Annotated in this window: 51 protein-coding genes, 3 rRNA genes and 1 riboswitch (1 of these 55 running past the window's edge); of the genes, 13 read left to right on the top strand and 41 right to left on the bottom strand. The window is 44.7% G+C overall.

Annotation, left to right across the window (positions count from 1 at the left end):
- From rrf to IHV80_RS15520, 3 genes are all read right to left on the bottom strand, one after another.
- A 5S ribosomal RNA gene (gene rrf / locus IHV80_RS15510) occupies positions 1-91 on the bottom strand (it extends 25 nt beyond the left edge of the window).
- 94 nt (positions 92-185) lie between these two features.
- Positions 186-3,079: ribosomal RNA gene (locus IHV80_RS15515) — 23S ribosomal RNA — on the bottom strand.
- 355 nt (positions 3,080-3,434) lie between these two features.
- Positions 3,435-4,989 (bottom strand): 16S ribosomal RNA (locus IHV80_RS15520).
- The 16S, 23S and 5S rRNA genes sit together here, the layout of an rRNA operon.
- Before the next feature lie 671 nt (positions 4,990-5,660).
- Here IHV80_RS15520 and IHV80_RS15525 point away from each other — a divergent pair.
- On the top strand, positions 5,661-6,113 hold the full coding sequence (locus IHV80_RS15525; protein WP_004736687.1) for an RNA recognition motif domain-containing protein: 453 nt from the start codon (positions 5,661-5,663) through the stop codon (positions 6,111-6,113).
- Here IHV80_RS15525 and murI read toward each other — a convergent pair.
- Genes murI through IHV80_RS15540 form a run of 3 tightly spaced genes read right to left on the bottom strand, consistent with a single transcriptional unit; the run spans position 6,076 to position 9,488 of the window.
- Positions 6,076-6,882, bottom strand: coding sequence for a glutamate racemase (murI, locus tag IHV80_RS15530; protein ID WP_226088533.1), 807 nt, complete (start codon positions 6,880-6,882; stop codon positions 6,076-6,078). The genes IHV80_RS15525 and murI overlap by 38 nt on opposite strands.
- Before the next feature lie 60 nt (positions 6,883-6,942).
- Positions 6,943-7,608: an adenine nucleotide alpha hydrolase gene (locus IHV80_RS15535; protein WP_192889567.1), complete on the bottom strand. Its 666-nt coding sequence runs from the start codon at positions 7,606-7,608 to the stop codon at positions 6,943-6,945.
- 47 nt (positions 7,609-7,655) lie between these two features.
- Entirely contained in the window at positions 7,656-9,488 is a 1,833-nt protein-coding gene (locus tag IHV80_RS15540; protein WP_192889568.1) for a TonB-dependent receptor domain-containing protein, read from the bottom strand.
- A 40-nt stretch (positions 9,489-9,528) separates the two neighbouring features.
- A riboswitch (cobalamin riboswitch) is annotated at positions 9,529-9,732 on the bottom strand.
- A gap of 155 nt (positions 9,733-9,887) precedes the next feature.
- On the opposite strand from IHV80_RS15540, the gene trmA reads away from it, so the two are divergent.
- On the top strand, positions 9,888-10,997 hold the full coding sequence (gene trmA / locus IHV80_RS15545) for a tRNA (uridine(54)-C5)-methyltransferase TrmA (protein WP_192889569.1): 1,110 nt from the start codon (positions 9,888-9,890) through the stop codon (positions 10,995-10,997).
- 86 nt (positions 10,998-11,083) lie between these two features.
- Here the strand turns inward: trmA and IHV80_RS15550 are convergent, their stop codons facing one another.
- Complete coding sequence (locus IHV80_RS15550; protein ID WP_004736696.1) at positions 11,084-11,455, bottom strand: YijD family membrane protein; 372 nt, start codon at positions 11,453-11,455, stop codon at positions 11,084-11,086.
- Positions 11,455-12,096, bottom strand: coding sequence for an HTH-type transcriptional repressor FabR (gene fabR / locus IHV80_RS15555; protein ID WP_004736697.1), 642 nt, complete (start codon positions 12,094-12,096; stop codon positions 11,455-11,457). The genes IHV80_RS15550 and fabR overlap by 1 nt, the downstream gene beginning before the upstream one ends.
- Before the next feature lie 327 nt (positions 12,097-12,423).
- On the opposite strand from fabR, the gene sthA reads away from it, so the two are divergent.
- A complete protein-coding gene (gene sthA, locus IHV80_RS15560) occupies positions 12,424-13,824 on the top strand; it encodes a Si-specific NAD(P)(+) transhydrogenase (protein ID WP_132970084.1) in 1,401 nt (466 codons plus the stop codon).
- Positions 13,825-14,009: 185 nt separating this feature from the next.
- Here sthA and dinF read toward each other — a convergent pair whose 3' ends face one another.
- The 4 genes from dinF to IHV80_RS15580 form a co-directional block, all read right to left on the bottom strand.
- Positions 14,010-15,365 carry an MATE family efflux transporter DinF gene (dinF, locus tag IHV80_RS15565; protein ID WP_192889570.1) on the bottom strand — a complete coding sequence of 452 codons (1,356 nt, stop codon included), beginning with the start codon at positions 15,363-15,365 and terminating at the stop codon, positions 14,010-14,012.
- A 122-nt stretch (positions 15,366-15,487) separates the two neighbouring features.
- Positions 15,488-16,366, bottom strand: a complete 879-nt coding sequence (locus tag IHV80_RS15570; RefSeq protein WP_076678550.1) for a class I SAM-dependent methyltransferase — start codon at positions 16,364-16,366, stop codon at positions 15,488-15,490.
- A 97-nt stretch (positions 16,367-16,463) separates the two neighbouring features.
- Positions 16,464-17,084: a transcriptional repressor LexA gene (gene lexA, locus IHV80_RS15575; RefSeq protein WP_017104719.1), complete on the bottom strand. Its 621-nt coding sequence runs from the start codon at positions 17,082-17,084 to the stop codon at positions 16,464-16,466.
- Between the two features lie 94 nt (positions 17,085-17,178).
- Positions 17,179-17,541, bottom strand: coding sequence for a diacylglycerol kinase (locus IHV80_RS15580; protein WP_192889571.1), 363 nt, complete (start codon positions 17,539-17,541; stop codon positions 17,179-17,181).
- Between the two features lie 219 nt (positions 17,542-17,760).
- On the opposite strand from IHV80_RS15580, the gene plsB reads away from it, so the two are divergent.
- The gene (gene plsB / locus IHV80_RS15585; protein WP_192889572.1) at positions 17,761-20,184 is read left to right on the top strand and encodes a glycerol-3-phosphate 1-O-acyltransferase PlsB; all 2,424 of its coding nucleotides are present in this window, start codon (positions 17,761-17,763) and stop codon (positions 20,182-20,184) included.
- Between the two features lie 105 nt (positions 20,185-20,289).
- Here the strand turns inward: plsB and ubiA are convergent, their stop codons facing one another.
- Together ubiA and IHV80_RS15595 are read right to left on the bottom strand one after the other, a co-directional pair.
- A complete protein-coding gene (gene ubiA / locus IHV80_RS15590) occupies positions 20,290-21,144 on the bottom strand; it encodes a 4-hydroxybenzoate octaprenyltransferase (protein ID WP_192889573.1) in 855 nt (284 codons plus the stop codon).
- Entirely contained in the window at positions 21,145-21,684 is a 540-nt protein-coding gene (locus IHV80_RS15595) for a chorismate lyase (RefSeq protein ID WP_192889574.1), read from the bottom strand.
- A 162-nt stretch (positions 21,685-21,846) separates the two neighbouring features.
- Between IHV80_RS15595 and IHV80_RS15600 the strand changes: the two genes are divergently transcribed.
- Complete coding sequence (locus tag IHV80_RS15600; protein WP_192889575.1) at positions 21,847-22,254, top strand: flagellar basal body-associated protein FliL; 408 nt, start codon at positions 21,847-21,849, stop codon at positions 22,252-22,254.
- An 89-nt stretch (positions 22,255-22,343) separates the two neighbouring features.
- Here the strand turns inward: IHV80_RS15600 and glpG are convergent, their stop codons facing one another.
- The 6 genes from glpG to ftsY form a co-directional block, all read right to left on the bottom strand.
- Positions 22,344-23,186, bottom strand: a complete 843-nt coding sequence (gene glpG, locus IHV80_RS15605; RefSeq protein WP_192889576.1) for a rhomboid family intramembrane serine protease GlpG — start codon at positions 23,184-23,186, stop codon at positions 22,344-22,346.
- A 41-nt stretch (positions 23,187-23,227) separates the two neighbouring features.
- Positions 23,228-23,548, bottom strand: a complete 321-nt coding sequence (gene glpE / locus IHV80_RS15610; RefSeq protein WP_017104726.1) for a thiosulfate sulfurtransferase GlpE — start codon at positions 23,546-23,548, stop codon at positions 23,228-23,230.
- Positions 23,549-23,964: 416 nt separating this feature from the next.
- Positions 23,965-24,822 carry an RNA polymerase sigma factor RpoH gene (gene rpoH / locus IHV80_RS15615; protein WP_029223651.1) on the bottom strand — a complete coding sequence of 286 codons (858 nt, stop codon included), beginning with the start codon at positions 24,820-24,822 and terminating at the stop codon, positions 23,965-23,967.
- Positions 24,823-24,999: 177 nt separating this feature from the next.
- On the bottom strand, positions 25,000-25,968 hold the full coding sequence (gene ftsX, locus IHV80_RS15620; protein ID WP_192889577.1) for a permease-like cell division protein FtsX: 969 nt from the start codon (positions 25,966-25,968) through the stop codon (positions 25,000-25,002).
- The gene (gene ftsE, locus IHV80_RS15625; RefSeq protein WP_192889578.1) at positions 25,955-26,632 is read right to left on the bottom strand and encodes a cell division ATP-binding protein FtsE; all 678 of its coding nucleotides are present in this window, start codon (positions 26,630-26,632) and stop codon (positions 25,955-25,957) included. Before ftsE ends, ftsX begins: the two co-directional genes overlap by 14 nt.
- 77 nt (positions 26,633-26,709) lie before the next feature.
- On the bottom strand, positions 26,710-27,969 hold the full coding sequence (gene ftsY / locus IHV80_RS15630) for a signal recognition particle-docking protein FtsY (protein WP_192889579.1): 1,260 nt from the start codon (positions 27,967-27,969) through the stop codon (positions 26,710-26,712).
- A 230-nt stretch (positions 27,970-28,199) separates the two neighbouring features.
- On the opposite strand from ftsY, the gene rsmD reads away from it, so the two are divergent.
- The gene (gene rsmD, locus IHV80_RS15635; protein ID WP_017104730.1) at positions 28,200-28,802 is read left to right on the top strand and encodes a 16S rRNA (guanine(966)-N(2))-methyltransferase RsmD; all 603 of its coding nucleotides are present in this window, start codon (positions 28,200-28,202) and stop codon (positions 28,800-28,802) included.
- 10 nt (positions 28,803-28,812) lie between these two features.
- Complete coding sequence (locus IHV80_RS15640; protein ID WP_016784000.1) at positions 28,813-29,079, top strand: DUF1145 domain-containing protein; 267 nt, start codon at positions 28,813-28,815, stop codon at positions 29,077-29,079.
- Positions 29,080-29,222: 143 nt separating this feature from the next.
- On the opposite strand, the gene IHV80_RS15645 is transcribed toward IHV80_RS15640, so the two are convergent.
- The 4 genes from IHV80_RS15645 to IHV80_RS15660 all read right to left on the bottom strand — a co-directional run bounded on the left by IHV80_RS15645 (position 29,223) and on the right by IHV80_RS15660 (position 32,264).
- Complete coding sequence (locus IHV80_RS15645; RefSeq protein WP_029223649.1) at positions 29,223-29,807, bottom strand: YhgN family NAAT transporter; 585 nt, start codon at positions 29,805-29,807, stop codon at positions 29,223-29,225.
- A 208-nt stretch (positions 29,808-30,015) separates the two neighbouring features.
- On the bottom strand, positions 30,016-30,252 hold the full coding sequence (locus IHV80_RS15650; protein WP_192889580.1) for a YecH family metal-binding protein: 237 nt from the start codon (positions 30,250-30,252) through the stop codon (positions 30,016-30,018).
- A 90-nt stretch (positions 30,253-30,342) separates the two neighbouring features.
- Positions 30,343-30,963, bottom strand: a complete 621-nt coding sequence (locus IHV80_RS15655; protein ID WP_192889581.1) for a lysoplasmalogenase — start codon at positions 30,961-30,963, stop codon at positions 30,343-30,345.
- Positions 30,964-31,889: 926 nt separating this feature from the next.
- A complete protein-coding gene (locus IHV80_RS15660; RefSeq protein ID WP_102433886.1) occupies positions 31,890-32,264 on the bottom strand; it encodes a DUF4145 domain-containing protein in 375 nt (124 codons plus the stop codon).
- Between the two features lie 244 nt (positions 32,265-32,508).
- Between IHV80_RS15660 and IHV80_RS15665 the strand changes: the two genes are divergently transcribed.
- Complete coding sequence (locus tag IHV80_RS15665) at positions 32,509-32,838, top strand: DUF2500 domain-containing protein (protein ID WP_192889582.1); 330 nt, start codon at positions 32,509-32,511, stop codon at positions 32,836-32,838.
- 29 nt (positions 32,839-32,867) lie between these two features.
- Here the strand turns inward: IHV80_RS15665 and IHV80_RS15670 are convergent, their stop codons facing one another.
- The 7 genes from IHV80_RS15670 to rhtB form a co-directional block, all read right to left on the bottom strand.
- Complete coding sequence (locus IHV80_RS15670; RefSeq protein WP_192889583.1) at positions 32,868-33,881, bottom strand: acyltransferase; 1,014 nt, start codon at positions 33,879-33,881, stop codon at positions 32,868-32,870.
- 154 nt (positions 33,882-34,035) lie between these two features.
- Positions 34,036-35,256 (bottom strand): organoarsenical effux MFS transporter ArsJ, encoded by a 1,221-nt coding sequence (gene arsJ, locus IHV80_RS15675; RefSeq protein ID WP_192889584.1) that lies wholly within the window; start codon positions 35,254-35,256, stop codon positions 34,036-34,038.
- Between the two features lie 207 nt (positions 35,257-35,463).
- Positions 35,464-35,973, bottom strand: coding sequence for a cyclin-dependent kinase inhibitor 3 family protein (locus tag IHV80_RS15680; RefSeq protein WP_192889585.1), 510 nt, complete (start codon positions 35,971-35,973; stop codon positions 35,464-35,466).
- Positions 35,974-36,146: 173 nt separating this feature from the next.
- Positions 36,147-37,148: an ArsJ-associated glyceraldehyde-3-phosphate dehydrogenase gene (locus IHV80_RS15685; RefSeq protein ID WP_192889586.1), complete on the bottom strand. Its 1,002-nt coding sequence runs from the start codon at positions 37,146-37,148 to the stop codon at positions 36,147-36,149.
- Positions 37,149-37,306: 158 nt separating this feature from the next.
- Positions 37,307-37,648: a metalloregulator ArsR/SmtB family transcription factor gene (locus IHV80_RS15690; protein WP_102433891.1), complete on the bottom strand. Its 342-nt coding sequence runs from the start codon at positions 37,646-37,648 to the stop codon at positions 37,307-37,309.
- A 98-nt stretch (positions 37,649-37,746) separates the two neighbouring features.
- Positions 37,747-38,967, bottom strand: a complete 1,221-nt coding sequence (locus IHV80_RS15695) for an EAL and HDOD domain-containing protein (protein ID WP_192889587.1) — start codon at positions 38,965-38,967, stop codon at positions 37,747-37,749.
- A 44-nt stretch (positions 38,968-39,011) separates the two neighbouring features.
- Positions 39,012-39,629, bottom strand: coding sequence for a homoserine/homoserine lactone efflux protein (rhtB, locus tag IHV80_RS15700; RefSeq protein WP_029223645.1), 618 nt, complete (start codon positions 39,627-39,629; stop codon positions 39,012-39,014).
- Between the two features lie 81 nt (positions 39,630-39,710).
- On the opposite strand from rhtB, the gene IHV80_RS15705 reads away from it, so the two are divergent.
- Positions 39,711-40,691, top strand: coding sequence for an alpha/beta fold hydrolase (locus IHV80_RS15705; RefSeq protein WP_192889588.1), 981 nt, complete (start codon positions 39,711-39,713; stop codon positions 40,689-40,691).
- 188 nt (positions 40,692-40,879) lie between these two features.
- On the top strand, positions 40,880-41,707 hold the full coding sequence (locus IHV80_RS15710) for a Cof-type HAD-IIB family hydrolase (RefSeq protein ID WP_192889589.1): 828 nt from the start codon (positions 40,880-40,882) through the stop codon (positions 41,705-41,707).
- 82 nt (positions 41,708-41,789) lie between these two features.
- Here IHV80_RS15710 and IHV80_RS15715 read toward each other — a convergent pair whose 3' ends face one another.
- Positions 41,790-42,257 carry an EVE domain-containing protein gene (locus tag IHV80_RS15715; protein ID WP_192889590.1) on the bottom strand — a complete coding sequence of 156 codons (468 nt, stop codon included), beginning with the start codon at positions 42,255-42,257 and terminating at the stop codon, positions 41,790-41,792.
- Positions 42,258-42,296: 39 nt separating this feature from the next.
- Here IHV80_RS15715 and IHV80_RS15720 point away from each other — a divergent pair, with 39 nt between their 5' ends.
- The gene (locus IHV80_RS15720; protein WP_192889591.1) at positions 42,297-43,841 is read left to right on the top strand and encodes a COG3650 family protein; all 1,545 of its coding nucleotides are present in this window, start codon (positions 42,297-42,299) and stop codon (positions 43,839-43,841) included.
- 2 nt (positions 43,842-43,843) lie between these two features.
- Positions 43,844-44,440, top strand: coding sequence for a tRNA-uridine aminocarboxypropyltransferase (locus IHV80_RS15725; RefSeq protein WP_192889592.1), 597 nt, complete (start codon positions 43,844-43,846; stop codon positions 44,438-44,440).
- 167 nt (positions 44,441-44,607) lie between these two features.
- Here the strand turns inward: IHV80_RS15725 and IHV80_RS15730 are convergent, their stop codons facing one another.
- The 8 genes from IHV80_RS15730 to lptM all read right to left on the bottom strand — a co-directional run bounded on the left by IHV80_RS15730 (position 44,608) and on the right by lptM (position 54,578).
- Complete coding sequence (locus IHV80_RS15730; RefSeq protein WP_192889593.1) at positions 44,608-47,088, bottom strand: bifunctional diguanylate cyclase/phosphodiesterase; 2,481 nt, start codon at positions 47,086-47,088, stop codon at positions 44,608-44,610.
- A gap of 192 nt (positions 47,089-47,280) precedes the next feature.
- Positions 47,281-49,779: a bifunctional diguanylate cyclase/phosphodiesterase gene (locus tag IHV80_RS15735; RefSeq protein WP_192889594.1), complete on the bottom strand. Its 2,499-nt coding sequence runs from the start codon at positions 49,777-49,779 to the stop codon at positions 47,281-47,283.
- 168 nt (positions 49,780-49,947) lie between these two features.
- Complete coding sequence (gene yigB / locus IHV80_RS15740) at positions 49,948-50,664, bottom strand: 5-amino-6-(5-phospho-D-ribitylamino)uracil phosphatase YigB (protein WP_192889595.1); 717 nt, start codon at positions 50,662-50,664, stop codon at positions 49,948-49,950.
- A gap of 15 nt (positions 50,665-50,679) precedes the next feature.
- Positions 50,680-51,612: a tyrosine recombinase XerC gene (xerC, locus tag IHV80_RS15745; RefSeq protein ID WP_192889596.1), complete on the bottom strand. Its 933-nt coding sequence runs from the start codon at positions 51,610-51,612 to the stop codon at positions 50,680-50,682.
- The gene (locus IHV80_RS15750; RefSeq protein WP_102433901.1) at positions 51,581-52,279 is read right to left on the bottom strand and encodes a DUF484 family protein; all 699 of its coding nucleotides are present in this window, start codon (positions 52,277-52,279) and stop codon (positions 51,581-51,583) included. The genes xerC and IHV80_RS15750 overlap by 32 nt, the downstream gene beginning before the upstream one ends.
- A 45-nt stretch (positions 52,280-52,324) precedes the next feature.
- Entirely contained in the window at positions 52,325-53,155 is an 831-nt protein-coding gene (dapF, locus tag IHV80_RS15755; RefSeq protein WP_192889597.1) for a diaminopimelate epimerase, read from the bottom strand.
- A gap of 11 nt (positions 53,156-53,166) precedes the next feature.
- Positions 53,167-54,420, bottom strand: a complete 1,254-nt coding sequence (gene lysA, locus IHV80_RS15760) for a diaminopimelate decarboxylase (RefSeq protein ID WP_192889598.1) — start codon at positions 54,418-54,420, stop codon at positions 53,167-53,169.
- 41 nt (positions 54,421-54,461) lie between these two features.
- The gene (gene lptM / locus IHV80_RS25510) at positions 54,462-54,578 is read right to left on the bottom strand and encodes an LPS translocon maturation chaperone LptM (protein ID WP_407829960.1); all 117 of its coding nucleotides are present in this window, start codon (positions 54,576-54,578) and stop codon (positions 54,462-54,464) included.
- A gap of 75 nt (positions 54,579-54,653) precedes the next feature.
- Between lptM and cyaY the strand changes: the two genes are divergently transcribed.
- A complete protein-coding gene (cyaY, locus tag IHV80_RS15770; RefSeq protein WP_017633314.1) occupies positions 54,654-54,968 on the top strand; it encodes an iron donor protein CyaY in 315 nt (104 codons plus the stop codon).
- Positions 54,969-55,038: 70 nt separating this feature from the next.
- Here the strand turns inward: cyaY and IHV80_RS15775 are convergent, their stop codons facing one another.
- A complete protein-coding gene (locus IHV80_RS15775; protein WP_192889599.1) occupies positions 55,039-57,567 on the bottom strand; it encodes a class I adenylate cyclase in 2,529 nt (842 codons plus the stop codon).
- Positions 57,568-57,671 lie beyond the last annotated feature (104 nt).

Consider the following 57,671-nt stretch of genomic DNA (forward strand, 5'->3'; position numbering starts at 1 on the left):
GGGGAAACCCCACACTACCATCGGCGCTATTGTGTTTCACTTCTGAGTTCGGCATGGAATCAGGTGGGTCCACAATGCTATGGTCGCCAAGCAAATTTTAAAATTCGGAAAGCTATAATCTAAAAGTGTCTCTTCAAACTCATTCAAGGTCTGTCTTTGAGTCCACAAAACCCCTTGGGTGTTGTATGGTTAAGCCTCACGGGCAATTAGTACAGGTTAGCTCAATGCCTCGCAGCACTTACACACCCTGCCTATCAACGTCGTAGTCTACGACAACCCTTTAGGACGCTTATAGCGTCAGGGAAAACTCATCTCAAGGCTCGCTTCCCGCTTAGATGCTTTCAGCGGTTATCGATTCCGAACTTAGCTACCGGGCAATGCCATTGGCATGACAACCCGAACACCAGAGGTTCGTCCACTCCGGTCCTCTCGTACTAGGAGCAGCCCCTTTCAATTTTCCAACGCCCACGGCAGATAGGGACCGAACTGTCTCACGACGTTCTAAACCCAGCTCGCGTACCACTTTAAATGGCGAACAGCCATACCCTTGGGACCGACTTCAGCCCCAGGATGTGATGAGCCGACATCGAGGTGCCAAACACCGCCGTCGATATGAACTCTTGGGCGGTATCAGCCTGTTATCCCCGGAGTACCTTTTATCCGTTGAGCGATGGCCCTTCCATTCAGAACCACCGGATCACTATGACCTGCTTTCGCACCTGCTCGAATTGTCATTCTCGCAGTCAAGCGGGCTTATGCCATTGCACTAACCACACGATGTCCAACCGTGTTTAGCCCACCTTCGTGCTCCTCCGTTACTCTTTGGGAGGAGACCGCCCCAGTCAAACTACCCACCAGGCACTGTCCGTAACCCCGATTCAGGGGCCAACGTTAGAACATCAAAACTACAAGGGTGGTATTTCAAGGACGACTCCACCACATCTAGCGACGCGGTTTCATAGTCTCCCACCTATCCTACACATGTAGGTTCAATGTTCAGTGCCAAGCTGTAGTAAAGGTTCACGGGGTCTTTCCGTCTAGCCGCGGGTACACTGCATCTTCACAGCGATTTCAATTTCACTGAGTCTCGGGTGGAGACAGCGTGGCCATCATTACGCCATTCGTGCAGGTCGGAACTTACCCGACAAGGAATTTCGCTACCTTAGGACCGTTATAGTTACGGCCGCCGTTTACCGGGGCTTCGATCAAGAGCTTCGACCGAAGTCTAACCCCATCAATTAACCTTCCGGCACCGGGCAGGCGTCACACCGTATACGTCATCTTACGATTTTGCACAGTGCTGTGTTTTTAATAAACAGTTGCAGCCACCTGGTATCTGCGACTCTCGTCTGCTCCATCCGCAAGGGACTTCACTGATAAGAGCGTACCTTCTCCCGAAGTTACGGTACCATTTTGCCTAGTTCCTTCACCCGAGTTCTCTCAAGCGCCTTGGTATTCTCTACCCGACCACCTGTGTCGGTTTGGGGTACGATTCCTTACAATCTGAAGCTTAGAGGCTTTTCCTGGAAGCATGGCATCAATGACTTCACTACCGTAGTAGCTCGACATCGTATCTCAGCGTTAAAGAAAGTCCGGATTTACCTAAACTTTCCGCCTACATACTTGAACCTGGACAACCGTCGCCAGGCCCACCTAGCCTTCTCCGTCCCCCCATCGCAATTGTAAGAAGTACGGGAATATTAACCCGTTTCCCATCGACTACGCCTTTCGGCCTCGCCTTAGGAGTCGACTTACCCTGCCCCGATTAACGTTGGACAGGAACCCTTGGTCTTCCGGCGAGGGAGTTTTTCACTCCCTTTATCGTTACTCATGTCAGCATTCGCACTTCTGATACCTCCAGCAGCCCTTACAGACCACCTTCAACGGCTTACAGAACGCTCCCCTACCCCACATACCCTAAGGTACGTAGCCGCAGCTTCGGTGTATAGCTTAGCCCCGTTACATCTTCCGCGCAGGCCGACTCGACCAGTGAGCTATTACGCTTTCTTTAAATGATGGCTGCTTCTAAGCCAACATCCTGGCTGTCTGAGCCTTCCCACATCGTTTCCCACTTAGCTATACTTTGGGACCTTAGCTGGCGGTCTGGGTTGTTTCCCTCTCCACGACGGACGTTAGCACCCGCCGTGTGTCTCCCGGATAGTACTTACTGGTATTCGGAGTTTGCAAAGGGTTGGTAAGTCGGGATGACCCCCTAGCCTTAACAGTGCTCTACCCCCAGTAGTATTCGTCCGAGGCGCTACCTAAATAGCTTTCGGGGAGAACCAGCTATCTCCAGGTTTGATTGGCCTTTCACCCCTAGCCACAAGTCATCCGCTAATTTTTCAACATTAGTCGGTTCGGTCCTCCAGTTGATGTTACTCAACCTTCAACCTGCCCATGGCTAGATCACCTGGTTTCGGGTCTAATCCTAGCAACTGTACGCCCAGTTAAGACTCGGTTTCCCTACGGCTCCCCTAAACGGTTAACCTTGCTACTAAAATTAAGTCGCTGACCCATTATACAAAAGGTACGCAGTCACACCACGAAGGTGCTCCTACTGCTTGTACGTACACGGTTTCAGGTTCTATTTCACTCCCCTCACAGGGGTTCTTTTCGCCTTTCCCTCACGGTACTGGTTCACTATCGGTCAGTCAGTAGTATTTAGCCTTGGAGGATGGTCCCCCCATATTCAGACAGGATATCACGTGTCCCGCCCTACTCGATTTCACTGATTATGATGTGTCGGTTACGGGGCTATCACCCTTTATTGCGAGACTTTCCAGACTCTTCACCTGCATCATTAAAAGCTTAAGGGCTAATCCAATTTCGCTCGCCGCTACTTTCGGAATCTCGGTTGATTTCTCTTCCTCGGGGTACTTAGATGTTTCAGTTCCCCCGGTTTGCCTCCTGTTGCTATGTATTCACAACAGGATACGTGCTTATGCACGTGGGTTTCCCCATTCAGAAATCCCAGACTCAAAAGGTTATTACTACCTAATCTGGGCTTATCGCAAGTTATTACGTCTTTCATCGCCTCTGACTGCCAAGGCATCCACCGTGTACGCTTAGTCACTTAACCATACAACCCGAAAGGGTCTTAGTGTATGGCAACTAACCAAGGTTTTTGGTTGTCATCAAGAAGGGTTAATTCTTGATAACTGTTTGCCGGACTCAATTGTGAATCAAATAAATTTGATTCGAATACAAGACACTTGAATGTGTTTGTTGTGTTTATCTAATGAAAGATAAACATTGAGAACTTTTAAATTTGATTTGAATTACTCGTAAGTAATCAAATCAGTCAGCTTTCCAAATTGTTAAAGAGCATAAAGCAAAAAGCTTTAATCAATAACTTACGTTATTAATTAAAGCTCTGGCTTTAACTAAATCTAAACCATCAATCTGTGTGGACACTCATCGTAAGTATCTTCGTATAAGGAGGTGATCCAGCCCCAGGTTCCCCTAGGGCTACCTTGTTACGACTTCACCCCAGTCATGAACCACAAAGTGGTGAGCGTCCTCCCCGAAAGGTTAAACTACCCACTTCTTTTGCAGCCCACTCCCATGGTGTGACGGGCGGTGTGTACAAGGCCCGGGAACGTATTCACCGTGACATTCTGATTCACGATTACTAGCGATTCCGACTTCATGGAGTCGAGTTGCAGACTCCAATCCGGACTACGACGCACTTTTTGGGATTCGCTCACTATCGCTAGCTTGCTGCCCTCTGTATGCGCCATTGTAGCACGTGTGTAGCCCTACTCGTAAGGGCCATGATGACTTGACGTCGTCCCCACCTTCCTCCGGTTTATCACCGGCAGTCTCCCTGGAGTTCCCGACATTACTCGCTGGCAAACAAGGATAAGGGTTGCGCTCGTTGCGGGACTTAACCCAACATTTCACAACACGAGCTGACGACAGCCATGCAGCACCTGTCTCAGAGCTCCCGAAGGCACACCTGCGTCTCCGCTGGCTTCTCTGGATGTCAAGAGTAGGTAAGGTTCTTCGCGTTGCATCGAATTAAACCACATGCTCCACCGCTTGTGCGGGCCCCCGTCAATTCATTTGAGTTTTAATCTTGCGACCGTACTCCCCAGGCGGTCTACTTAACGCGTTAGCTCCGAAAGCCACGGCTCAAGGCCACAACCTCCAAGTAGACATCGTTTACGGCGTGGACTACCAGGGTATCTAATCCTGTTTGCTCCCCACGCTTTCGCATCTGAGTGTCAGTGTCTGTCCAGGGGGCCGCCTTCGCCACTGGTATTCCTTCAGATCTCTACGCATTTCACCGCTACACCTGAAATTCTACCCCCCTCTACAGCACTCTAGTTCACCAGTTTCAAATGCAGTTCCGAGGTTGAGCCCCGGGCTTTCACATCTGACTTAATGAACCACCTGCATGCGCTTTACGCCCAGTAATTCCGATTAACGCTCGCACCCTCCGTATTACCGCGGCTGCTGGCACGGAGTTAGCCGGTGCTTCTTCTGTTGCTAACGTCAAGAGATAGCGCTATTAACACTACCCCCTTCCTCACAACTGAAAGTACTTTACAACCCGAAGGCCTTCTTCATACACGCGGCATGGCTGCATCAGGCTTTCGCCCATTGTGCAATATTCCCCACTGCTGCCTCCCGTAGGAGTCTGGACCGTGTCTCAGTTCCAGTGTGGCTGATCATCCTCTCAGACCAGCTAGGGATCGTCGCCTTGGTGAGCCATTACCTCACCAACTAGCTAATCCCACCTAGGCATATCTTGACGCGAGAGGTCCGAAGATCCCCCTCTTTGGCCCGTAGGCATTATGCGGTATTAGCCATCGTTTCCAATGGTTATCCCCCACATCAAGGCAATTTCCTAGGCATTACTCACCCGTCCGCCGCTCGACGCCCATTAACGCACCCGAAGGATTGTTAGTGTCGTTTCCGCTCGACTTGCATGTGTTAGGCCTGCCGCCAGCGTTCAATCTGAGCCATGATCAAACTCTTCAATTTAAAGTTTTGATTACCTAAATTAATAGGTGTGACTCAACGAATACTGACTTCAAAACTAATATTTACCGCTCTTTCAAAAAAGAACAGAAACATGTAATTCTAAAGCTATTACCATTCCAACAGAATGGTAATGAATTGACTGTGCCGATTAACTACAAGTAGTTAAACGTATTGGTCACTCAGTTCATTGAAATCAATTTGTTACCGAAGTAACTGCTATTACGCTCTTTCGAAAAAGAACCAATAACGTTTTGATATTCATCAACGAGTGCCCACACAGATTGATAGGTTTAAATTGTTAAAGAGCGCTAGCGTTTTGTGATTTACATCTCAGTCGCTAGGGGTGCGTACTATACCTGCACCACTTAGAGAGTCAAGAGTTATTTTCAACTCCTTTTTCTCTACCGATTTCGCTGTGTGACTTTCGTCTCACTCCGTGTCGGTGAGGCGGCATTATAGAGAGATCGACATAGAGCACAAGGGCTTTTTTGAATAAAAGTTTTGTTCGCCTAAAAAGCCACCAGATCCGCATTTTTCGAATAAAAACTAAACATTTGAGACGTATCACAGCAATACATTGGCAAAATGGAAACCATGAACGTAAGATTCATGTATCTATTTTGTTAAGAGTAGATGCGTCTATTTCGTTTATTAATATGTAGTATTCCGATATGAACTCAAAAAAATCGATGTTGTTAATTGTCGCACTAGCTGTTCTAGGTGGCATTGTTTTCTCTCAGGTAGATATATCGCCTGCAATTACCTTTATCCTTGGTGTCTTGGCTTCCGCTTTTGTTGTTAACTTTTCAAGCACCGACTCAAAATCAGATTCAGAACCTAAGGCATCAACAAAAACACTTTATGTAGGTAACCTTCCATACAAAGCGAATGAGTCACACGTACGTGAATTATTCTCAGAGTATGGTGAAGTATTTGCAGTACGCTTAATGAAAGACAAACGTACTGGTAAAAGAAGAGGCTTTGGATTTGTCGTAATGGCTAGCAATGATGTGAATCATGCTATTTCAGAACTTAACGATAAAGATTACATGCAACGAACTTTAAAAGTGCGAGTTGCAAACGATCCTAAACATCCAGAAACGGACGAAGCTGAACTGAGCTAAATCCTAACTGCTTCAACATGCTATTTAGTGCACTTTCTTTCTTAGGAAGTGCACTACAAAAAACCTCACGCACTCCCCCTTCTTTATTAATACTTTCCAAACCCAACAAATCTTGAACCCGTTTAGCTATCGCTTTACCAGAATCTATCAGCACTACGCTTTCACCTAGTACTTGTTGAATCTCTGATTTGATCAGTGGGAAATGAGTGCATCCTAATACGGCCACATCAACCATGTTGATCATCGGTTGAAGAATCTGCTGCAACTCTTCAAGGTCAATCGTCTCCCCCCTGAGTTTATCTTCGGCCATATCCACCAGCCTAGTAGAACCTAAAAGTTCGACTCTTTTATTACTCGAGAAGTTTTTGATGAGCTCGTGTGTGTATTCACGAGTAATCGTTGCGGGAGTAGCAATGAGACCCACCGCTTTATTGGCAAGTAGGGATGCAGGCTTGATTGCCGGAACAACGCCAACAATTGGGATTAGATTATTAGCACGTAGTGTGGGCAAGACAATCGTACTTGCGGTATTACAGGCTATCACTACGATATCAATCGCGTGGCTAGCCACAAAGCTGGCGACGATGCTTTGGACTCTGCGAACAAGGACTTGCTGATCGAGTTCACCGTATGGGTAAGCCTCGTTATCAAATACATAAGTATAGTTATGATTCGGTAGTAACTGGCTTACCTCCTTATATACAGATAGGCCACCCACTCCAGAATCAAAGACCAATATATTTTTTTGCAGACTATCCGACACAACGATTACCTATAATAAGTTTCGCTGCAATGATACTCCTTCACTTAGTTTTCGCCAATCCTCACTCTATATAATGCAAGCTTGATAACGTTGATGAACAAAGCGCCCACCTTGCTCTACATTTTCTAGATCTATCTTGAGCTTACCTTTAAAGCATGGCGCTGACGTCACTAAGGTATGGAACTCGCCATCTTCGCCACATGGATCGACATGACTCGGTAAGCTGCCTATTAGCTCAAGTGTGTATTTCTTCCCGCAATAGCTCATGTCTAATACATCGCTATCGACCGTGACGAGAAAGGTTTCGATTCCTCTGTCGATTATTTCACTCGCAAGTGCCTGACTGCTCTCTCCCATTAGGGGAAACACACACTCCCAACCCGCTGGTTCTATATAGCTTCTTCGATAATCGGCAATGCCATTGCAAAACATGTCTCCAAACGCGACCGCATCAATTGATAAGCCAGAACCTTTAAGTGCAGAGACAATAGTACTTTGATAAATCTCATTACTAGGAAACACTTCTGGAAGCTCAATCGTGATTAATGGTAAATCGACTAATTGCGCCTGCATCGCAACAACATCAATCGGAGTCACTTGGAAAGGAACTTCACCTCCAACATACGTAGTATAGAGAGCAACAACTTCATATTCGGAGCTTTCAAGTAGACGCTCTAGCGTTAATGTGGAGTCTTTACCTGACGACCAACTTATGACGACTTTCTTTTTCATTGATATACCCAATAAGAAAAACCGCCCGGAGGCGGTTTAGGTGCAAACTAGAATTGGTAAGAGGCTGATACGAAGTATTCACGACCAGGCGTCGCGTAACCGCTATACATTTCATAGTCTTTGTCGAATGCGTTACTCAGTTTTCCTTTCACCTTTAGGTCTGCCGAAACTGCGTACTCAGCAGTAAAGTTCCAAAGGCTGTAACTTGCCAATCGTGTCGTCCCGTTAAAACGTTCACCTTGATAAAGGTACTGAGAGCCTAAAATCCAATCACCAAATTCAGCAAAAGCATTCCACTTAGCACCTTGTTTGGAACGGTATGCTAATTGTTGTTCTTTACCATTAGATTTATCTACTGGATCTTTCCAGTCTAAGTAGAACTGATGTGTAACAATTGAGGTGTCAAAACCTAAGCCCAGTTCAACACCTTTTATTTCAGCTTCTCCAATATTAGTCATGCCTGAGCCTTGCCACATCAACATGTTATCAATCTTGTTGATGAAACCAGTAATCGACCAATCTAGATAAGAATGTGAACCTTCTAGCGTTAGCTCTGTATTTTGAGAATCTTCTGCTTTTAGATTAGGTGCTTCGTAACCCGGGTAATATAAGTCTAAAAAAGTAGGTGCTCTGAAGGCTGTACCATGGCTTGCTTTAATTTCATAGTTATCAAGGAACGTCCAACCCGCTGCTGCTTGCCACGTGGTGTTGTTTCCATATTGGCTGTTCTCATCATTTCGAGCACTTGCTTCAAGTGTCCAGTTATCTATGGTGTATTGACTAATAACACTTACACCATAGTTTTCACGAGGGTTATCTTCTGGCTTATAGTAACTAAAGCCTGTGTAGCCTTCATCTAACTCTTCACGTCGGTAATCTAAACCACCACCTAAAGCCAACTGCTCATTTACTCGGTAAGAGTTTAACCAAGCAGCATTGATCTGGTTAATAGATGTGATGCCACCACTTTTCTTACTCTTACCTACGACATAATCGTAGTTATCTTGTTCTGCATAAGTAAGATCTAAAGTTGAAGTGAGGTTGTCTTCGTTGTAAGCCAAGTTTGTATTAATTGAACGGAACTCAGTTCGGCCGACTTTTTCTTCATGATTTGTTCCATACGTATTGTCGTACTCACCTTCATTGTCGTAAGCCACAACATTAACAAAAGCATTAACTGTCTTGGTTAGCTGATTTTGGTAGCCGATATTTACATTGTATGACTCAAAACCGTGCTCATCGCCATCGTTAACACCGGCTACAGGTTTAACATTAAACCCATCATCTTTTTCATAACCAATAACAGCTTTAATATGTTGGCTGTCATCAATCTTATGCAGAGCAGCTAAAGAGGTTACATAATGATTGTTTGTACCATATCCGCCATACACTTTAACGGCATCTTCATTCACATCTGCTCTGGTAATAATATTGATGACACCAGAAATAGCTTCTGAACCATAGATAGAGGCACGAGCACCACGAATGAATTCAATTCTTTCAATTGAGTTAACTGGCAAAGAGTTAAAATCAACACCACCCATCATAGCTCTTGGTAAGCGGGTACCATCCATTAGAACTAGTACTTGAGAAGAACTACCTCCTCGCACATAGAACGAGGCTGTTTGCCCACGACCACCATATTGAGCAACTTCAACGCTTGGCAACGTTCGAAAAACTTCAATAAGGCTATTTGCTTGAAGTTTTGAAATATCTTCTTTGGTAACGACAACAGTTTGAGCTAATACAGCACCGTCAACTTGCTCAAAACGGTTAGCCGTAACCACCATGGTTTCGTCGGTAGATGCTTCTTGGGCGTGTAAATTGGAGATAGGTGAAAGCAGCGATGCTACAGCGACCGCTAAAAGGGATTTGTTCATGTTGTGATCCTAAATCGCGTAAATTCCTACCAAACCACATTGTATGGTTTAGCTACTGGCAGGTATTCGGACTCAAGAGCACAACCTTATGGTTACCTCATATTCGACTTCCCACAAAAAGCTATTTGCAGTGTCTTATGAATATTCGTTCTCTTTCACCGCTGCGCGTCAGTTCTGGATTCACACCAGATTCCCTCTTCAGCCATCTATACATCTAAATGGCACCAGCTTGCGGGAGATAGTATTAACCTATGAATCATTTGTCTAGTCTAAGATAGTTATAAGCTATAGTTTTCATGCTCGATTTACATTGAATAGCTCTCAACACTGGACAAGCGCCTGTGATTGAATAAAATCTGCGCTCTTGATTTAAAAGCACGACAGCAAAAAGGCATAACAATGGCGAATTTAGATGTAAACCCGCAACGCTACCAAGAACAACTAGCAGAAAAGACTGAGCGTCTTACTGAGATGTTCTCACAATACGATGTGCCTGAGTTGGAAGTGTATGAATCTCCAGAGCAACACTACCGCATGCGTGCTGAATTTCGCGTGTGGCATGAAGGTGACGATATGTATTACGTCATGTTCAATCAAGAGACCAAAGAAAAATACCGTGTAGACCAGTTCCCAGCGGCTAGCCGTCTTATCAACGACTTAATGCCTCTACTAACAGATGCAATGAAAGAGAACCACTCTCTACGTCACAAGCTATTCCAAGTAGATTTTCTTTCTACGCTGAGTGGTGAGATTTTGGTATCACTGCTTTACCATCGTCAATTGGGTGAGCAATGGATTCAAGATGCTAAAGCACTGAAGCAACAATTGAATGATGAAGGTTTTAACCTAAACCTGATTGGCCGTGCGCGTAAGATGAAAATCGTCCTTGATCGCGACTACGTAATTGAAAAGCTAGACGTGAATGGTGACAGCTACATCTACCAACAAGTAGAGAACAGCTTTACCCAACCAAACGGCAAAGTAGCAGAGAAAATGTTGGAATGGGCTGTCGACTGTACCCAAGACAGCAAAGGTGACTTGCTAGAACTTTACTGTGGTAACGGTAACTTCTCATTAGCACTGGCACAAAACTTTGAGCGTGTACTCGCAACCGAGCTAGCGAAGCCATCTGTAGAGTCTGCTCAATACAACATTGCGGCGAACAAGATCGATAATGTTCAGATCATTCGTATGTCTGCGGAAGATTTTACCGTAGCAATGGAAGGTAAGCGTGAATTCCGCCGTCTACAACAAGCAAACATCGATCTGAAGAGCTACAACTGCAACACTATCTTTGTTGATCCACCGCGTTCAGGTATGGATGTTGATACTTGTAAGATGGTACAAGGCTACGAGCGTATCATGTACATCTCTTGTAACCCTGAGACATTAAAAGAGAACCTAGACATTCTAAACGAAACACACGACATCACTCGTTTTGCTCTATTTGACCAGTTCCCTTATACGCACCACATGGAAGCCGGTGTATTCCTAGAGCGTAAAGCGTAAATCTCGCTCCTAGGTCAAAGCTTTAAGCTAAACCGCAGATACAAAAAAACGAGCCAATTGGCTCGTTTTTTTATTTATACGTTGGTTTAAGCGGTTTTACCGATAAAGCCTAACTTCTTACCTACCCAAGCGAGCAGTAACATAGCGACAATAATCGCAAAGAAGTTTGAACCTGCATCCGGGTGTTGTGCTTTCACAAAAGCCGAATGGCCAAATGCACCTACAAAGAAACAAGCTAAACCCACTAATGGAATATCTTCAGATACTGGATTAGTTAGGTATTCTTGGTAAAGCGCTTGTACAGCCAAGACTAAAGCAATCAGCGGGAAAATAGAGAAGCCCACTTCGCTCATTGTTACCCAAGATAACAGTGCATCACCACACACACCTGCAACAACAGCAAGTACGAGTGTCTTTCTTTCAGAACCACGGTTTACAGTATTATTTTCATTCGACATTATTCAATCCCGCCTTTTAATCGGTTACGTTCACGTTCTTTACGATACCAAAAAGCCCCTTTGGCCATCATTCGCAATTGCATGATCAAGCGATCAGCCAATTCATCTCGCTGACGTCGATCTAAATCTAATGCTTCTGCCCCTGAGTTGAAGACCAAAATGACGGAGGCTTCGGCCTGAGTAAAAGCTTCATCTCGTGTCATGCCAGTCGTTATTAAATATTCGGTTAACTCAGCAGAGAAGTGCTGTATCTCACGAGCTACCGCTGCACGAAACTCAAATGACGTTCCTGAGCGCTCTCGTAATAACAGTCTGAATACGTTTGGGCTGCTTTCAATGAATTCCATAAAGGTTTCAACCGATGTGCGAATCACGCTGCCTTCTTTTACTATGCGCTGCCTCGCTTGTCGCATTAGCTGGCGCAATAGTAAGCCACCTTCATCAACCATGGTTAAGCCAAGCTCATCCATGTCTTTAAAGTGACGATAAAAGGAAGTCGGTGCTATTCCAGCCTCACGAGCGACTTCTCTCAAGCTTAGATTGGAAAAACTACGATCAGCACTGAGTTGGCTAAATGCCGCATCGATCAAGCTACGACGAGTTTTTTCTTTTTGCTGTGCGCGAATGCCCATTGGTTTCATACTTTATCAACATCTTCTTTTACAGCCTAAACAGGCATGTCTAATACTCTCTTCAATATAACGCGAATCACTTATTTATATAAGGCACTCTAGTTATATAAGACACTCAACATACCTCTTTGTTCACGTACCGAAGTAAATACGTTCGAAGAAAAAATTTCAATCTCCACACTGTCATTTGGAGACATACGACATACCAAATATTATTTTTTCGATAACACTGCGTGATCCCACCGACTCTCTGATGCCCTTTTCATGTACCCAAGAACAGAATCAGTTAAAATCTCGCTAAAGCAATGTTAATCAAATATAACAAGGAAGATATCTATGCCACACTCCAACCACTTTGATGTAATCGTAATTGGTAGTGGCCCCGGAGGCGAAGGGGCAGCGATGGGATTAACCAAAGCCGGGTTGAACGTTGCAATCATTGAAAAAGAGAGCAGCGTTGGTGGTGGTTGTACTCACTGGGGAACCATTCCTTCAAAAGCACTGCGTCATGCCGTGAGTCGTATTATTGAATTCAACAGCAACCCGCTATTTTGTCAGAACAACAAAAGCATTCACTCAACCTTCTCCAACATACTGGGTCATGCTAAATCAGTCATCGATAAACAAACTCGACTGCGCCAAGGTTTCTACGATCGCAACCAATGCACACTGGTATTTGGTACTGCTCGTTTTATCGATACCAACACCATCTCTGTTTTACAAAGCGATGGTACTGAAGAACATTACAGCGCAGACAAGTTTGTAATTGCGACAGGCTCACGTCCTTACCAGCCAGACAACGTCGACTTCCTACACGAACGTATCTACGACAGCGATTCTATTCTTTCTCTTAAACACGACCCTCAACACATCATCATTTATGGTGCTGGCGTTATCGGTTGTGAGTACGCATCGATCTTCCGTGGTTTAGGCGTAAAAACCGATCTCATCAATACTCGAGACCGCTTGCTGTCATTCCTCGATAATGAAACCTCAGATGCGCTTTCTTACCACTTCTGGAACAGTGGCGTAGTAATTCGTAACGATGAAACCTTTGAGAAAATTGAAGGCACTGATGACGGTGTAATCATTCACCTAGAGTCAGGTAAGAAAATGCGTGCTGATTGCCTACTGTATGCCAATGGCCGAACGGGTAACACAGACAAGCTCAACCTTGGGGCTGTGGGGCTAGAATCCGATTCACGTGGTCAAGTGTCGGTTAACAGCAACTACCAAACCAGTATCAGCCACGTTTATGCAGTGGGTGATGTGATTGGCTACCCTAGCCTGGCAAGTGCTGCCTATGACCAAGGTCGTTTCGTGGCTCAAGCAATAGTGAAAGGCGAAGCGGAAGGCCATCTGATTGAAGACATTCCAACGGGCATCTACACAATTCCGGAGATCAGCTCCGTTGGTAAAACAGAGCAAGAGCTTACCGCCGCGAAGGTTCCTTACGAAGTGGGACGTTCTTCATTCAAACACCTCGCTCGTGCACAAATCGCAGGCAAAGACATTGGTAGCTTGAAAATCCTATTCCACCGTGAAACCAAAGAGATTTTAGGTATCCACGTGTTTGGTGAGCGTGCTGCTGAGATCATCCACATAGGTCAGGCGATCATGGAACAGAAAGGCGAAGCAAATACCATCGAGTACTTTGTGAATACTACCTTCAACTATCCAACAATGGCCGAAGCTTATCGCGTCGCAGCGCTTAACGGACTTAACCGTTTGTTCTAAACAAAGAACCAATAGGACTATTTGACCACCTGTAGGCCAAATACATAAACAGCAAGCCATGAGCTTGCTGTTTTTATTTAAATCACTGAGTTATATAGCTATATGAGTAATTAGATCATGATGTTCTAAATACCCTCTTACCTGGACAGCTTCTATTTATCACTCCCTGAACTAAGCTATCTAAGCTAAGCGAGAAACTCTCCTTTCTTCCACTGAGAAACAAATAAAACACCAAGACCAATCCCACGCATCGCCATAAAGCTCAACATTGCTAGCCACAGCGCATGGTTTTCTAAACCTGATGCTAAGTAGAAAATCGCAAAGAAACTGCAGGTGGCCACAAACATACTGTTACGCATATCTTTGCCTTTGGTAGCGCCCACGAAAATACCGTCCAGTAAGAAGCACCACATAGAAACGAGCGGCATCGCAATCAACCACGGTAAATAAACTTCAGCCTGAGTTTTAACTTCTGGGATTGTGGTGATCATATTAATCAAACTAGACCCCGCAATCGCGAACACTATGGTCAGCACCAAACAAATATTGAAGCTCCAGAAGAAAGTACCAATCAACGACTGATTGAGCTCATCTTTATCTTTCGCGCCGATCGCTTTACCGACCATGGCTTCCATGGCGTAAGCAAAACCATCCATCCCATAAGAGATAATCATCAAGAAACTCATCAGTACCGCATTGGCTGCTACCACATCATCACCAAAGCTTGCGCCCTGGAAAGTCATAAAAGTAAAAGTGGCTTGTAGGCATAAGGAACGCAGAAAGATGTCGCGATTCAGTTTTACAAAACGGCTCAAGCCTTGGCTAGTTTTGTTAAGCAGACCCCATGGCGATGGCAGTTGCCTCTTCATCCAGATTCGATACACACAAATTAAGCCAAACGTTAAACCTGCATAGTCCGCTATCACCGATGCCAACGCAGCGCCTTCAACTTGCCAGCCGAGGCCAATGACAAATACGATATCTAAAACGATGTTGGTGATATTAGTAATGATCACCATCCACATGGGTGCTTTGGCATTCTGGGTCCCGAGTAACCAACCTAACAGCACAAAGTTAGTCAACGCAGCAGGCGCACTCCATGCTCGGATCGAGAAATATTGCTGACCATAATGTTTCACTTGATCACTGGCACTACTCAGCGAGAAAACCGCATCCGCAACGAAGCTATGCAATAGCAAAAAGACACCAGCAAACCCTAGTGCCATGGTCACACCTTGCACAAAGACTAAACCAAGTTGCTTGCCATCGTTCGCCCCATAAGATTGCGCGGCGAGTCCAGTCGTCGACATTCGCAGGAAACCAAGCAACCAAAAAGTCACGCTGATCATAGTGCCACCTAAGGCCACACCACCTAAGTACCAAGAATGCTCTAAGTGACCGATAACCGCAGCATCGACTAAACCCAGTAGAGGAACCGTAATATTGGAAAGAACCATCGGGATCGCGAGCAACAGCACTTTTTTGTGCATCGCCTGATTAGATAAAGTTTGAAAAATAGTTTGGGGATTAAATAGCTTCACGATCACCTCTTTGATTAGAGGCGATAGTTTAACCTAGTGAGTGTGCTTTCACTACGTTGTGTACTTTGTGTATTGGTTAGCTTTTCTTTTACCAAACTATCTGTTGATAGAAGAAGCTAGCGCTACCATTTAACGAGTACTAATTGAGGAGTTAAACGCTTTTTAAACTGAGAAATTTTACACAACAATCGCTGCCACAACTTCCAACGATTACATTGCTGTTCTAATGGTGAAAACGACTTAACCCATTGCGCCCATGGCAACCAATTAAGAACACTGTCTATTGGAGAAGACAACCCGTGAGCATATTCACCAGATCCTAGCTTCTGCCCCAACGTACTTGAGCTCTTATCTCCGGCCAAGACCAAGCAGGCGTGGGCGTGAGTAAAATAACGACTGAGAGACTGAATAAAATGGGCCGTCTGCTGTTCATTGCAATCAAGCAAAGCATGTTCACACACCACCATTACTGAGGCTTGCTCTGGGATGTTCAGTTCATCGAGCCACGTTAGATCGTCAACCGAGCCACATTCCAAACGATAGCGTTCATTTTTGTGGAACAAGCGTTGGCGCCAAACTAGGTTCTCTGTGACATCTAATTCAACCCAATGACAGCGGCCATTATCTAAACGGTAGAAACGCGTATCGAGCCCGGCACCCACATTAATGATCCAAGCGTCTGGGTTATGAGATAAAAACTGCTGTACCTGAGAATCACAAAGCTGAGTCAATGTGGCATAGAGAAGTTGTTGTTGGTCAAGTTCACCAGTAAGACATTCAGGCGCGAGTTGGCAACGCTTACAGGCTTGAGCTGCAATAGGATCATAAACTAGACCATCATCGGCAAGACTTTCGCGGCTGCGAAACCAAAGGTGTTGGACGAGGTTGGTCGGAACTTGAAATTCTTGATGTGCAGACCCTCGATCAGAAGAAGCCTTTTGATCAGAGGAGCGCGGCTTACGAACAAGCGGCTTCATTTGAGGTTTAGTTGGGTTTGGCATCATCATCTTCCTTGTATCTCGACAAAGAAGATGATAATGAATATCAATTACAATAACAAGTTATTGAGAATAAATATCAATAAGCTGCTTGTAATGACTACATCCAGTCCGTGTTGCGAATAATACCAACCGCAAGCCCTTCAATAGACAAGTGTTGGGATTCTAAGTCCACGTGAATTGGAGAAAACTCTTCATTTTCAGCATGTAACAGAACGGTAGAACCTTTACGTTCTAGACGTTTTACCGTTACATCATCATCGACACGAGCAACGACAACTTGTCCATCACGCACGTCTTGTGTCTTATGCACGGCCAGTAAATCACCATCCATAATACCGATGTCTTTCATACTTTCGCCATTTACGCGAAGTAAGAAGTCAGCTTGTGGCTTAAACATACCTGGGTCAACTTGGTAATGCATTTCTACATGCTCTTGAGCCAAAATAGGCTCGCCAGCAGCAACCTGACCGATTAATGGTAAACCTTGCTCTTCGTTCGCTGCATCTTCAAGCAAAATACGAATACCGCGAGACGCACCCGGGATAATCTCAATCGCTTCTTTACGAGCAAGAGCTTTCAAATGTTCTTCTGCTGCATTAGCAGAACGGAAGCCTAGTTCACGTGCAATTTCTGCGCGTGTCGGTGGCATACCGAAATCGTCAATCTTACTTTTGATAAGATCGAAAACTTGTTGTTGGCGGGGCGTTAACGGCTTCATGATTCACCTGTCTTTTTATACAGTTGACTGTGAGTATATCCAGTAACCGAACAAAAGCAAAGCAATTGGTTGTTTTTAGTTCATTTTTCAAAAATCACAAAAATAAAATGTCTAGCCAAACATAACCCGCCAAGCCTAAACAGACAAAAACAGCAGCAGAACCGGCATCTTTAGCCATGCCCGCTAGCTCATGATGTTCAGTGCCAATCCGATCTACGACCGCTTCAATCGCGGTATTGATCAACTCGACCACGACCACTAATACAACGGCAGCAATCATTAAGATGCGCTCTACCTGGCTCACATCTAAGTAGAACGCCAGTGGGATTAACACCGCTGCCATAAATACTTCTTGGCGAAATGCCGCCTCGTTTTTAAATGAGCTAGTGATGCCTTGCCATGAAAAGCCTGCTGCTTTCACTATGCGTTTGAATCCGGTGTTTGATTTTTTGCTCATTTTTAACCCTATACTCAATCAGTCGATGAATGATTTTAAACAAACTTAACGGCAATATGACTATTTCCATTAAAAGGTTAGACCAGTTTCTGGTATTCTTGCATCGATTAAATTTACGCCTAGGCTTATCCCTATTTCACTCACAGGATTTATCCTTTCATCATAGAAATAGAGATACGCTTAAGCACATTGAAATAACTATTGAGGCAGTGAACCTATATGTCTTCTGGACAATCTTTTTCACGTTCATTAATGAAGCTACCTTTATCCGTTTTGGTAAAGGGCACATCAATACCTTCGAATCCGGTTGAGGATTTGAACATTGATTTAGGCAAACCGATTGTATACGCCTTACCATTTCGCTCAAGTGTCGACCTACTTACGCTGCAAAAGCATGCGCTGGAATTGGGCTTACCCGATCCTTTTAGCAAGCTTGAAATAAACGGCAAATCACTGCAACGCTTCGTGTTCATCTCTTCACGCAAAACACTGCTGCAAGATGATGACTATGTTCCAAGCTCTTCAATTGAAGTTTTCTCAGAGCTGCTTTCACTGCATGCTGAAGACTCAGAGCTTGATGTTCAAGTTATCCCAGCAACCGTCTTGTGGGGACGTAAACCAGGTAAAGAGAATAACCAGAAACCTTACCTACAAGCAATGAACGGCTTAGAAAAATCAAAAGCCGTATTACTGGCTGGTCGTGACTGTCTGGTTCGCTTTAGCCCGGTTGTATCTCTACGCTACATGGCCAATTCACACGGTACTGATAGCACTATCGCGCACAAGCTTGCTCGCGTGGCACGCATTCACTTCTCACGTCAAAAACTTGCAGCATCAGGTCCTAACCTGCCAAGCCGCCAAGCACTGTTCGACCGCCTGTTAAAATCAGAAGCAATCAAGAAGGCGATAGAAGACGAAGCTGAAGCAAAAAATATTTCCATAGAGAAAGCGAGCAAAGAAGCTCAAGACATCATGGATGAGATCGCAGCCAACTTCTCTTACTCGTTAATTAAACGCGGTGAGAAGATTCTTGGTTGGCTGTGGAACAAGTTGTACCAAGGTCTGCATATTAGCAACGCTTCAACGGTTCGTAAGCTAGCTCAAGACGGCCACGAAATTGTTTACGTGCCTTGTCACCGTAGCCACATGGATTACTTACTGCTTTCTTATGTGCTGTATCATGAAGGCATGGTGCCTCCGCACATCGCTGCGGGTATCAACCTCAACTTCTTCCCTGCCGGTCCTATTTTCCGTCACGGCGGTGCGTTCTTTATTCGCCGTAGCTTCAAAGGCAACAAGCTTTACTCGACTATTTTCCGTGAATACCTAGCGGAATTGTTCGCTAAAGGTTACTCAGTAGAGTACTTCAGTGAAGGTGGCCGTTCTCGTACAGGTCGTCTACTGCAAGCGAAAACGGGCATGCTAGCGATGACCATTCAAGCAATGCTGCGCGGCATGAACCGCCCTGTTACTTTAGTTCCTGTGTACATCGGTTATGAACACGTAATGGAAGTGGCTACTTACGCCAAAGAGCTTCGTGGTAAGCGCAAAGAGAAAGAGAATGCGAGCCTTGTGATTCGTACTCTGCGTAAGCTGCGCAACTTTGGTAAAGGTTATGTGAACTTCGGTGAGCCAATCCAACTTAACCAATATCTGAACGAGCACGCGCCAGAGTGGACTAAAGACATCGATCCAATGGGTACCAGCAAACCACAATGGATGAACCCTGTGGTTAACGAGCTGGCGACTAAGATGATGACGCACATTAACGATGCAGCAGCGACTAATGCACTGACACTGTGTGCTACCGCGCTACTCGCTTCTCGACAGCGTGCATTGTCTCGTGATTCTTTGGTTTCTCAAATCAACTGCTACCTGTCTCTACTTAAGAACGTACCTTACTCGGATACATTCACTGTACCTAAAGACAGCGCTGAAGATTTAGTAAAACACGCAGAGTCATTGAACAAGTTCTTGATTGAATCAGACACGATGGGCGACATCATTTCACTTGATCGTCACCAATCTATTCTGATGACTTACTACCGCAATAACATCATCCACCTGTTTGCACTACCATCACTGATTGCTCAGATGACAATTCGCCAACGTGGCATATCAATTGCGACGATTCAGAAGAATGTCGCGGCGATCTACCCGTTCTTGAAGAAGGAACTGTTCTTAAGCTATGACGAAGATCAGCTGGAAGACGTGGTTGCGAACATCATTAATGAACTAGTCAGCCAAGGCATGATTGTCGTTTCTGACGGTGAAGTAACGATCAATCAATCAAACAGCCAAGCACTGATGCTGTTAGGTCGCACGATTTCAGAGACTTTACAGCGTTACTCAATTGCGTTGAATCTGTTGGCAGAGAACCCTGATCTTGATAAATCCGATCTTGAACAGAAGAGCCAAGATATCGCGCAACGACTGGGGCGTTTGCATGGTATCAATGCTCCAGAGTTCTTCGACAAAGGAGTATTCGCATCGATGTTTGCAACACTGAAACAGCAGCAATACCTTGATAACGATGGTAACTGTGATTTAGAAAAGACTCAGCAATTCGCTAAGCTTCTTTACTCGATGCTTTACCCAGAAGTACGTCTGACTATTCAAGAGAGTATTCACCAAGCAGAGTAATCTCTGTGCATACCATGAATCTCTGTTCGAGGTTTGATTGAACACGATCGAAAAAGGCACCCAATAGGTGCCTTTTTTATTTGGAGCAGTTCCAATGACCCAAACTTACCAGAAGGTAATGAATAAGCCTGCTGTCACTGCCATTCCAACGTAGTTGTTGTTTAGGAAAGCTTGGAAACATAAGTCTCGGTCACGATGACGCATTAAATGTTGTTGATACACAAACAAGCTGCCTGCCACCAACAATGCCCAATAGAAGGTATCACCCAACTGGTAATGCATGCCTAGCGCAATCAGCATCGCCAGTGTCACCAATTGTAAGAAGCCAACGATAAGCTTGTCGAAGCGGCCAAATAAAATAGCTGTCGATTTGATACCAATTTTCAGGTCATCATCTCGGTCAACCATCGCATATTGCGTGTCGTAGGCTATCGTCCAAAGCGCATTAACCACGAAAATAAACCACACAACACTTGGCAGTTCATTGGTTTGAGCAGCCCATGCCATTGGAATCGCCCAACTAAAAGCTAACCCAAGAAACAGTTGTGGAAGATGCGTAAAACGCTTCATGAAAGGATAGATAAAGGCTAAGCCAACACCGATAACAGAAAGCTTAATCGTCAGCGGGTTCATGGTTAACACCAACAGGAATGAAACCACCGCTAATACTAAGAAGAGTAATATCGCTTCTTTACTGGAAACTAAACCAGAAGGTAATGGACGCTGCTTGGTACGTTTTACATGACCATCGACTTTGCGATCGGCAAAATCATTGATCACACAGCCCGCCGAACGCATCAGCACGACGCCGAGTACGAAAACAACTAAGACATCAAAGTCTGGTATGCCTTGCGCAGCAATAATCAAAGACCATAAGGTCGGCCAAAGGAGTAATAAGGTACCAATTGGGCGATTCATTCGCGTTAACTGCCAATACGCCTTCGCTTTGGTGGCCAGCATTTACACATTCTCCTTAGAGTAAATTGGGGCTGTAGGTAAAAACAACTCTGCCACAAGCATTGGCTTATGGTTCATCCATAATCGAGAGCGACGTGCGAGCAATCGTTCATCGCCTGCAATAACCCAACCGACTTGCAACGCATCTCGCTTCACGTTCTCAGCACTGAAAACCGTTAAACCAAGCGGGACATTACCTTGTTGAGAGAGGTCAGAATGCTGATCGTCTAGCGTGACTCTGGGAATTAAGGTACGACCTAACACCCACGGGGTATCATCACCCTTTAAAATCACTTTACGCAGCAAGCAATCAAACGATGATAAAAGATGTTCCTCGTCAGGTTGGAGCATTGAGCGCTCGACAACTTGGTTATGAAGCAACTCAACAGATAAATGCTGACAGCACTCCCCTAACTTTCGGGAAAGAGAACCTTGCTCCATCAGCCACTCTTTGGTGGTTTCATTAGGAAAATCAAATGTTTCTGTACTTTGCCAATCTACATTCATTAACGAATTAAGATACAGCGATATTGGCTGATTCATACTAGTATTCAATAGGTGACTTTACACGTACAATAAAGCTTCAACTTTCGAACAAAATTAAAGCGTTCTTCGAATTGTAAACGTATTTAGATTTAGACCGCTCATTGTAACAAGACAAACGCGTTTCGAATATCGCGAATAAACTAAAGAAAAGTCACAAATATGCACAAACGTTATGTAGCCCAAATATTTCTTGCGATTAGCCTTCTTTTTTCAGCATCAAGTTTTGCAGAGGAAGAGTCTGGACCTAAACTCGCCTACTTCACACTAGAGCCAGACCTCACTACCAATTTTTACACTAAAGGTAAAAATCTTGGCTATATTCAGGTACGTCTCGACATCATGGTAGCAAACAGTGATGACCTAGCGGCCATTGAGCATCACCAACCTTTGATTCGTGATGCGGTGATTGAATTACTTGGCAAACAAAACGAAGAAACCATTAAATCACTGTCTGGGCGTGAAGATTTAAGAAAAAACCTAGTTGAGCACCTCAACAAGATTCTGCTTCCGGAAACAGGCAAAACGATCATTGCTGACTTACTGTTTACTAAATACCTCTACCAGTAACAGTCATTGCCAATAGATTCCCAATAAAAAAGCGGCCAGTAGCCGCTTTTTTTGTTTTTATCGTTTCTCTACCAACGAGAGAGCATCATTTAGCTTCTTGCTGAGTTAGGCGCTTTCATTGCATCAATCAAACCAATTACCACACCAGCCGCTAAACCAGCTAGATGCGCAGTATTGGCGATGGCCATGAACGGCTGCATATAACCCAAGACTAACCACACCAACATAAAGCCCACGATTTGTCTTGGGATACCTAAGCCAAGCTGAGGTGCTTTAGCACCCACTACCCACAAGTAACCGACCAACGCATACACCACGCCAGAAAGACCACCAAAGTTCGCTCCCTCAACCCAGTATTGTCCAGCACCTGAAAGTGCAGAAGACACAGCAAAGATCTGAAGCAGTTTGAGGCCGCCTAACTTTTTCTCTATATCTCCGCCCAGTTGCCACCACCACAAGATATTGAATGCGATGTGCATAACAGAGAAATGCAAAACAGCGTGACTTAACCAGCGCCAAAGCTGCCATTGTTGTCCATCAACCGCAGGAAAATGTAAGGCGTTAAAAATAGCCTGACCAAAACCTATCTGCTGCAGAGCAAAAATAACGACACATACCAGCATGATGCTGAGCGTCACTGGGCCAGCTTTTGCTTTTATCATGCCCATGAAACTCGGAGTGTGATAATGAAAATTGCTATTTCTGGTTTCTGCCATATCCCAAGACGCTGCTTGGTAGCGTTTATGGTTTGGCTCAGACAGGAAACGATTGAGCTCTGATTCCGTCTCGACCTGATACTGACCATCCGTCAGCCAAAGAGCAAAACGCCCCTCACCTTCAGGAGACATTTGAATAGGGATCTGGCGAGAAGCCATGTAATCAATAAATGCTTGAGCAAGACGCGGGTTATCTAACACCATCAGTCTAATCATTATCACTTCCTATTCATTCTACTGAGAAACGTTTGACGCAACTAACCAGCGTTCACTGGAAGTTCTGCGCGATGCCAGGCTTCAAACCCACCATCAACACTATATACCTCTTCGAAGCCTTGGTTCACTAAATATTGTGCTGCGCCTTGGCTACTAATGCCGTGATAGCACATCACCAAAATAGGCTGTTCAAACTCAACTTCATCCATGAACGACACCATCGTATCGTTCGTTAGGTGATAAGCGGTTTTTGAGTGAGCGACCGCAAAAGACTGCGGATCGCGGATATCGACAAGTCGAGCTTCACCTTGCTCTATAAGGGCTTGAGCACCTTTAACATCGATATGTTTAAACTGGTCCATGACTTTCTCTTTTATGCAGATTTACTTTGCTGCCATTGTAACCTATCCCAAGGCTAACAATCACATCCACTTAATAAGGTTATCCACCAGCGATCACTTTTACACCGATTGTGGATAAACCTGTGAATTGCGTGAATAAAGTGGTTTTTGAAAAATGGATCCACAACATATAGTAATGATCCTGATCTAGCTGTGGGTTACTTAAAACATATCCCCACACCTAAAACCCTTCCAAAGCCTTACTACACCCTGCTTTTAGACAGCTGACGAATAAACTTCTCACAGAGTTATCCACAAAATCACAATGCAAATATCGATCGCAAAAGTTGAGAATTCGATCCAAAACAAAAAGGCCGAGATCTCTCGATCTCGGCCTTTTCAAATTCTAACTTTTTATGGTGCTGTTAGTTTAGTGCTTAGAAGTCGCCAACGGCTTGTTTCAACTTCTTCATGGCATTCTTCTCTAACTGACGTACACGCTCAGCTGAGATGCTGTAGGTATCCGCTAAGTCTTGCAGGGTCGACTTGTTATCATCCAACCAACGTGAGCGCACAATGTGCTGGCTGCGTTCGTCTAAGCTCTTCAATGCGAGCCCTAAGCGATTATTGGTATGAGATTCCCAGTTAGCCGCTTCAACCGTTTCAGCAACGTCTGACGCTTTGTCTTCTAGGTAGTAAACCGGAGCCGTGTAAGCAGAACCGCCTTCGTCGTCATCCATCGGAGCTTCAAAGGTCGCATCTTGTGCCGCTAAGCGAGATTCCATTTCACGAACTTCTGAAGGCTCAACGCCCAGTTCACGCGCAACAGTCTCAACTTCACCATTATTGAACCAGCCTAAACGCTTCTTAGATTTACGCAGATTAAAGAACAGTTTGCGCTGTGCTTTGGTTGTCGCAATCTTAACGATACGCCAGTTACGCAGTACATATTCGTGAATCTCAGCTTTGATCCAGTGAACAGCAAAAGAAACCAGTCGAACACCCACTTCAGGGTTGAAGCGCTTCACCGCCTTCATTAGGCCGATGTTACCTTCTTGGACGAGATCAGCCATTGGCAGCCCGTAGCCAGAGTAGCCTCTTGCAACGTGCACCACGAATCTTAGGTGTGAAAGGATCAAACCTTTCGCAGCATCGATCTCACCTTTGTAATGTAATCGCTCTGCAAGTCCACGTTCCTCTTCAGGCGTCAACATTGGGTAGCTGTTCGCTGATCGGATATAGCTATCTAAACTATCTTGTGTGACTAAAGCCATTTGATACGATTGGTTTGCCATTCGGTTCCTCATCAATCTCTGATCTGGAGTAATATATCTATTAAAACCCGACAATCTTGAACCTAAAATGAACAGGATTCAAGAAGGGGGAAGTAATTATGCATAATCAATTCGTCTATACAAGGTAAAAACTGATTAAAAAGTGCCTATTTATCGTCTAAATATGACTCTATTCAACTAAACAGGTTCAATTTCTTTTAGGTGGCGCTGTGCGGAAAGCTTCGCAGCTACACTGCCTAATAGGGTTCCAACGATCAAAAGCAGTAACGATTCATCCCAACTTAAGCCAATCAGTCTAAAGTGACTATCGTAAAGCTGAGCTAAATCATCAACCGCACTGTTAAGTAAAACAGTAATCAATGCCGTCATTACCCAAGCGCAAATCGCGCCCAACACGCCAAACCACATTCCAGAATATAGGTATGGCCGTAGGATGAAGCTATCGGTGGCACCTATCAGCTTCATGGTTTGAATCTCTTCTTTATGCGCCAACACATTAAATCGTAATGTATTGCCAATAATCAAAAACACAGCGCCCAGCATAAGCACGGTTAATGTAATCACGATGACAGCCGCCAGTGCTTTGATCGCATCCAGCCTTGCAAGCCAATCTTCGTCTAAACGAACATCGGTCACGAGATCTTGCTTCTTAACCTTGCTCGCCAATTCTTTGATTTGCGTGTCGTTGTGTACACTTGGCGTAATCACCAACACACCAGGCAACGAGTAATCATCTAAAATCGTCAGTGCGTCATCAAAACCAGAATACTTACTCAAATCAGCAAGGCCTTGCTGTGGTGAAATGTATTCAACCAACTCGACTTGATCCCAACCTTCTATTTCATCTTTCAGCACTATCACTCGAGGTTCAGGAATTCCATCCTCTACATAAGCACTGATTTGTGACGGACTGGTGACGTCTTTCGCCACTTCTCCAACGTTTTTACCTAATAGGTACAAACAAGCAGGCATCGCCAAGGCCATTGAGATAACAGCCAACGTCAGTAAATTACCGAGTGGACGCTGCCACATTTGCGAGAAAGACGATTTGGCTTGTTTCCAATGAACAACAAAAAAGCCGTCACTGGCAGCGCGGCTCGCGGCTCGGTTAGATTGAGGTTTCTTGATGCGCTTATTCGCGGCCATAATCTTCAACCTCACTCAAAAAGCCTTGGTTTAATTCAAGATGACGGTATTGGGGGCGAGTGTTCACTAACCCGATATCGTGCGTCGCTAGGATGATCGTTACACCCGCGCGGTTAAACTCTTCAAACAAGCGCAGGACACGATTCGACAATTCAGGGTCTAGGTTACCAGTTGGTTCATCCGCTAAAAGCAGAGTTGGACGGTTAACCACAGCGCGAGCGATACCCACGCGTTGCTGCTCACCACCAGAAAGCTGGCTTGGCAAACAACGTGCTTTATCTAATAAGTCGGTTTTATCCAACGCAGCACTGACTCGGCGCTTTATTTCATTTTCAGAAATAGATTCAATGCGCATAGGCAGTGCGACGTTATCAAAGATAGAGCGATCCATCAGCAGACGATGGTCTTGAAAGACAATCCCAATATTACGGCGTAAAAAGGGAATGTCTTTGGTTGGTATACGAGTGATATCGTGGTCGTTAAACCAAACGCGGCCATCAGTTGGGCGCTCAATGGCGCAAATCAACTTCAGCAAGGTACTTTTACCAGCACCGGAGTGCCCGCCTAAAAATGCCATCTCTCCACGTTTGAGATGAAAGTCCACTTTTTGGAGCGCCTGGCGTCCGCCTCGGTAGGCTTTACTCACTTGCTGAAATTTGATCACCGAAAATTCCTCTTACGATCACTCATATCAAACTTAAAACGGTAGCAGGTTAAGGATAAACCACTTTACTACACGAGTTACTCTTCACGACTAAATAGTGCTTCAATAAAGTCTTTTGACTCAAATGGACGTAAATCATCAATGCCTTCACCCACACCAATGTAACGAATTGGAATCTGGAACTGGTCAGCAATTGAGAAAATCACACCACCTTTCGCCGTACCATCTAGTTTAGTTAGCGTAATACCCGTTACCGGCGCTACTTCACTGAATAGTTTCGCTTGGCTGATCGCATTCTGACCAGTGCCTGCATCTAGCGTAAGCATGATTTCGTGCGGTGCAGAGTCGTCAATCTTCTTCATTACACGAACAATCTTGCGTAGCTCTTCCATCAAGTTGCTCTTGTTCTGCAAACGACCCGCAGTATCAGCAATCACGACATCAACACCGCGCGCTTTAGCGGCTTCAATGGCATCGTAGATAACAGAAGCACTGTCTGCGCCAGTGTGTTGAGCAATCACAGGAACGTCATTACGTTGCCCCCAAACTTGAAGTTGCTCTACAGCTGCCGCACGGAAGGTATCACCTGCCGCCAACATCACTTTTTTGCCTTCGCCTTGGAATTGTTTCGCCAGCTTACCGATAGTGGTCGTCTTACCCACACCGTTCACACCCACCATCAAAATAACGTAAGGCGTTTTCGTTGTATCAACCACAAGAGGCTGTTCAACTTGGCTTAGGATTTCTGCCATCTCTTCTTTGAGCAGACCATATAGAGCTTCACCATCTTTTAGGTCATTGCGAGATGCTTTTTCTGTCAGGTTTTCAATGATCTTAACGGTGGTATTCATACCCACGTCAGCGATCAGAAGTTGCTCTTCTAACTCTTCAAACAGATCATCATCGATTTGTTTACCTTTGAACAAACCAAAGAAGCCAGCACCGATATTCGCTTTAGTACGGCTTAGGCTGCGCTTAAGACGCGCAAAAAAGCTTTCTGTTGGCTTTTCTTGAACTTCTTCAATCTTAGCTTGAGAAACAACAACTGCTTCTGCTTCTGCTTCTGCTTCTGCTTCTGCTTCTGCTTCTGCTTCTGCTAGGACAGGCTGCTGCTCTTCTTGAGTCTCTTCAAGCGCTTGATCTGATTCAGCAAGCTCAGATTCAACTGACTGAGTTTCAGTTGGCTTAGCTACTTCAGCTTCAGCCTCGACTTGTGATTCAACTTCAGTTTGCTCTTCAACGTTTTCTACGTTCGCTTCATTCTGAGTTTTTGGGCTTTGTTCTTCTTCACCAAAACCAAGCCACGATAATAATCCGCGCTTCTTTTTTTCCGTCATCAGAGGAGTTTCCTAGATCTACTAATTAACTGCATTGACTTAATGCACGTCGACTCTTTGCTATTGTTATACAATACAAGCTTGTACAAACGAATAGTAAAGAAAAATGACAAAGCAGTGATAAGTTTGCTTTTAGCTTGATACACTTTGTCATTGCAAATTTATTTAATACCCGAACCCAACTAAATTGGGCTCGGTATAGTATCACTTTATTAGCGGTCAAAAAATCTATGGTAAGACGTCGCCAGCAAAACACATCACAAAAAAAGCCATCCGGAGGCTTTGTTCGAATTATTAGTGGCTCATGGAGAGGTAGAAAACTGCCCGTTCATGACTTAGAAGGCTTACGCCCGACCATTGATCGAGTAAAAGAGACTCTCTTTAACTGGGTAGCACAAGATATCCCACACTCGACCTGCTTGGATGTATTTGCTGGTTCTGGTGGTCTAGGTTTTGAAGCGGCTTCTCGCCAAGCAAAATTAGTGACGCTACTAGAAATGAACCAGAAAGCCGCCAAGCAGCTTGCTGATAATGCAAAAGAGCTCAAAGCAGACAACATCAACGTGGTGAACACCGATGCGATCTCTTTCCTCAAAAAACCGGGGACTCCTTACGATATGGTCTTTCTTGATCCTCCATTTCGTAAAGGCTTATTAGCTGAAACTGTAGAGCTTCTTGAGAGCAATGGCTGGCTTGCCGACAATGCCATCATTTACGTTGAGACAGAAAAAGAATTACAACTCGAAGCAATGCCAGAGAACTGGGAGTTGCATCGCGATAAGACCACGGGGCAGTCGAGCTACCGTCTGTTTAATCGAACCACTGAAGAATAGGAGTTATTGAATGAAGTTCTTACTTCCACTAGCAAAAGCAGCCATCGCCTTTGTTTGGTTTATCTTAATCGTAAATATTTTCTACCCATTCCCGGGTAATGCTGCGATCGCGCTTTATATCATGACAGCATTCTTGTTCTTCATGCACGGCCTGCAGATGCTGATCTTTATCGGTGCTTTCGGCGATAAGATCGAAATGTCACGTTGGGAGAAGTGGTCAATATTGATTTTCGGAGTCTTTGCCCTCCTCGATATCCGACGCAAGCACATGATGTAATTGAGCTAGAGCCTAGATATACAAATTTCAGTACACAGTACTCGATGCAGAAAGCCTAGTTACGAGAAAGATAAATACAAAAACGCCGCTCATTTGAGCGGCGTTTTTTATTGTTCGAGAAGAAATAGAACGATAAGAAAATGCTAAGACATATAGCTTTTCACACCATCTAGGAACATTTGAGTCGACAACATAACCAACAGTAAGCCCATGAGACGCTCTATGGCTTTCAAGCCTCTCTCACCAAGAATACGCAGGAAGAAACCATTAAACATAAGAATGAAGAAGGTTACGCCCCATGCCAGTAAAACCGACAGAGACAACTCAAACATTTGGTCTGGGTTTTGAGTTGCCAAAAGAATCAGCGCAGCGATAACCGATGGTCCCGCAATCATTGGAATGGCCATAGGTACGATAAACGGCTCTTCACCCGCGGCTAGGCCTGTGATGCTGCCTGCACTTGGGAAAATCATCTTAATCGCAATAATAAAGAGAATGATACCGCCAGAAATACTCAAAGTTTCAGGCTGAACGTGCAAGAAGTTCATGATGCTTTGGCCAGCAAACAAGAACAGCAACAGGATAACCAGTGCAAACATCAGCTCACGAACGAGAACAATACGACGACGCTTAGGATCAATATGCTTAAGGATTGAGAGCACGATTGGCAGGTTGCCAAGCGGGTCCATAATAAGAAACAGCATGGTTGCTGCAGATAAAATTTCCATAAGTTTGTCTCGAAAAGCGTAAGTGCGCGGAGTATAGCAGCCTCAACATTGATTTTCGAACGCAGTAATAAACGAGTTAACTTATGCTATTAGAAAGGAATTTAACGAGAGCAAATAGAACAGATAATTTAAGGAGTGAAGCGAAACATCGTATCCACTCCTCTTATCTATAAAAGCCAAAAGGCTCTAAAAACCAAGTCACTGAGAATTAGTGATTACACACACGTTCGCGATTGGTGCAAAGCTTATCATCGACAACCACAACCTTTTCCATCTTCAGGAAAAACTTAAGCAGGCCATCCAAATCTAAACCATTTAGCTTACAAGTATGGAAACGAGCTTCTGCACCATACATTTGAGCAAGTTCTTGTGTTAGCTCTTCGCGAGTCAGTGGCTTCTCACTAAGCAGGTTTAAAACGTTGTGTGCGTGAATTTCAGTCGTCATAGCTCTATCTCATGTTTAATGAATCAAACGTAGAGTACCGATTTTCAGCAACGCTGCCTTGATGTAGCTCAGAGTTGAGAGTGCTCTATCCTAAATGGTTAGAGATGCCACGATAAGAGCATGAGCTAGGAAGTAACTGCCCGTTACCCACAGATAAGCGCCCTTGATTGGACTACGATAACAATTTAGAGCATACGCCAGTGCAGAAAGCAGCAGCACGCTACAGCCAGCAAAACCAACCGCATGTGATAGCTGAGGTTCAAGCAACCAAACCTCACCAGAGGCCCAAGCCAGCTGGATAAGCACAATGCCCATAATGACCACGGGAAAAACCAATCTATCTAATCGTGGAAGAAGTAAGAAGAAAGCGACAACGCAGGCAGCCAACAATAACGCAAACAACCACCAAACCATCTCTCCTGAGAGCTGTAGCCAAAATGCCTTGCTATAACAGAGTTGAGCCAATAAAAAACAGACAAAATGAAGCGGTCGCTTTTGAGTCACCGTATGTAGAACATCAGCCACAGCCGAGATAGCTAAGCCAGCGACAATCCAATAAGTATATTCAGCAATGAGCGATTGAGTTACCGCCACTACCGCCAACAAAACAAAGGTAAACACCTTATACACTAAGGCCTGACCGATATGTCCATGTTTCGTCCCTGCTATCGCTCCGATACCAGATAAAGAAACCGCTAACCAACTCCACATACCAATTGCCCTATTGCTTTAAAACGTCGCCAGTCTAGGCACACGAGTGTTGATGTAAAGCTTAAGCCCCTCAAAATTGGATCTTGATTACGCTTCCACTAAAAAGAGCCCCTTTCAGTTAAAGCTATGACAATTACGTGGAGATAGCGGTGATTCGTTTAAAACTAGAGCGATTCGCCATGAAACTCATTTAAAACGGCATTACACGACTCAGATTTTAATTTTAGATACTTCTAGATCATTGAAATCCTAATAAACCACTAAATACCGCCAAAAACCACAACCAAAAGTTAAAAACCAGACCACAAAAAAAACCTTAAAAACAAATACTTAAAAACAAAAAATCAGAGTTAACTAGCAAATAAAAACCCCAGATAACTCTAGGTTTGTAAAGTGAGCAACTTGTTTCCCTCATACCTAGAATTGTCAGAGTTTCCCAAGCTTCGTGTCAAAATAGCCACCAAAACCGAGCTAAAAACTCAGAAACAAAACCAAATCAAACCTCACCACCACCAACCCCCATTAATACAGTTTAACAACCTTTAACAATATAAATTACACATAACAACCATTATAAAACAGCAACTTAAAACAAATAAGAACAAACATGAATCACAACGAACAAAATAAGAACACACCAAAACACACAGTTAAACAGAGCCAAACAAGCCAAAAACTAATAGTTTCCTGCTACTTTTGGAGCTTTCGAAAGTAATTCTTGATCTAAACCTATAAGTGGGCTATTCTTTAAAACATAGCGAGAGACAACCAAATTTAGGAGTAGTGTTATGATTTCATCTTCGCAAAGACAAGGACTTGTAATGATCGCGGTAGTTGTAGGTCTTATGACACTACCGATGATGTACTAAGCAAGTTACAGATAAAAAAAGGGACGCCATGAGCGTCCCTTTTTTTGTTCAATTTTTTCACTTCGAAAACAGATGCAGTGTTAACACATCCCAGTTCGCATAATAGAAACCCGCTGCAGCTAAAGTCATTGCCATCATCAGTAAAATCGCAACTCGCCAGATAAAACGACCGCTTCGTGGAGTCAGTTCCTTCTCACAGTCGTTACACATCATGATAAATTTATGCTGGTCTTCCAGTTGAGCGTCATGTTCATTCACTACCTTATTACGACACGTTGCGATATAACGCAGTTTGATTACCATATCGTGCGGTAGCCTTTCTTCACAGCTTGTCACAAGCTCGTGCAATCCTTCGCCTTCAGCGTGGTATTGAAGTCTCAATAATTTTTCAATATTGCGAGTTCTTGTCACCACTTTTTCAATATCGGTCATCTTAGCCCTCCCACTCCACACTATAATTCTAGTCGAGCATTTCCCTATTTTTATACAAAATCATTGCTATTTACTTAAGAAAGAGACAATAAATAACAATGCTTTATCCCAATATTGCCATTAAATGTGATATCAGCCGAAAAATAATCAGCTTAGCTTACAGCAGTTCACGAATAGCGGCTTTAAACACATATCCCTATTGCCCGAAAGACTAGAATAACCATCACGACTACATGGAGGTTCTATGCCTAATTCACTCTTTTTTGCCATCTTTGCACTCGCTGGCCTTGCTGCTTGGGTATTTCTTGGTTTCTATCGAAAACACATGCAAGGTGATAACGCGCCAGAAAAGAAAGTGAATGTCACTGTACTAGACAAACAGTCGATCGACCTTCCTGATGCAGAGCCTGGCCAAGAAGATCAAGAGTACTGGATTTACGTTCAACGTGGTGTTGTTGGACCGAAGCGAGAATTCCAAGTCGGTATCCATTACTTTCATGCTCTTAACCCTGGCGATAAAGGAACTCTAACCTACCAGGGCGATAAGTTCTTACACTTTGCATTGAAACGTTAATCACTTCAATACAACCATCCTCAGCAGAACTAAGGCAATAACCAACTCGTTTTCTCTGATTTAGAAACCAGCCAGCTCATCCATAACGCCCCTGCACCACTGATCACTATCCATAATGGAATCACCCATGCCGGGTGTCCTTGGTACCAACCAAACTCTTTCATTGGCCACAAGAAGATAGGGTGCAGCAGATAGATACCTAAGCTGTGTTTACTGATAAAGCCAACCACTTGGTTACTTTTCTCAGATAACCCTTCTCCGTAGTAACGACACAGCATAAACACCATGCTCGCGGCTAATACGGTATTCAGCGTTTTGTAAGATAACCAACGACCAACGGTGTACTCCTCGGCAATTAAGCTCGCATCAACCACCATGTAGACTGTGGTTAACAAGGCCAGAGCGCCAAGCCCCACACTCACACCAACGGTTAACTTGTTAAGTGGTATCTTCTTGTACAACAGATAACCCAATGGCAAGTAGCCAGTGTAAAGCCACAACTCATGACTCCATGGGCCATCGATCCTGAGTAAGAACAGCAAAGTCGTAAATAACCAGACCGCAGTGAAACCATAAACGGCCTTATCCCCATACTTTCTGACCATGATCTGTAAGAAAGGAATCACGAAGTAGAGCGGGATAAAGTAATAGAAGAAACCAAGGTGGTAATAGGTGTAATGATGGTAGCTATTGAGCAACACCTCCCAACTCACGTCGGCATCAAAGCCCATCGCAGACCAACCAGACAGGTAGGTATAGAAAAGCGACCACACAATAAAAGGTATCAGTACCTTACCTAGGCGGCGCTTGAGATAATATTTGGCGTCAAACGGACGCTGATCGCTCAGCATCAATGCACCACTAATCAAGATAAACACTGGCACAGCCCAACGACTGAAACCATTGACGGTGATCGCCGTTAGCCACTCACCGAAAGGAATGGTTCCTAGCTCGTTGCGATAAGGTGCCAAAACATGAATCGCGATAACCGCTACGGCCGCGACACATCGTGCTAAATCAAAAAAGAGAATTCGCTGCTTCATGTAAACGCCTGATTAATATTCAATCATTCTACTATAGCAATAAAAAAGCTGACCGGAATAAATACCAAGTCAGCTTATTGTTAAAGGAGAAGCATATCGCGAATTAAGATCGTTCGACTTTAGATTATGCGACTTTAGCTCTTGCGAATAAGGATCATGCAGCTGACGTTTGCGGCACCTTAGGTAAACGCAAAGAGATCACCGTCGTTATGGCTAGGAACGCGAACGATACCCACAAACACGCAGACAAACCGGCCATTTGAAATATCAAGCCCGACAGAATAGTGCCAATCAGGCGGCCCATCGCATTCGCCATGTAGTAAAAACCGACATCAAGCGACACACCATCGCCCTTCGCATAACTGACAATCAGGTATGAGTGAAGTGATGAGTTCACCGCAAATATGGCACCAAATACCATCAAACCACCGACGATAACCAGCTCGGGTTGCCAACCTATCTGTACCGCATAAGCAATACCAGCGGTCACGATAGCCAATGCACCCGCCCACAATAGCGCTGCATGGCCATCAGGTACCTTGCCTTGCGCTTTACCGGTAATCTTAGGTGCAATGCCCTGTACAAAGCCGTAAGCGATGGTCCAAGCCGCTAAGAAGCCACCAACCCATGAGTGATCCCAACCAAACACGCTGCCTAGATAAATCGGCAGAGCAATCACAAACCACACGTCACGAGCACCAAATAGGAACATACGCGCTGCCGACAAGATATTGATGGATTTAGACTTAGAGAAAATCTGTTTGAACTTGGGTTTGGTTTTCGCTTTACCCATGTCCGCTTCCAAGCTCACTAAACTGCCAATGAAGACCAATGTCAGCACGGCAGCCATCGCTAGCACTGCGTATTGGAAACCAATCGTCGAAAGCAGTAAGCCACCGATAAAGAACCCAGCACCTTTCAGTGCATTCTTAGATCCGGTTAGAATCGCAATCCACTTATAAAGTGCGCCTTGCTGTTCATCCGGCACCAAGGTTTTGATTGAGCTCTTGGCACTCATCTTATTGAGGTCTTTAGCGATACCAGACAACGCCTGCGCGGCCATGACCCAAGGGATAGTCAACATTGCGCTTGGTACCGCTAGCATACCCAAAGCGACAACCTGCATCCCTAAGCCGATGTTCATGGTCTTATTGAGTCCAAGACGAGCCCCTAACCAACCACCGATTAGGTTAGTCACCACACCAAAAAATTCATAGAAAAGGAACAGTGAGGCGATCTCTAACGAACTATAACCAAGGTCGTAGAAATACAGGACCACCAGCATACGAAGTGCACCATCCGTAATGGTGAAATTCCAGTAGTTGAAAGTCACCAACATGTATTGGCGAACGCTCTTACTTAGATTTGAAAACATAACGCTATCTCTGCAATCTAAACAAAAAGAGCTTTTAGATCATAGGTGTCCAAAAGCTCTCATTCCTTACTTTCCACTTAACTTATACTCAAAATAATTGGAGTTGCAGCTAGGCAACAAGCAAGTTCAGCCCTATGAGCATAGGCGTTCTATGTGATTAGGGTGAACTTGCGCAGTTAACAACGCTGCAGGTTCAAGTATGAAGAGCTACGCAGAAGCTACGCCATTGATATACTCAACCTGGATCGGTTTAGTGAAGGCGCCCGGACGAAGTGATTGTACTTCTTGAACAATCTTGCTCAGATCCCAACTCTTCTCTAACAGCAGGTGTGCAGCCAGCAAGCCAGTACGGCCAGAACCGCCCATGCAATGCATTGCTACCTTACCGCCGTTATCCACGACTTGATGTAGCGCTGGGCTAGCCGCCTGCCATTTCACAGCAAAATCAGCACCCGGTGCACAATCGTCTTCAATTTCGATTTGGAACCATTGCATACCTAGTGCTTGCGCTTTCTCGCCTAACTTAGAAACGTTCTTGCTCGCTAGTTCTTCACTGTCTAGAGCCGTCACAACCGCTTCCACGCCTTGCGCTTTAAGCTGCGCTAGAGATACATCTAAGTCAGCGTTTTTAGTGCCTGGGCACGGAGTAAGCACTAACGCACCCGTTTCTAAATCTAGTTGCCATGTTGGGTGTACTTGAGAATTTGTCATCGTCATCAATCTCTTAAAATTCTTTTATATATAGACCGATACTCAAAATAATTGGAGTTGCAGCTAGGCAACCAGTAAGTTCAGCCCTATGAGCATAGGGGTTCTATGTGATTAGGGCAGCCGGCGTTCCGGTGAACTTACGCAGTTAACAACTCTTGCAGCTTCAAGTATGAAGAGTATTAAGCGAGGCCGACTGTGCGTGCTAACTCAGCTGTGCGCGTTGCGTAGCCCATTTCATTATCGTACCAAGCGTAGATCTTAACCATGCGCTTACCGACTAGCATGGTTGATAGTGCATCTACGATGGTTGAACGTTGGTCGCCTTTGTAATCGATAGAAACCAATGGGCGCTCTTCAAAACCAAGAATGCCTTTCAGTTCGTTCTCAGACGCTTCTTTCAGCATCGCGTTGACTTCTTCTGCTGTGGTGTCTTGCTTCACTTCAAAGATGATATCGGTCAGAGAAGCATTCGCTAGTGGTACACGAACCGCGTGGCCGTTAATACGGTTTTCAAGCTCTGGGAAGATCTCAACAATCGCTTTAGCGCTGCCCGTTGTTGTCGGGATAAGGCTCATGCCACATGCACGTGCGCGGCGTAAGTCTTTATGGGGTGCATCAAGAATAGTTTGCGTGTTGGTTAGATCGTGAATAGTAGTGAAGGCTGCGTTTTCGATACCTAACTTCTCGTTGATCACTTTAACCACAGGTGCGAGACAGTTAGTTGTACAGGACGCTGCGGTTACGATTTTGTGTACAGCTGGGTCGAAGATATTGTCGTTCACACCGACAACGATGTTTGCAATGCCTTCTTCTTTCACTGGCGCTGATACCACAACGCGCTTCACGCCTTGCTCAAGATATTTGTTTAGGAAGGATGTCTTACGGTGAACACCAGTCGCTTCGATTACCACATCACAACCAGACCAATCGATCGCATCGATGTCGCGCTCTTTGGTGGTTTTGATGCGTTGACCGTTGATGATCATCTCATCGCCTTCCACAAACACTTCGTGGTTCCAACGACCTTGAACTGAATCGAACTCGAGAAGGTGAGCCAATGTCGCTGTATCGCCAGCAACATCGTTAATTTGAACAAACTCTAGCTCAGCCCAATCGAATGCTGCGCGAAGTGCTAGACGGCCGATACGGCCAAAACCATTAATACCTACTTTGACTGTCATTTTCTGTTCTCTCAGTTAATTGCTTTCATATTTGAAGCCGCAGCGTTGTTGACTGCGTTCACTTACCCTAATCACATAGGACATCTATGCTCATAGGGATAAGTTCACTTGTCGCCTAGCTGCAACTCCAACTATTTCGGCAATAAGTTTTAATGTATTTAAACGCAACATTGAGGGCGTGAAGTTATTGCTTCTAAACGCTCAATATCTTGTTGGTATTCAGTTTTCAAACAGTTCGATGCGATAAGATCATCGATTAACTTTAGCATCCAACCCGGTAAATCTTGTGACAGGCGGTAGAAAACCCACTGCCCTTGGCGAACATCCGTCAAAATGCCATTTGAGCGCAACTGCGCTAGGTGACGAGAAACCTTTGGCTGACTTTCTTGCAATGCCTGAGTGAGCTCACCAACAGATAAGCACTCATTGCGCACTATCAACATTAAGCAACGCACTCGCGTTTCATCAGACAGTAATTTAAAAAATTGGTGAGGAAGCATAGCTACATACTCATATGTGGATATGCGTATATATTAGCTATAAAAAAACGCACGTCAAGGCGTGCGTTTTAATTGTCATAAAGTTTGACGAAGAGAAATCAGAGCTGATTGGTTACGTTATGACTCCAGCGCTGAGCTTCAGTGAGCTCGGTTTTGACCTGCTCAACATTCAGTCCCAAATGAGCACAGTGCTTATCAATCTGTTGCCAGTCAGCATGTTCAAAGCTCTCTTCAAGCGCTAAAAGCGTCCCATATGGTCCTTCTCTGCGTAGCAAAGCGACCTTGATGGTTTTAGATAATGGGAGTTGTTCAACAAGATTTTCTAGCGATAAATCTAACAGAGCGTCGAGCGACGAAAACAAGCCAATCATAAAGGCTTGTTCAGCATGCCCTGAAAATGGCTGATAGCGAGACATACGCTGACAGAACTGGGCTCGCTGAAGCGATAAGCTGTATAACTCTTTCGGTTTCTTATCTGACACATAAGAAGCCACCGCCAACGAAACAAACATTTTGAGTTTTTCTTGCCCTAAATAAACCAAGGCCTGACGGAAAGAAGAAATTGTCACCTCAAGACGCGGAGACATGGAATTTACGAAGCGTAAAAGCTTGTATGACAACGCCACATCTTTGGCCACGATATTTTCAACTCGTTGAAAATCGACATTGGCTTTACACACCTCTTGAAATAGCTCCATAGCAATTACCTGCTCTGGGCTAATGTACTTGGTTTTGACTATCTCAGGCTTACTGAAGAAGTAACCCTGAAAAAATCGAAAGCCCGCGTCTTTGGCTTGTTGGAATTCTTGCTCGGTTTCGACTCGCTCAGCAAGAAAGCTAAACTTCTGCCCTTGGTGAGCCCTGACTAACTCACACGCTTCATCCAAGCCCATTTGCATAATATCGAGCTTTACAATATGCGTGTATTTTAGGAAACGTTCCCATTCTGGCGTCGAAGTAAAATCATCTAGGGCAATCATGTAGCCCGCTTGGTAAAGTTCTTTAACGGCTTCTAATAGCTCGTCGGTCGGTTGGCAAGTTTCAAGGATCTCAACCACGACCTTGTCTTTAGGCAAGCTCAAAGGCAACCGACGGAGCAGGCTTTGATACGGGAAGTTAATAAAGCAGCGTGAAGATGGGATCGAGGGGTTAAGCCCAACCGATAAGAAGTTCTCAACAATCAGACGATACGTTGCTCGATTAGACTCAATATGCGCAGGATAGGCATTCCTTTCTCCATCACGAAACAACAACTCATAACCAAGCGTGTTCTTCTTGCGATTTAAGATAGGCTGTCTAGCAACGTAGGTAGCGGTCATTTATTGATAACTCTATTGGTTTAACGATAACTCTATTGCCTAAACTAAGCTTTTGCGGCAGCCAGCAAAGCACCGCAGCCCATGAACATACCACCAAATATTTTATTTATCTTACCCATTACGCGATCAGAACGAATAAAACGTCCCATTTGTGAAGCTAATGAGGTGTAACCCAACATAACCACGCTATCAATGAATACTGTGGTTACACCAAGCACTAATAACTGTGGAGCCTGAGGCTGTGTCGGATCGATAAATTGAGGAAACAGAGCCACCAAAAACACGATAGATTTCGGGTTGGTTAGATTAATCAGCACGGCATTTCTCAGCAATCTTCCGCTCGATAATGTCGTGCTCTCTTCTGAAGCCACCAAGCTAGAATTATCACGCCACTTCTGAATACCCAACCACAAAAGATAAGCCACACCGACCCATTTGATGATAGTGAACGCCAACGCGGATTGAGCGACTAACGCACCAATACCCGCACCCACCAGCATGATGTGGAATGCAAGACCGAGCTGTAAGCCTGCGATCGACGCGAGTGACTTCTTGGTGCCATAACTTAGCCCATTGCTGATTGAATTAACGGTACCTGAGCCCGGAGCCAAACTAAACAAAATCGCCGTGACGACATAAGCAAGCCAAACATGAGTATCCATTTGCATTTCCTTACTAGTTCTTTAATCTAACAACATTAGTAGCGATAACGCTCTCACATGCATCAGTTCAGGTAGTTTCCCATGGAAAACCACAGTGCCGCCCCGTTTTCGTACACGCAAGAACCTGAGTTCGAGCAAGCGATTAAACACCCGATCCCTGCCCTTTGGCAACAACGAAAAGATGGGTATGTCACATCATCTGGTAAAAAGAAGCTGTACTGGTGTAGCCTAACCTCATCGACGCACACCAAAGCCATTGTAATATCAAATGGTCGCATCGAATGTTGCTTGAAATACCAAGAACTCTTTTATGATTTCTATCAACAAGGCTATGACGTTTATTCATTTGACCACCAAGGTCAAGGCCAGTCGGAACGTATGGTAACAGACTCTGACATCGGTCACATTCATGAGTTTGATGATTATGCGTCAGATATGTCCGACATCATTACCAGTTTTGACCTTAGCCGATATTCCAATCGTTATCTGCTCGCTCATTCAATGGGCAGCACGATAGCCACTCGCTACCTGCAAACTCATCCAGACCACCCGTTTGACAAAGTCACGCTGTGCGCACCAATGTTTGGGATCAATACTGAATGGTACTTCAAGCCCATCGCAATGATTGTTGGACAGGTACTCACGGCTTGTTATGCCAAGCCGACTTATGCCCCAGGCCAACAAGCGTATTACTCTAAGCCCTTCGAAAATAATTTATTAAGCCACAGCAAGGTACGTTACCAATGGTTCCGCCGTCTGTATGACGAGTCACCCTCTTTGCAAGTGGGTGGACCAAGTACTCGCTGGGTATGGCAAGGATTAATGGCGGCCAAGCAGGCAATCCAGCAAACTCGTCAAATCAAAATCCCTCTGCTATTGATTCAGGCTGGGGAAGAGAAGATTGTAAGTAACGATGCTCAAATGAAGTTCATCAATAAGCTGAAGAAAACCAACTCAGCCAGCCAGTTTAAGGCCATTGAAGGATCTAGACATGAGGTGTTGTTTGAGAAGGATGAATATCGTAATCAAACACTGGATGCCATTAATCAGTTTTTTGTTTAACGCTCGCACATCAATAGAAAGTAACGACCAAATAAGATAAGCGCTAAAGAGGAAGAGAAGTAAGTGAGCTTTGCCCTCTTTTCTTGCATGAATTTGGCATACAATTTCTAGATAGAGATATTGTATTTTAAAGGGCACTGGCATTGGCTGGTGTCGATATTGGTTAAGCATTTTGCAATGAGGGTTAAATGACTATTCCTGCACTAAAAGATTCCGTGAAAATTGTTGCCTCTGATCTAGATGGTACGCTTTTGGCTCCCAACCATCAGTTAAGCGATTTTACCAAGCAAACACTCACGAAGTTACACGGACAAGGTTATACCTTTATCTTCGCAACAGGTCGTCACCATGTTGATGTTGCCGGTATTCGCAAGCAAACGGGCATTCCTGCTTACATGATCACCTCGAATGGTGCTCGCGTGCATGACCAAGACGACAATCTAATGTATGCCAAAAACATCCCTGCCGAATTAGTGCAAAGTGTTGTGGATGTGTTTAAGAAAGATCCTGAGATCTTCATCCATGTCTATATGAACGATGAATGGTTACTGAATCGTGATGACGAAACAATGAAGACGTTTCACGATCAAACAGGCTTCACATACCGCTTGTACGATGCAGATAATGCACCAAGTGAAGGCATTGCTAAAATCTTCTGTACTCACCCAAATAAATCACATGAACACCTTGTTCCATTTGAAGATGAGCTCAATGCTCTGTTTGGTGAAAAGTTGAATGTCGCTTTCTCAACACCTTGGTGTTTGGAAGTGATGGCTGCAGAAGTGTCTAAAGGCGACGCGCTACAAGCCGTAGCTCAATCTATCGACCTTGAGCTAGAAAACTGTATTGCTTTTGGTGATGGCATGAACGATGTCGAGCTACTATCAATGGCAGGTAAAGGCTTAGTGATGGGTACATCGCATGAAAAAGTACTTAAAGCGCTGCCTAATAATGAAGTGATTGGCAGCAACGCCGACGATGCGGTTGCGCACTACTTAGAAAAGCACCTGCTTTAATCTAATCAAAAAAATCTGAATAAATAAAAAGGCGGCCAGTGGCTGCCTTTTTTGAACCTTACGCTAAAAGCTTCCTCTAAAGCTAACGAGAGCCGAGTACTTCTTTTCCTAAGATCGCCTGCCACTCCTGTTCGGTAACCGGCATGATGGATAAGCGATTGCCTCGTTTAACCAGCGGCATTTCTGCGAGCTCAGGCATAGCTTTAAGCGTTGCCAGAGGGATCAAGCGCTCCGTTACTCGTACAAACTCGACATCAACCATAATCCAGCGAGGGTTATCTGGTGAAGACTTAGGATCGTAGTAATCACTCCCTGGGTCGAATTGAAAATGGTCTGGGTAGGCTTCTTTGGTTACCTTTGCGATCCCTGCTACGCCAACTTTTTTGCATGATGAATGGTATATCATCACCAAGTCTCCAAGCTTGACGTCATCACGCATCATGTTTCGAGCCTGATAGTTGCGTACACCCTCCCAACAAGAGGTTTTTTGCACTCTAAGAGTCTGAATAGAGAAGGTGTCGGGTTCTGTTTTAAATAACCAATATGCCATAATAAATCCAATTAACGGTTGCTCCGAGGAAGATATAACATGAAGGTAATGAAAAACCCAGTGACATGGCTAGTCGCATTCGCTTTACAAGGCTGTGTAACGGCACCAGATACGCCGCAACAACCTGAATTACCACCAGCAACCCTAGATGAACCACTGAGTATTCAACCGCAAACTTTCATCATGCGTGGTCAGGTTGTGGTTGGTCATGAAAGCCGAACTTTCACTCCTTGCGGCAGCCAACAACAATACTGGTTAGATTTATCACCAGAGTTAGCGCTAGAAGCACAAGGGCTGGCAACCAGACCTTATCAAACCTTATACGGCGAGCTTATCGGTCATCTCACCGTGCCTAGCCAAACTGGATACAATGCCGACTTCACTGCACGCTTCGTGGTTGACCAAGTTAATGTGCTAACGGCAGAGAATCCTGATCGTTGTGACCAACCACTTCGCGCAACACGGGCTTTTGGTAATGAACCATACTGGTCAGCAACCTTCGATAAAGACCAACTCAAATACTCTAAGATGGGCGAAGAACCTCAGCGCCTCAATATCGAATCTAGCCGCACCACACCAAGCGCTCGTGATTACCAGCTGAAAGGTAACCAGGCACAAGGTGAACTAAATCTTAAAAAAGAGAGCTGCAGCGATGGCATGAGTGACTCTATTTATGGCTGGCACGCCAAACTTAATCTCAATGACAGCAGCTACAATGGCTGTGCAATGGTGGCCAATCAAGACCCAACCCTCGACTGGAGCGGCCTCTACTTTGCAAGCTCAACGCAGAACACTGGCTTCTCTATCAACCTAGAACTCAACGATGACCACAGCGCTATTACGACTTACTCGTACAGCAATGGCGATCCTTCTATTGTTGAACAGGGCTTCTGGCAGCAACTTAACCAAAATCAGGTACAAGTGGTAATGACTCGCCACCAGCAACAGTACTTAATCTCTGAGCGCATCTTCACGCTCGATAACGGTAAACTGGTCGCAGAGAAGGAAAAAGTGGGCAATGTTGTCTACCCTATTGCCAATGGCGGTCTAGTGCTATTTGAAGCTAAGAGTGAACAGGCACTGGTGAATACGACCACCAACGTTGATCTAGCCTCAAAGCAGATAAACTCGAGCGATCAACTTGATCAAAAAGTCGACCAAGCGATCCGCGAGTATTTTAAGATCAACAACACCGCACCAGACAATACTAAGTACCGCTGGCTAACCTACGATCTGAACGGCGATGGCAAAGAAGAACTATTTGCTCAACTCGACTGGTGTGGTTCGGGTGGCTGTACGTTGCTTATATTTGAAAACCACCAAGACAACTGGCGCTTCAATAGCCGAGTGACACTGGTCAAGGGCGATATACGCTTAGGTAAATCGCAAAATCATGGCTGGCAGGATCTGATCTTCAATGTCAGCGGCGGTGGAGCAACACCTGCGAAGCACACACTGTCTTACACCGGTGTTAGCTATCCACTAAACCCAAGCGTTGCTCCGGTCGCAGATGACGCTGATATCAGCGATGTGGTTCTGTTTGCTGATGGCATATCACCAGCACAAAGCGGAGTTAAGCTATAACCATGAGTAATCAACAAGCTTGCGGTGGTTGTGGCTTCACTCATCAATGTATTTGTCATCGTATACCAAGTGTTGAAAGCCAAACTGATCTTGTACTGCTGACTCATGAGAACGAACTGTCGCGAGACACCAATACCGGAAAGTTACTTGAGCAATCTATTCAGCAATGTCAGTCCTTCGTATGGCAACGAAAAACACCGCCAGAAGAGCTGATTGCCTTACTCGAAGACGAGGCATTGCAGCCTTTTTTGCTGTTTCCAAGTGACAACAGTGTTGAGTGCCAGCAGGCCGTGTCATCTGTAACCGGAGATCGTAAGCCATTATTCATCATCTTGGATGGCACATGGCAGGAAGCGAAGAAAATGCTCAACAAGAGCGCGTGGTTAAACACCATTCCTCAAATCCATCTCAATATCTCGACAGAATCGTCATACACCTTGCGCCGCAATCAAGACAGCGGGCACCTATGTACTTGCGAAGTCGGTATTGAGTTGCTAAAAACATTGAGTGAAACCGAACCGGCTAGGCTGATCAACGATTATTACCAGCACTACCTAAAGGTGTTTCAAGCGGATAAATGTGGTCATTCACTCAAATAGATAAAGCCACGTACAAGCTTGTGGTAAATAACGTAAAACAAAAGGGTGAGCCATAAGCTCACCCTTTTCACATCTAACATTAATCTATTGAACCTATTGAATCGTTCGGTGTTTCACGTGAAACCCACACTCTAGCTGTTCGCTGAAAAGAAATTTAACTCGCTCTATCAAAATAAACGCTGCGGTTCACCAAAGTAATAACCCTGCAGGTAATCGACACCCATATCCTCTGCGATTCGACACACCTGTTCATTATGTACGAACTCCGCCACTGTCTTGGCATTGAGTATCTGGCACAAGCTAACAAGCTGTTGGGCAATCTTACGCTGCTTCTTATCTTGGTCGATATTGCGAATCAGGCTGCCATCGAGCTTTATCACCTGTGGCTCAAGCTTCAATATCTCATCAATGTTCGAATAACCCGAACCAAAATCATCAACGATGATATTAACGCCCAAATCACGAAAGTGATTACATATCTCAATCAGCCTGCCGTAATCTTGAATCTGTTCCGTTTCCAACACTTCCAAGCCGATACGTTGCGGATGACTAATTTGTTTGATGGCTTGTTCTAGGTGAAGGATGGTTTTCTCGTTGTTGAAGTCTTGTGGCGCTAAATTAATCGAAAACGAATCGGTCCTTTGACTCATAAAATCAAAGGTACGCGTAATCATCTGGCGACTAAGGCGCGTATAAAGATGGGTGCCTTCGATAATCGATAAAAACTTACCTGGAGCAATCAGCTGGCCATCTTCCTCAATTCGAACTAAGCACTCATAGCTTTCGACTTGATGGCTGTGCGCGGACACTATGGGCTGAGAACACGCAACTACGTTTTGATTCAACACCGCGCGGCTAACACAAGACAACCAACCTAACTGCTCTTGGCGATGCTTCTCTAGTTGGATTAATGTTTTAGCACTCACGAGGTGCTTGTTCTGACTCACCGCACTGCGACGAGCATCAATGGCCTTGAGTAACAAGTCATCAATCGATGTAGTTGGAAAATCACGACGACTCGCCACGCCGGCACAAATTGAAACCGAGAGGTAATCAATATCAGGTAAGCCCATTGGCTCAAAGTTTACATGTTCGGTTTTGTCGGCAAACTCAGAAAAGCGCTGATGAATGTGTTCGTGACTGGCCCAGCTTTTAAAAACTACCGCCCACTCACCAATACCGATGCTGTAAAGCTGACACCCTTCATCAAAAAATTGCCATAACGCCTTTTGAAAATACTCACTCAAATCACGAAGCAGCTTGTCACCGACTCGATAACCGTACTTTTCATTGATTTGCCCGAATGTTGTAACCTTCAGCGCCAATAAGTGACTATCAGCGTTCATTTTTGACAATTTTTCACGCAACACACTTCGATTAGGTAAACCGGTACGACTATCAATTCGATAACTGGCTGTAAGTGCAGTAGCTTGCTGCTGAATCTTGCTCACCATGCTGTTGTTCATGTCATCAACATCGAGTAGAGCATTACGAATCAATGAGAATAAGGGCGATATATTTGTGGCCGGTTGGGTCACAAGCGGAACAGAACCTTCAACCGGGCCTTCTCTTAAAGTGATATACGTTAGGCTATGATGCAAAATTCTTTGTTGGTCATCATCTTGATAAAGCTCGCCCATACAATACACACCGTAGGTATCTGCTAGGTTTTGGAAAATCTCAACTTCTTGGTTGCCATCAATAAAGTCGATGCGTGAAGTACAATTATAGATAAAGAACTGTTCCGGTCGATGAGAGGCGATCTGTTGAACGCCAAGTCGTACCTGCTCTAAGGTAAGTGAAGGATGGTCATAGCAAAACCTGACTTCATCACTCACTTGGAACGGACCACTAAATTCTATCTCTCCAGACTCCGTTACCTTGAGTGGTAAGTGGATATTTTGGGCTTTCGGGTCGCCGACCATTAAGGGGAAATTATGCAGTTGCTCGAACGGGACCTCGAGCCCATCGGCTAAATAACGATTATACAAGTCGCGAATGGGCATACCGTCTAATTCAGCCAAGCGACTCCCTTCGGCGCCAGTGACTCGAAAGGTACGTCCTATCGGGTTCCATTCCGTGTAATAACCTTTAGTTACGACTAACTCAGAGCTGTGTAAGGCCAACATAACGTAAGCATTTTCGTAGCAATGGCCGTTCAGCATCACCCATCGTCCACTGTCGGTAATGGTGGATGCACCTCCACAAATAGGCAGTGAATATCTGGATTGCTCAAACGCAGAAAACAAGGATCTGTTATTTATCTGCAAGCGATCGGCAAAGCAGATGATGCTTTGAGTATCCGCATTACACTCAAGCTGCTGCCACATCGCTTGGCTATCCAGCAGTGGCTGCTTACTGTATTCCACAACACCACAGGTATAAGACATCGCATCAAAGCGTGTGGCAACCAAATAGAGACCTTGATGCAGGATGACACCTTGGTTTATGTAGTGGTTGGCACTACACCCAATCAGCTTGGCGTTAGGAAATGTTGATTGAATTACTTGGCAGGCAGCCAAAACCGAATCTTTCTCGAAAGACGAAAACACCTGAATCAGTAGAGGTTCATGACGATGAAAATCTAGCTTTTCCAATTCACTTTGGGTTTGTTCTATGTCTTGTATCAGGAGAGAGGTCGACTGCATATTCACATTAATCGTTGCGTTAATGATTTGTTATTGTGCTTATTATAGATAAGGCTTGCACGAATTACTTACTATCGTCTTATAAATAATGTGACGTTAGTTAGACATCATTCATTCCACTAAAAAACAGTCATTAATGGTGGCTGAACACTTTCAAAGTAAGGAGTTGTAGAATTTCATGGGCTTTAACAACTAAAACAATCGCTTAGGCTCACCAAAATAATAGCCTTGCAGGTAATCGACACCCATTTGCTCCGCTATTTCACAAACCTGTTGGTTATGAACAAATTCAGCGACCGTTTTAGCATTAAACACTTGGCACAAGCGAACAAGCTGAGAAGCAATATTTCTTTGCTTAAGGTCTTTGTCGATGTTGCGAATCAAGCTGCCGTCGAGCTTAATAATCTGTGGCTCAAGCTTGATAATTTCATCAATATTCGAATAACCCGAACCAAAGTCATCAACAATGATTCTCGCCCCGAGTGCGCGGAAGTGATCACACACCTCAATCATGCGACCGTAATCTTTGATCTGCTCAGACTCGAGAACTTCTAAGCCAAGCCGAGTGGGATCGTTCATTCCACTAATGGCAGTTTCGAGAATCTCTAGCGTCTTATCGCTCAATAGGTCTTGTGGAGACAGGTTGATCGAGAACGGGCTCTGCTTGTCCGCCATATAACCAATGGTGTTCTTAATCATGTGTCGACTAAGGCGAGTATAAAGGTGCGTATCGGCAATCATGGGTAAGAATTTACCTGGTGGTACAATCGTCCCGTCTGATTCCATAATTCTAACCAAGCACTCTTGGCCAATCATTTCATGAGTACTCGCTGCAACAATAGGTTGAGAGTAAGTGATGATGTTCTGATCTAAGATTGCTCGGCTTACACAGCTCAACCAACCGAGCTGCTCTTTACGATCTTCCTCGCTTACCTGAATGTCTTTGGCATTAGTAATGTGAGTGTTATTACGCACTCCATAACGTCGAGCTTCAATCGCTTTCAATAAGATTTCATCGCCGCTGTCAGTTAAGAAATCACAACGACTGGCAAAGCCACCACACAGCGAAACCGACAGGTAATCAATATCGGTTAATCCATACGGCTCAAAATTAATGTGTTCAATGTCATCAGCAAACTCAATGAAGCGTTGCTCTATCTTCTCGCTATCGATACTCGCGTTAAAGATAATCGCCCACTCACCAACACCAATACTGAACAGTTCAACTTGCACATTGAACTCCTTCACGACCCGAAGGTGTAATCGCTCAACAAAATGGTTAGAAAGGTCGAGTAACAGCTTATCGCCGACTTGATAACCATACTTCTCGTTCACCTGATGAAAGTTAGTCAGCTTTAAAGTCAGTAGATGTTCACTGAACAGAATCGTATTAAGGCGCTCTTTTAACACAATACGATTTGGCAGGCCGGTACGAGAGTCAATTCGGTAACTCTCAGTTAAACGACGCGCCTGTTGATGAAGTTTCTTCTCCATCTGAATATTAATACTGTCTAAGTCCGCAACCGCATTTCTCACTAAATTGAGCAGTGGTGATACCGTGGAATCGCAATGGAAATCATCACAACGAAACTCGTCAATTTCATCCGACTCTCTCATCGCAATGTAAGTGAGACTGTGGTGCAAGATATCTTGACGATCCTCGTTTCGGTAAAGCTCACCCATGCAGTAAACCCCACAGGCCTTCACAATACCTTCAAATGGCTTCAATTCGAGCTTACTATCGATGAATTCAAGTCGAGAGACACAGTTATAAATGATCACAGATTCTGGTTGGTGCATAGCGAGCACCTCGGCACCATGACGCACTTTCTCTGCTGTTAAAGATGGGTGGTTATAACAGAATTGTGCTTCCTCTCCGACATGCCAAGGGCTATCAAATTCAATACTGCCATCGTCATTGATTCGAAGAGGCGTTGATATCCCCTTCTTTCTTCCAAGCTCACGATAAAGCGGGAAACTCATCAACTGACTAAATGGCAGATCTTTACCATCAGCAAGGTAATGTTTGAACACTTCAATAGCCGGCTTATCATTCAATGCATATAAGCGATTGCCCTCAGCTTGAGTGACTATCAGCTTCATCCCAATTGGGTTCCATTCAGAATAAGCATCCGACCAAACCTTTAACCTTGGGTTGGTCAAAGCAACTGCAACACAGGCGTGCTGATAGGTCTCTTCGTTATGCATAACCCAACGCCCAAAGTCATTCTCATGGCATAGCCCACCAGCAACCGGCAAGGCATAAGGCAGATTTTCAAAGGCACCATAAATTGGATAATCACGCCCTTCAACCTGATCGCACAAGCTAATCACGGTTTTAGTATCTTTAGAAAGAGATAATTGAGCCACCAGAGCTTGGCTATCATGGTTAGGGTTACCCGTAAAAGGCTGCACAGCAGAGGTTAAGTGTGTTTCATCAAACTCACTGATAATCACCAACGTACAAGCGCTTTCAAGGCAGTTATTACAAATAACATGACGCGCGCTTTGACCTATCAATATGGAATGATTTAGATGCTTGAGAGCAACACTCGCGATGCGTCGAGCTACGTCTGGAGATTGGGCAGAGAAGAGTTGAATTAGGTATTGCTTGCGGTCACACCATTCTCGCTGTTCAAATTGAGATTTAAATAACTCCTCAGTATTTGCGAGAAATGTAAATGTTTGCATGCCAACCCTTGTTCAAAATCGAGTGAAGTGAGAACCCGCAACCACTGCTATGATTGAAATGAATCGATAAAAAGTAGTCGCCAATTATCCTAGCCTAAACAGGCAGTTAATTACGACTAATGTAACAATTCAATATCATAAATGCGACCCAATAGCTTACCGTAGCCATTAAATTAGTCGCATAAGATCGCTAAGTTGCTCTATTTCAACATCAGGGAGCACACTCGCCTTCGGGGAGAGGTATAAATTGGAACCAGTGTCATTAAACCAGCACGCTTGGAAGCCATTTTGCTTGGCTCCATAGACATCCGTTTTGAGGTGGTCACCAACATGAAGAATATTTTCAGCATCACAATCTAGGTGTTGCTGAGCTTTTTCAAACATATCAGAGTAAGGTTTAGCTCTGCCATCAGGGCCGGCCTTAAGGATCAATTGGAAGTACTGCCCCAAGCCAATTTTATGTGGGTCGACATTGCCATTAGTAATCGCTGCCAAAGGAATCCGTTGGCTAAGCTCAGCCATCACGCGATGCGTTTCTTGAGGCACATCGACTTGATTCCGCAACCACAAGGCATGCTCAATACCTTCTCGAGCCGCTTTATCTGCTTGATCAGCAGAATAACCTAACTGCAGTAAGCCACACTTAATCTGTGTTTCACGCCATACAGTGACATCATGTTTTAAAGCTGGGTTTTCAGATGCGACTTGCTGCTTGATCCCGTGCCACTCTTCTAGTGATAAAGAAGCGGACACTGGGTGCTTTTGGAAAAGCCACTGCGCCATCTCTTTCTCAACCTTCATGATCACAGGCCAGTTGTCGTACAAGGTGTCATCCAAATCAAAGGTCATGGCTTTGATGGGCTTTAACCCTCGATAAATTCGCATAGTAAAACCTTTAATCTAATCTTTGTTCTTCTTACGAGCTCTCGGGTGAGCCTGATCATAAGCTTGTGCTAAGTGTTGGAAGTCTAAGTGGGTATACACTTGGGTCGTCGAGATGTTTTCATGCCCTAGTAATTCTTGAACAGCACGAAGGTTTTGGCTCGACTCAAGCACATGCGTTGCAAATGAGTGACGCAGTTTATGCGGGCTGATATGACTCGCGACAGACTGCTTCTTGCCCCATTCTTCCATGCGTTTTTGCACGCTACGATGAGAAATTCGAGTGCCGAGTTTAGAGACAAACAGTGCAGGCTCACCCGGCGAAGCGAGTTCACCACGTACTTTTAACCATTTATCGACCCACTCTTTCGCTAAACCGGAAAACGGTGCTTTGCGTTCTTTGTCACCCTTACCAATCACTCGTATTTCACCCTGTCGAGCCAACACATCTCTCAGGTTGATACCAACCAATTCAGCCAATCGTAATCCCGCGCCATACATCACTTCCATCATCGCTCGGTCACGAATCGATAACGGATCATCCTCATTCACATCAAGCAGTTGACCCACTTCATCGACATCAAGGTTTTTAGGTAAAGGGCGTTGTTTGCGAGGTGCTGAGACACCTTTAGCAGGGTTAGCTGACATCTCGCCACGCAATACAAGGAAATCAAAGAAGCTGCGTAATGAAGATAAGCGAGTCGCGATACTGCTCGCTTTCATTCCCTCACGCATGCCTTTACTGGCAAGTTGCCTTACCCATGCAGCGTCCACTTGAGTCCAGTCTTTCAGCCCTAGTGTGACTAAATGAGCGGCCATGGTTTCGAGCTGTTGTCGGTAATTGCGTTGGGTGTGTAGGCTGAGTCCCTTCTCGCTTCTGAGATATTCATAGAAGCGAGAAAGTGACTTTTGAAGGCTGTTAGGAAGAGGTATTTTGGGCTCTAGGCTCATTATTTATCTGCCAAGGTAAGGTGTCCGCCAAATGAGCAACAACAAGCGCTAAATGGCGTAAAAAGAGCGTATCCATATGGGGTTGGAAATGGCCGCCATCTTCGCTAGAAAAGGCGAGCAAACCCAATGGAGACTGCTTAGCAAGCGGAAGTACTACATAAGAGCCTAGCTCTGGAACTGGAAAATCACCAAACAAATCTTGTCTGTCCGTTTTTCTCAAGCGCCCTAAATAAGCATCTTTACCGTTGAAGTGGTTCAATGAAAACTTCGAATAACGCTCCCCATTAAGCTGGTAAAAGCCCAGCTGAGACAACACGCGTATATGAGCTTTCAAACCTAATTCAATCGCCTTTTGTTCAACCGCCTTAATGACTTGCATGAAATCACTGCATTTCAATACCTGAGCTTGCAGATCCATAAACTCATAAAAAGTTTTGTCGTTATTCGCAGCCAGTGACATCAAGCCAGTGATCTCTTCTTCTAACTCTTCGATTCTCTGGCGTTGACGCTTAAGCTGAACCTCAACCAAAGAAACCGCGCCCTGCTCAACATTGTTGACAGCAAGGCGATCAACCAAATTTCTTCTGTCTTGAAAAAAATCTGGGTTATCACGTAAATATTCCGCGACCACTTCTGCGGTGAGTGCGTCGGCTTCAACGTAAGACAAAACCTATCCTTTATGTTTTATGAATCTATTGGTTATAAATCGTTATTAGCAAGAAAGTTGACCATCAAACACATGCGTTGCAGGGCCAGTCATAAACAGAGGTTTACCTGGACCTTGCCAGCTAATGTGTAAGTCACCACCAGGTAGGCGAACTTTCACATTCTCAGCCAGTAAGCCTTGATTGATACCAACGGCAACTGCGCCACACGCACCGCTGCCACATGCCTGAGTTTCACCCGCACCGCGTTCGTAAACACGCAAGCGAACTTCTTCACGGTTAACCACTTGCATAAAGCCAGCGTTAACACGCTCAGGAAAGCGGTCATGTGATTCAAGAAGCGGACCTAAAGTATCCACATCAGCAGTATCGACATCATCAACAACAGTAACCACATGCGGATTACCCATACTTACTGCACCGCAGAATAAGGTGTGTACATCTGTTCTCAGAATATACGTCTTCTCTGGCTGCTTCGCCTTGAATGGAATCTTGCCTGGTTCGAACTCGGGAATGCCCATGTTCACAGTGATCTGGTCATTGTCTTCAATCTTGAGAACCATTTTTCCTTTCTTGGTGCTCACGTTGATGCTGTACTTATTCGTTAAGCCTTTCATGCGAACGAATCGTGCAAAACAACGAGCGCCATTGCCACACTGCTCCACTTCACTGCCATCCGCATTGAATATGCGGTAATGGAAATCAGTTTCTGGATCATAGGGAGCCTCAACCACAAGTAACTGGTCAAAGCCCACGCCAGTGTGACGATCCGCCAAACGACGAATCAAATCTGGAGAAAAGAAAATATTTTGAGTAATGCAGTCCACGACCATGAAATCATTGCCCAAACCATGCATTTTAGAAAAGTGGAAGTGCATAACGCTTAAAATTACTCCGGAAGAATGTTTTCAAGTTCCCACAGACTCGTAAGCTCTTCACGCTGACGAACCAAATGAGTTTTATCGCCATCCACCATCACTTCAGCCGCACGCGAACGAGTGTTGTAGTTAGATGACATCGCGAAGCCATAAGCACCCGCAGAACGAACCGCTAACAGATCACCTTCTTCAAGAACAAGGTCACGATCTTTACCTAGGAAATCGCCTGTCTCACAGATTGGGCCAACCAAATCGTAAGTCACGGCTTCACCCTGACGAGGGCTCACAGGAACAATATCCTGCCAAGCTTGGTAAAGTGCCGGGCGCATTAGGTCGTTCATTGCTGCATCGATGATAGCAAAGTTCTTATGCTCTGTTGGCTTGAGGAACTCGACTTTCGTTAATAATACACCAGCGTTAGCAGCAATCGCTCTTCCAGGCTCGAAAATCAGCTCTAGATCAGAATGATTCTCTAGGCGAGCCAATAAGGCTTTTGCGTAGTCAGAAGGCTGTGGTGGTAATTCATCACGATAAACCACACCTAAGCCTCCGCCAACATCAAGGTGTTTGATGGTGATACCATCAGCACGTAGTTGGTCGATTAAAGCAAGCAAACGGTCAGTCGCATCAATAAAAGGTTCGATGTCTGTTAGCTGAGAGCCAATATGGCAATCAATACCATGAATAGACAAGTTATCGAGTGTTTTTGCAAAGGCATAAACGGCAGGTGCACGATCGAAGGCAATACCAAATTTGTTATCACGCAGACCAGTCGAGATATAAGGGTGAGTGTTAGCATCAACATCTGGGTTGATACGCAGTGAAATCGGCGCTTTAACACCAAGCTCACCAGCTACTTTATTCAGTCGCTCTAGTTCTGGCTCAGACTCTACGTTGAAACATTTAATGTTCAACTCAAGCGCACGCTTCATTTCAGCGGCTGTTTTGCCGACACCAGAGAACACAACTTTCGCTGGATCGCCACCTGCAGCAACCACACGCTCTAACTCACCGCCAGAAACGATATCAAAACCAGATCCCAAACGAGCCAAAGTATTCAACACGCCAAGGTTCGAGTTAGCTTTAACGGCATAACACACCAAATGCGGATGATCGCCAACCGATGAATCAAATGCATTCCAGTGGCGTTCTAATGTTGCACGAGAATATACATACAGCGGTGTACCATATTGCTCTGCTAGTTGTGAAAGTGCGACGTCCTCAGCCCAAAGCTGGCCATCTTCCTGATAGTTGAAGTAATCCAAAGTTCTTATCCCTTATAAATAACGATTTCTGCGTGTTTCACTTATTGTGATTGTTCAGTCTGTTGAACTTCATCAGGATCGTACAAAGGACCCGTTTGACCACAACCAGAAAGTCCAATAACGGACACCATAAATAGAGCAGTAATTAATTTTTTCATTTTGCATATCGTGATTATTAACTCAATGCCCCCTATAATCGCACCACACTCAGGAAAAGCAATAGGATAGAAAGGATGAACGAGACTGAATTTCATCAACTGGTCGATATACAGATGCAAAACATCGAAGAAGCTATCGATGAATCAGAGGCAGATATTGATTACGAAGTGACTGGAAACGTAATGACGCTGGAGTTTGAGAACCGCAGCCAAATCATCATCAACCGCCAAGAACCAATGAAAGAAATCTGGTTAGCGTCTAAATCTGGTGGCTTTCATTTCAAACTAATCGACGACAAGTGGACATGTTCTAAGACAGGCATGGAACTGTTTGAGATGGTCAAAGAAGAATGCGTGAAGCACGCAGGTGAAGAGATCGATTGGGTCTAATATTTGTAAGCAAAACTAAAAAGGAGTGAATCAATCACTCCTTTTTTAATCTCAACCGACTTAAACTAGCCTAGATGTTGACTATCTTCGAACTCCGTGAAGACAAAATAGAGTCGTTACGATAAGGCACAACATAAGAGTTGCCTTCTTCTGGATGGATGATTTGATAATACTGAGGCAAGTTGAAATTAATCAACTTTGATGACAACTTCGACTCATCTTTTACTGAAGTATAAAAAGAGTTCACGCTGGCAATCATCTCATCTTTCTCACCGTTGTATTGGTGATACGCCTCTACCTGATTCGATTCATCCAATACATAGATATTGAAACCTTTATCTGTATCTTCAAAGAAGAACTGGATTAAACCCTCACTGGCAAAACCATCAACCACTTCTGGTAGTTGATACTCTTGCTCTTTATCAAGCATCAATAAAGGTGAACCCTTCAACTTATTGCTTGAGATACTACGGTAGAAATCGACAGAATTTTCCAGCATCTGTACCGAAACACCACGACGTTCAAAGAACAGACCGAACATCTTATTCGCTAAACGGATAGCTTTAAAGCGACGACGTTTCTCTGGTTCAATTGGCTTCAAACGCAAATCGATACATTCAGCAAGCAATTGGTAAACCATATTACGCATCACACCGCGCAGATTTTTGCTATAGCAGAATACATCCACAGATTCCGGCGGTAAGGCATCTTGATGCATTTTCCCCAGAACCGTTTTCAAAGCGTCTAGCATCGCAGTATCACCTTGGAAGTGAAGCGTACGAACTTCATGCCAAGAGTTACGATAAACCAGATCAACACTGCCAACTAAACTCTTACCTTCCTCACCAAAACTGAAGATATCAGCGTTCTTCAGATCCACTTTCAACTCTCGACTGCTTAACTCAGAAGTCGGATCCTTTTCAAAGTTGATGAACATCGCCAGTTGGCTGATTTCACATGGGCTTGCGAGAGCTTGCATGCTCGGACGACGCTTACGCAGCGAGAAAGTATTGCGCAGGTCGCTGACCATTTGATAGAACTTATCGATATCAATATGAGCATCACGAACCACAGAGTGCAAACGCGTCGACTCTGTTATTAAGCCATTAAAAAACGACCAAGCAACCAACTTACTCAAGTATTCGTGGTGCTCAAGCGAAGGCTGACCAAGAATACGATGCGCAACCAACGGCTGTTTATACAGATACCAACCGGCTTTATTGGACTGACCCTGACGAACTTCAATAAAGCTCAAGTCTGGCTCATGGAGATCCGGTGAGATTTGCGGATTCAGCAACGTCACTTTACCCGGCAAGACCTCAAACGCAGCATAAAGCTTACGCGCTAAGATACTGATATCTTGTGGGCTGATTGCAGAAGTGATGTCGTTACGACGAGCAAATTGAATCAGATTACGATAACTCAGCATCAAGGCGTCAAGCAGCGCATGGTGCACCACTTTAACCTGCTCAACCTTCCAGTTACGGCGGTTATCGAGCTCAGCAATAGTGTCATGTCCCCAATTCCAAGATTGAGTCATCTCGGTTAAGGCTTCGCGACGCCACGCTACCGATCCCATTCCCGCTTCTCGCGACAACTTCTCGTGAGTCTTTAGGTAGAAACAGCGTCTCACCAAATCCAATCGAGTGTGATCGTTGATACGTTCGAGATAACGAGTCACCTTCTCAAGCATCAGATAGTAGCTATCCATGCCATATAGATCAGGTTCATCCGCAAAGAAGCGACGCTTGGTATCAATACTAAGCAGTTGGGTATTTGGGTATTCCCATGAATAAGCTTCTAACAGAATCGCCTTCAAAACCGATTTGTATGGTGAGTCAATACTCTTATAAAGCTGCCATAGGTTAGACCCGAAGTACTCTTCAGCAGGAATGCGGTTCAGCTTGCCGAAGTCTATCCACTGCGAGCAATCAAGATAACCGTCCTGACACAAGCCTTGAACATACTCGTCGTAGCACTCTTCCATTTCTGGCGGAATGATTTGCCACAAGAGGCGCTGCCCCGCCAAGCGAACAGCAGAGCGATAGAATTCATCAAGCAGTAACAAGTGTTGTGAGGAACCACAGTTATCACCGGTCATTTCTTCTGAATGATTCGAACGGAAACGCTGTTCATCCATCAAGAAGAAGTTAGCTTCCACACCTAAGGTTTCAGCCCAGTCGGTAATAAGCAAACATTTATTAGTTAAGCTATCGCGCGCGGCACCGTCCATATCTGGTGACACACAAACCCATATATCAAGGTCACTTGAAGTGCTTTGGCCAATAGAAGAAGTGCTGCCCATGGTATACAGGCCAAGAATTGCGGGGTCAGAAGACTCGGTTAGCTTGCCACCCAACGTTAATTCGGTATCAGAGACAAATTGCTTTTGGAATTCATTAAGCATGAAGCTATGTATTCCAAAAGGAACTTGTTGGTCATAATAACCGGGCATCATTGGATGATTGAAATGAAAAAGTGCGGGAATAAGGTTAAAAACTCGTTGGCCTTGGACATTCATCAACGCCAACGCACGATCAATACGCTGTTGATTTAGATTGTCTAATCGTTGAATCAAAGTCTGAGTGTAAGCCTGCAAGGTAAGTCCTTGGTTTGAGATTAAATGCACTTCTGTTTAGTTACTGAACGAAAGCAGCAACAAAACGTGATCAATTTAACACTTTTACCCTTACTGGTAAAGTA

Source organism: Vibrio bathopelagicus, assembly GCF_014879975.1.
Taxonomy (GTDB): Bacteria; Pseudomonadota; Gammaproteobacteria; order Enterobacterales; family Vibrionaceae; genus Vibrio; species Vibrio bathopelagicus.

Excerpts from the sequence above, each read along its gene's own strand:
- IHV80_RS15525 (WP_004736687.1), top strand. The coding sequence starts at position 5,661 with ATGAACTCAAAAAAATCGATGTTGTTAATTGTCGCACTAGCTGTTCTA.
- IHV80_RS15535 (WP_192889567.1), bottom strand. The coding sequence starts at position 7,608 with ATGAAAAAGAAAGTCGTCATAAGTTGGTCGTCAGGTAAAGACTCCACA.
- IHV80_RS15540 (WP_192889568.1), bottom strand. The coding sequence starts at position 9,488 with ATGAACAAATCCCTTTTAGCGGTCGCTGTAGCATCGCTGCTTTCACCT.
- trmA (WP_192889569.1), top strand. The coding sequence starts at position 9,888 with ATGGCGAATTTAGATGTAAACCCGCAACGCTACCAAGAACAACTAGCA.
- IHV80_RS15550 (WP_004736696.1), bottom strand. The coding sequence starts at position 11,455 with ATGTCGAATGAAAATAATACTGTAAACCGTGGTTCTGAAAGAAAGACA.
- fabR (WP_004736697.1), bottom strand. The coding sequence starts at position 12,096 with ATGAAACCAATGGGCATTCGCGCACAGCAAAAAGAAAAAACTCGTCGT.
- sthA (WP_132970084.1), top strand. The coding sequence starts at position 12,424 with ATGCCACACTCCAACCACTTTGATGTAATCGTAATTGGTAGTGGCCCC.
- IHV80_RS15570 (WP_076678550.1), bottom strand. The coding sequence starts at position 16,366 with ATGCCAAACCCAACTAAACCTCAAATGAAGCCGCTTGTTCGTAAGCCG.
- lexA (WP_017104719.1), bottom strand. The coding sequence starts at position 17,084 with ATGAAGCCGTTAACGCCCCGCCAACAACAAGTTTTCGATCTTATCAAA.
- IHV80_RS15580 (WP_192889571.1), bottom strand. The coding sequence starts at position 17,541 with ATGAGCAAAAAATCAAACACCGGATTCAAACGCATAGTGAAAGCAGCA.
- plsB (WP_192889572.1), top strand. The coding sequence starts at position 17,761 with ATGTCTTCTGGACAATCTTTTTCACGTTCATTAATGAAGCTACCTTTA.
- ubiA (WP_192889573.1), bottom strand. The coding sequence starts at position 21,144 with ATGCTGGCCACCAAAGCGAAGGCGTATTGGCAGTTAACGCGAATGAAT.
- IHV80_RS15595 (WP_192889574.1), bottom strand. The coding sequence starts at position 21,684 with ATGAATCAGCCAATATCGCTGTATCTTAATTCGTTAATGAATGTAGAT.
- IHV80_RS15600 (WP_192889575.1), top strand. The coding sequence starts at position 21,847 with ATGCACAAACGTTATGTAGCCCAAATATTTCTTGCGATTAGCCTTCTT.
- glpG (WP_192889576.1), bottom strand. The coding sequence starts at position 23,186 with ATGATTAGACTGATGGTGTTAGATAACCCGCGTCTTGCTCAAGCATTT.
- glpE (WP_017104726.1), bottom strand. The coding sequence starts at position 23,548 with ATGGACCAGTTTAAACATATCGATGTTAAAGGTGCTCAAGCCCTTATA.
- rpoH (WP_029223651.1), bottom strand. The coding sequence starts at position 24,822 with ATGGCAAACCAATCGTATCAAATGGCTTTAGTCACACAAGATAGTTTA.
- ftsX (WP_192889577.1), bottom strand. The coding sequence starts at position 25,968 with ATGGCCGCGAATAAGCGCATCAAGAAACCTCAATCTAACCGAGCCGCG.
- ftsY (WP_192889579.1), bottom strand. The coding sequence starts at position 27,969 with ATGACGGAAAAAAAGAAGCGCGGATTATTATCGTGGCTTGGTTTTGGT.
- rsmD (WP_017104730.1), top strand. The coding sequence starts at position 28,200 with ATGGTAAGACGTCGCCAGCAAAACACATCACAAAAAAAGCCATCCGGA.
- IHV80_RS15640 (WP_016784000.1), top strand. The coding sequence starts at position 28,813 with ATGAAGTTCTTACTTCCACTAGCAAAAGCAGCCATCGCCTTTGTTTGG.
- IHV80_RS15645 (WP_029223649.1), bottom strand. The coding sequence starts at position 29,807 with ATGGAAATTTTATCTGCAGCAACCATGCTGTTTCTTATTATGGACCCG.
- IHV80_RS15650 (WP_192889580.1), bottom strand. The coding sequence starts at position 30,252 with ATGACGACTGAAATTCACGCACACAACGTTTTAAACCTGCTTAGTGAG.
- IHV80_RS15655 (WP_192889581.1), bottom strand. The coding sequence starts at position 30,963 with ATGTGGAGTTGGTTAGCGGTTTCTTTATCTGGTATCGGAGCGATAGCA.
- IHV80_RS15660 (WP_102433886.1), bottom strand. The coding sequence starts at position 32,264 with ATGACCGATATTGAAAAAGTGGTGACAAGAACTCGCAATATTGAAAAA.
- IHV80_RS15665 (WP_192889582.1), top strand. The coding sequence starts at position 32,509 with ATGCCTAATTCACTCTTTTTTGCCATCTTTGCACTCGCTGGCCTTGCT.
- IHV80_RS15670 (WP_192889583.1), bottom strand. The coding sequence starts at position 33,881 with ATGAAGCAGCGAATTCTCTTTTTTGATTTAGCACGATGTGTCGCGGCC.
- arsJ (WP_192889584.1), bottom strand. The coding sequence starts at position 35,256 with ATGTTTTCAAATCTAAGTAAGAGCGTTCGCCAATACATGTTGGTGACT.
- IHV80_RS15680 (WP_192889585.1), bottom strand. The coding sequence starts at position 35,973 with ATGACGATGACAAATTCTCAAGTACACCCAACATGGCAACTAGATTTA.
- IHV80_RS15685 (WP_192889586.1), bottom strand. The coding sequence starts at position 37,148 with ATGACAGTCAAAGTAGGTATTAATGGTTTTGGCCGTATCGGCCGTCTA.
- IHV80_RS15690 (WP_102433891.1), bottom strand. The coding sequence starts at position 37,648 with ATGCTTCCTCACCAATTTTTTAAATTACTGTCTGATGAAACGCGAGTG.
- IHV80_RS15695 (WP_192889587.1), bottom strand. The coding sequence starts at position 38,967 with ATGACCGCTACCTACGTTGCTAGACAGCCTATCTTAAATCGCAAGAAG.
- rhtB (WP_029223645.1), bottom strand. The coding sequence starts at position 39,629 with ATGGATACTCATGTTTGGCTTGCTTATGTCGTCACGGCGATTTTGTTT.
- IHV80_RS15705 (WP_192889588.1), top strand. The coding sequence starts at position 39,711 with ATGGAAAACCACAGTGCCGCCCCGTTTTCGTACACGCAAGAACCTGAG.
- IHV80_RS15710 (WP_192889589.1), top strand. The coding sequence starts at position 40,880 with ATGACTATTCCTGCACTAAAAGATTCCGTGAAAATTGTTGCCTCTGAT.
- IHV80_RS15715 (WP_192889590.1), bottom strand. The coding sequence starts at position 42,257 with ATGGCATATTGGTTATTTAAAACAGAACCCGACACCTTCTCTATTCAG.
- IHV80_RS15720 (WP_192889591.1), top strand. The coding sequence starts at position 42,297 with ATGAAGGTAATGAAAAACCCAGTGACATGGCTAGTCGCATTCGCTTTA.
- IHV80_RS15725 (WP_192889592.1), top strand. The coding sequence starts at position 43,844 with ATGAGTAATCAACAAGCTTGCGGTGGTTGTGGCTTCACTCATCAATGT.
- IHV80_RS15730 (WP_192889593.1), bottom strand. The coding sequence starts at position 47,088 with ATGCAGTCGACCTCTCTCCTGATACAAGACATAGAACAAACCCAAAGT.
- IHV80_RS15735 (WP_192889594.1), bottom strand. The coding sequence starts at position 49,779 with ATGCAAACATTTACATTTCTCGCAAATACTGAGGAGTTATTTAAATCT.
- yigB (WP_192889595.1), bottom strand. The coding sequence starts at position 50,664 with ATGCGAATTTATCGAGGGTTAAAGCCCATCAAAGCCATGACCTTTGAT.
- xerC (WP_192889596.1), bottom strand. The coding sequence starts at position 51,612 with ATGAGCCTAGAGCCCAAAATACCTCTTCCTAACAGCCTTCAAAAGTCA.
- dapF (WP_192889597.1), bottom strand. The coding sequence starts at position 53,155 with ATGCACTTCCACTTTTCTAAAATGCATGGTTTGGGCAATGATTTCATG.
- lptM (WP_407829960.1), bottom strand. The coding sequence starts at position 54,578 with ATGAAAAAATTAATTACTGCTCTATTTATGGTGTCCGTTATTGGACTT.
- cyaY (WP_017633314.1), top strand. The coding sequence starts at position 54,654 with ATGAACGAGACTGAATTTCATCAACTGGTCGATATACAGATGCAAAAC.